The 56,686-nt window shown below is 70.7% G+C and carries 51 protein-coding genes and 5 pseudogenes (1 of these 56 cut by a window edge); 29 read left to right on the forward strand and 27 right to left on the reverse strand.

Annotated features, from left to right (window positions below; genetic code table 11):
• Nucleotides 1-189: 189 nt before the first annotated feature.
• Nucleotides 190-1,533: a chloride channel protein gene (locus tag IF29_RS0135720; RefSeq protein ID WP_084715418.1), complete on the forward strand. Its 1,344-nt coding sequence runs from the start codon at nt 190-192 to the stop codon at nt 1,531-1,533.
• Between the two features lie 27 nt (nt 1,534-1,560).
• The gene (locus IF29_RS0135725) at nt 1,561-2,694 is read left to right on the forward strand and encodes a MerR family transcriptional regulator (RefSeq protein ID WP_051726474.1); all 1,134 of its coding nucleotides are present in this window, start codon (nt 1,561-1,563) and stop codon (nt 2,692-2,694) included.
• 9 nt (nt 2,695-2,703) lie between these two features.
• Here the strand turns inward: IF29_RS0135725 and hpxZ are convergent, their stop codons facing one another.
• The 4 genes from hpxZ to IF29_RS0135745 form a co-directional block, all read right to left on the reverse strand.
• Nucleotides 2,704-3,126, reverse strand: a complete 423-nt coding sequence (hpxZ, locus tag IF29_RS0135730; RefSeq protein ID WP_051726475.1) for an oxalurate catabolism protein HpxZ — start codon at nt 3,124-3,126, stop codon at nt 2,704-2,706.
• 2 nt (nt 3,127-3,128) lie between these two features.
• Nucleotides 3,129-3,677: a DUF1097 domain-containing protein gene (locus IF29_RS0135735; RefSeq protein ID WP_030264490.1), complete on the reverse strand. Its 549-nt coding sequence runs from the start codon at nt 3,675-3,677 to the stop codon at nt 3,129-3,131.
• 136 nt (nt 3,678-3,813) lie between these two features.
• Nucleotides 3,814-5,106, reverse strand: coding sequence for an amidohydrolase family protein (locus IF29_RS0135740; RefSeq protein ID WP_037597920.1), 1,293 nt, complete (start codon nt 5,104-5,106; stop codon nt 3,814-3,816).
• 101 nt (nt 5,107-5,207) lie between these two features.
• Nucleotides 5,208-5,840, reverse strand: coding sequence for a GntR family transcriptional regulator (locus IF29_RS0135745; protein ID WP_030264497.1), 633 nt, complete (start codon nt 5,838-5,840; stop codon nt 5,208-5,210).
• 121 nt (nt 5,841-5,961) lie between these two features.
• Between IF29_RS0135745 and IF29_RS0135750 the strand changes: the two genes are divergently transcribed.
• The 3 genes from IF29_RS0135750 (at nt 5,962) to IF29_RS46500 (ending at nt 8,922) form a co-directional block, all read left to right on the forward strand.
• Complete coding sequence (locus IF29_RS0135750) at nt 5,962-7,071, forward strand: acetamidase/formamidase family protein (RefSeq protein ID WP_051726476.1); 1,110 nt, start codon at nt 5,962-5,964, stop codon at nt 7,069-7,071.
• Nucleotides 7,068-8,195, forward strand: coding sequence for an amidase family protein (locus tag IF29_RS48155; RefSeq protein WP_051726477.1), 1,128 nt, complete (start codon nt 7,068-7,070; stop codon nt 8,193-8,195). The genes IF29_RS0135750 and IF29_RS48155 overlap by 4 nt, the downstream gene beginning before the upstream one ends.
• Before the next feature lie 130 nt (nt 8,196-8,325).
• Nucleotides 8,326-8,922 carry a hypothetical protein gene (locus IF29_RS46500; protein WP_157624098.1) on the forward strand — a complete coding sequence of 199 codons (597 nt, stop codon included), beginning with the start codon at nt 8,326-8,328 and terminating at the stop codon, nt 8,920-8,922.
• 75 nt (nt 8,923-8,997) lie between these two features.
• Here the strand turns inward: IF29_RS46500 and IF29_RS0135760 are convergent, their stop codons facing one another.
• Nucleotides 8,998-9,549 (reverse strand): hypothetical protein, encoded by a 552-nt coding sequence (locus IF29_RS0135760; RefSeq protein ID WP_051726478.1) that lies wholly within the window; start codon nt 9,547-9,549, stop codon nt 8,998-9,000.
• Between the two features lie 191 nt (nt 9,550-9,740).
• Between IF29_RS0135760 and IF29_RS0135765 the strand changes: the two genes are divergently transcribed.
• Nucleotides 9,741-10,271: a hypothetical protein gene (locus IF29_RS0135765; RefSeq protein WP_232242733.1), complete on the forward strand. Its 531-nt coding sequence runs from the start codon at nt 9,741-9,743 to the stop codon at nt 10,269-10,271.
• A gap of 28 nt (nt 10,272-10,299) precedes the next feature.
• Here IF29_RS0135765 and IF29_RS45490 read toward each other — a convergent pair whose 3' ends face one another.
• Nucleotides 10,300-11,334: an FRG domain-containing protein gene (locus tag IF29_RS45490; RefSeq protein ID WP_084715420.1), complete on the reverse strand. Its 1,035-nt coding sequence runs from the start codon at nt 11,332-11,334 to the stop codon at nt 10,300-10,302.
• A 273-nt stretch (nt 11,335-11,607) separates the two neighbouring features.
• On the opposite strand from IF29_RS45490, the gene IF29_RS44530 reads away from it, so the two are divergent.
• Nucleotides 11,608-12,435, forward strand: a complete 828-nt coding sequence (locus tag IF29_RS44530) for a Shedu immune nuclease family protein (protein WP_198037650.1) — start codon at nt 11,608-11,610, stop codon at nt 12,433-12,435.
• A 95-nt stretch (nt 12,436-12,530) separates the two neighbouring features.
• On the opposite strand, the gene IF29_RS46505 is transcribed toward IF29_RS44530, so the two are convergent.
• From IF29_RS46505 to IF29_RS46520, 6 genes and pseudogenes are all read right to left on the reverse strand, one after another.
• Nucleotides 12,531-12,701, reverse strand: coding sequence for a hypothetical protein (locus IF29_RS46505; protein WP_157624099.1), 171 nt, complete (start codon nt 12,699-12,701; stop codon nt 12,531-12,533).
• 155 nt (nt 12,702-12,856) lie between these two features.
• A pseudogene (locus tag IF29_RS48160) lies at nt 12,857-13,462 on the reverse strand (ISAs1 family transposase); the annotation flags it as partial.
• Nucleotides 13,463-13,507: 45 nt separating this feature from the next.
• A complete protein-coding gene (locus IF29_RS48165) occupies nt 13,508-13,879 on the reverse strand; it encodes a transposase family protein (RefSeq protein ID WP_232242735.1) in 372 nt (123 codons plus the stop codon).
• Nucleotides 13,880-14,539: 660 nt separating this feature from the next.
• Nucleotides 14,540-14,977, reverse strand: coding sequence for a hypothetical protein (locus IF29_RS46510; RefSeq protein WP_157624100.1), 438 nt, complete (start codon nt 14,975-14,977; stop codon nt 14,540-14,542).
• Nucleotides 14,978-15,092: 115 nt separating this feature from the next.
• Nucleotides 15,093-15,251 (reverse strand): annotated as a pseudogene (locus IF29_RS48170) (IS256 family transposase); the annotation flags it as partial.
• Between the two features lie 22 nt (nt 15,252-15,273).
• Complete coding sequence (locus tag IF29_RS46520) at nt 15,274-15,423, reverse strand: hypothetical protein (RefSeq protein WP_157624101.1); 150 nt, start codon at nt 15,421-15,423, stop codon at nt 15,274-15,276.
• 102 nt (nt 15,424-15,525) lie between these two features.
• Between IF29_RS46520 and IF29_RS42705 the strand changes: the two are divergent.
• The 3 genes and pseudogenes from IF29_RS42705 to IF29_RS49120 all read left to right on the forward strand — a co-directional run.
• Nucleotides 15,526-16,146, forward strand: a pseudogene (locus tag IF29_RS42705) (NAD(P)-binding domain-containing protein); the annotation flags it as partial.
• A gap of 5 nt (nt 16,147-16,151) precedes the next feature.
• Nucleotides 16,152-16,697, forward strand: a complete 546-nt coding sequence (locus IF29_RS0135795; protein ID WP_030264528.1) for an NUDIX hydrolase — start codon at nt 16,152-16,154, stop codon at nt 16,695-16,697.
• Between the two features lie 202 nt (nt 16,698-16,899).
• Nucleotides 16,900-17,396 (forward strand): annotated as a pseudogene (locus IF29_RS49120) (Tn3 family transposase).
• A gap of 4 nt (nt 17,397-17,400) precedes the next feature.
• Here IF29_RS49120 and IF29_RS45500 read toward each other — a convergent pair.
• Together IF29_RS45500 and IF29_RS0135810 are read right to left on the reverse strand one after the other, a co-directional pair.
• Nucleotides 17,401-18,609, reverse strand: coding sequence for an amidase (locus IF29_RS45500; RefSeq protein WP_232242738.1), 1,209 nt, complete (start codon nt 18,607-18,609; stop codon nt 17,401-17,403).
• A gap of 39 nt (nt 18,610-18,648) precedes the next feature.
• The gene (locus tag IF29_RS0135810) at nt 18,649-19,593 is read right to left on the reverse strand and encodes a helix-turn-helix domain-containing protein (protein ID WP_030264532.1); all 945 of its coding nucleotides are present in this window, start codon (nt 19,591-19,593) and stop codon (nt 18,649-18,651) included.
• Between the two features lie 219 nt (nt 19,594-19,812).
• On the opposite strand from IF29_RS0135810, the gene IF29_RS0135815 reads away from it, so the two are divergent.
• From IF29_RS0135815 to IF29_RS42725, 3 genes are all read left to right on the forward strand, one after another.
• Entirely contained in the window at nt 19,813-21,240 is a 1,428-nt protein-coding gene (locus IF29_RS0135815) for an MFS transporter (protein ID WP_084715421.1), read from the forward strand.
• A gap of 426 nt (nt 21,241-21,666) precedes the next feature.
• Nucleotides 21,667-24,543, forward strand: coding sequence for a discoidin domain-containing protein (locus IF29_RS42720; RefSeq protein WP_051726480.1), 2,877 nt, complete (start codon nt 21,667-21,669; stop codon nt 24,541-24,543).
• 272 nt (nt 24,544-24,815) lie between these two features.
• Nucleotides 24,816-26,132 carry a lytic transglycosylase domain-containing protein gene (locus IF29_RS42725; RefSeq protein WP_084715422.1) on the forward strand — a complete coding sequence of 439 codons (1,317 nt, stop codon included), beginning with the start codon at nt 24,816-24,818 and terminating at the stop codon, nt 26,130-26,132.
• A gap of 62 nt (nt 26,133-26,194) precedes the next feature.
• On the opposite strand, the gene IF29_RS0135830 is transcribed toward IF29_RS42725, so the two are convergent.
• Nucleotides 26,195-26,566 (reverse strand): peptidoglycan-binding domain-containing protein, encoded by a 372-nt coding sequence (locus IF29_RS0135830; RefSeq protein WP_030264544.1) that lies wholly within the window; start codon nt 26,564-26,566, stop codon nt 26,195-26,197.
• A gap of 165 nt (nt 26,567-26,731) precedes the next feature.
• On the opposite strand from IF29_RS0135830, the gene IF29_RS42730 reads away from it, so the two are divergent.
• The 10 genes and pseudogenes from IF29_RS42730 (at nt 26,732) to IF29_RS0135885 (ending at nt 41,669) form a co-directional block, all read left to right on the forward strand.
• A complete protein-coding gene (locus IF29_RS42730; RefSeq protein WP_084715423.1) occupies nt 26,732-30,016 on the forward strand; it encodes an AfsR/SARP family transcriptional regulator in 3,285 nt (1,094 codons plus the stop codon).
• A 253-nt stretch (nt 30,017-30,269) separates the two neighbouring features.
• Nucleotides 30,270-32,537, forward strand: coding sequence for a formylglycine-generating enzyme family protein (locus IF29_RS48185; RefSeq protein ID WP_232242739.1), 2,268 nt, complete (start codon nt 30,270-30,272; stop codon nt 32,535-32,537).
• A gap of 173 nt (nt 32,538-32,710) precedes the next feature.
• On the forward strand, nt 32,711-33,787 hold the full coding sequence (locus tag IF29_RS42735) for a LacI family DNA-binding transcriptional regulator (RefSeq protein ID WP_030264552.1): 1,077 nt from the start codon (nt 32,711-32,713) through the stop codon (nt 33,785-33,787).
• A 76-nt stretch (nt 33,788-33,863) separates the two neighbouring features.
• The gene (locus IF29_RS0135855; protein ID WP_037597923.1) at nt 33,864-34,844 is read left to right on the forward strand and encodes a ribokinase; all 981 of its coding nucleotides are present in this window, start codon (nt 33,864-33,866) and stop codon (nt 34,842-34,844) included.
• Nucleotides 34,834-35,229, forward strand: a complete 396-nt coding sequence (rbsD, locus tag IF29_RS0135860; protein WP_030264559.1) for a D-ribose pyranase — start codon at nt 34,834-34,836, stop codon at nt 35,227-35,229. The genes IF29_RS0135855 and rbsD overlap by 11 nt, the downstream gene beginning before the upstream one ends.
• A 135-nt stretch (nt 35,230-35,364) precedes the next feature.
• A complete protein-coding gene (locus IF29_RS0135865) occupies nt 35,365-36,336 on the forward strand; it encodes a substrate-binding domain-containing protein (protein WP_030264562.1) in 972 nt (323 codons plus the stop codon).
• Between the two features lie 10 nt (nt 36,337-36,346).
• Complete coding sequence (locus IF29_RS0135870) at nt 36,347-37,885, forward strand: sugar ABC transporter ATP-binding protein (RefSeq protein WP_051726482.1); 1,539 nt, start codon at nt 36,347-36,349, stop codon at nt 37,883-37,885.
• A 197-nt stretch (nt 37,886-38,082) separates the two neighbouring features.
• A pseudogene (locus IF29_RS48190) lies at nt 38,083-38,900 on the forward strand (ABC transporter permease).
• Nucleotides 38,901-38,957: 57 nt separating this feature from the next.
• A complete protein-coding gene (locus IF29_RS0135880; RefSeq protein ID WP_051726483.1) occupies nt 38,958-39,647 on the forward strand; it encodes a Clp protease N-terminal domain-containing protein in 690 nt (229 codons plus the stop codon).
• Nucleotides 39,648-39,713: 66 nt separating this feature from the next.
• Nucleotides 39,714-41,669, forward strand: a complete 1,956-nt coding sequence (locus IF29_RS0135885) for a Xaa-Pro dipeptidyl-peptidase (protein WP_380525026.1) — start codon at nt 39,714-39,716, stop codon at nt 41,667-41,669.
• A 76-nt stretch (nt 41,670-41,745) separates the two neighbouring features.
• Here the strand turns inward: IF29_RS0135885 and rph are convergent, their stop codons facing one another.
• The gene (gene rph, locus IF29_RS0135890) at nt 41,746-44,382 is read right to left on the reverse strand and encodes a rifamycin-inactivating phosphotransferase (RefSeq protein ID WP_030264574.1); all 2,637 of its coding nucleotides are present in this window, start codon (nt 44,380-44,382) and stop codon (nt 41,746-41,748) included.
• A 234-nt stretch (nt 44,383-44,616) separates the two neighbouring features.
• Nucleotides 44,617-46,074, reverse strand: a complete 1,458-nt coding sequence (locus IF29_RS0135895; protein ID WP_030264578.1) for an MFS transporter — start codon at nt 46,072-46,074, stop codon at nt 44,617-44,619.
• A gap of 155 nt (nt 46,075-46,229) precedes the next feature.
• Between IF29_RS0135895 and IF29_RS0135900 the strand changes: the two genes are divergently transcribed.
• Nucleotides 46,230-46,727, forward strand: a complete 498-nt coding sequence (locus IF29_RS0135900; RefSeq protein WP_051726484.1) for a MarR family winged helix-turn-helix transcriptional regulator — start codon at nt 46,230-46,232, stop codon at nt 46,725-46,727.
• Nucleotides 46,728-46,802: 75 nt separating this feature from the next.
• Nucleotides 46,803-47,921, forward strand: a complete 1,119-nt coding sequence (locus tag IF29_RS42745; protein WP_475630831.1) for an IS630 family transposase — start codon at nt 46,803-46,805, stop codon at nt 47,919-47,921.
• On the opposite strand, the gene IF29_RS0135910 is transcribed toward IF29_RS42745, so the two are convergent.
• The 4 genes from IF29_RS0135910 to IF29_RS0135925 all read right to left on the reverse strand — a co-directional run bounded on the left by IF29_RS0135910 (nt 47,922) and on the right by IF29_RS0135925 (nt 50,303).
• A complete protein-coding gene (locus IF29_RS0135910) occupies nt 47,922-48,161 on the reverse strand; it encodes a hypothetical protein (protein WP_030264583.1) in 240 nt (79 codons plus the stop codon). It abuts the gene before it with no gap.
• 42 nt (nt 48,162-48,203) lie between these two features.
• Entirely contained in the window at nt 48,204-48,749 is a 546-nt protein-coding gene (locus IF29_RS0135915; RefSeq protein ID WP_051726486.1) for an SMI1/KNR4 family protein, read from the reverse strand.
• A 60-nt stretch (nt 48,750-48,809) separates the two neighbouring features.
• Nucleotides 48,810-48,965, reverse strand: coding sequence for a hypothetical protein (locus IF29_RS47155; protein ID WP_198037653.1), 156 nt, complete (start codon nt 48,963-48,965; stop codon nt 48,810-48,812).
• A gap of 108 nt (nt 48,966-49,073) precedes the next feature.
• The gene (locus IF29_RS0135925; RefSeq protein ID WP_030264587.1) at nt 49,074-50,303 is read right to left on the reverse strand and encodes an RNA-guided endonuclease InsQ/TnpB family protein; all 1,230 of its coding nucleotides are present in this window, start codon (nt 50,301-50,303) and stop codon (nt 49,074-49,076) included.
• Nucleotides 50,304-50,332: 29 nt separating this feature from the next.
• Here IF29_RS0135925 and IF29_RS45510 point away from each other — a divergent pair, with 29 nt between their 5' ends.
• Complete coding sequence (locus IF29_RS45510) at nt 50,333-50,491, forward strand: Arc family DNA-binding protein (protein ID WP_030264590.1); 159 nt, start codon at nt 50,333-50,335, stop codon at nt 50,489-50,491.
• 80 nt (nt 50,492-50,571) lie between these two features.
• Here the strand turns inward: IF29_RS45510 and IF29_RS0135935 are convergent, their stop codons facing one another.
• Both IF29_RS0135935 and IF29_RS0135940 read right to left on the reverse strand, forming a co-directional pair.
• On the reverse strand, nt 50,572-50,823 hold the full coding sequence (locus IF29_RS0135935; protein WP_030264593.1) for a GNAT family N-acetyltransferase: 252 nt from the start codon (nt 50,821-50,823) through the stop codon (nt 50,572-50,574).
• 89 nt (nt 50,824-50,912) lie between these two features.
• Entirely contained in the window at nt 50,913-51,770 is an 858-nt protein-coding gene (locus tag IF29_RS0135940) for a chitosanase (protein ID WP_030264600.1), read from the reverse strand.
• Between the two features lie 297 nt (nt 51,771-52,067).
• Here IF29_RS0135940 and IF29_RS45515 point away from each other — a divergent pair, with 297 nt between their 5' ends.
• From IF29_RS45515 to IF29_RS0135955, 3 genes are all read left to right on the forward strand, one after another.
• Nucleotides 52,068-52,304, forward strand: coding sequence for a DUF6191 domain-containing protein (locus IF29_RS45515; RefSeq protein WP_084715424.1), 237 nt, complete (start codon nt 52,068-52,070; stop codon nt 52,302-52,304).
• Nucleotides 52,305-52,392: 88 nt separating this feature from the next.
• Complete coding sequence (locus IF29_RS0135950; protein WP_030264606.1) at nt 52,393-53,088, forward strand: type 1 glutamine amidotransferase domain-containing protein; 696 nt, start codon at nt 52,393-52,395, stop codon at nt 53,086-53,088.
• On the forward strand, nt 53,085-53,813 hold the full coding sequence (locus IF29_RS0135955) for an SDR family NAD(P)-dependent oxidoreductase (protein WP_030264609.1): 729 nt from the start codon (nt 53,085-53,087) through the stop codon (nt 53,811-53,813). The genes IF29_RS0135950 and IF29_RS0135955 overlap by 4 nt, the downstream gene beginning before the upstream one ends.
• A gap of 6 nt (nt 53,814-53,819) precedes the next feature.
• Here the strand turns inward: IF29_RS0135955 and IF29_RS0135960 are convergent, their stop codons facing one another.
• The 4 genes in view from IF29_RS0135960 to IF29_RS0135975 are tightly spaced (at most 6 nt apart) and all read right to left on the reverse strand, a layout consistent with a single transcriptional unit that may run on beyond the window.
• A complete protein-coding gene (locus IF29_RS0135960; protein WP_030264612.1) occupies nt 53,820-54,680 on the reverse strand; it encodes a metal ABC transporter permease in 861 nt (286 codons plus the stop codon).
• Nucleotides 54,677-55,585, reverse strand: a complete 909-nt coding sequence (locus IF29_RS0135965; RefSeq protein ID WP_030264615.1) for a metal ABC transporter permease — start codon at nt 55,583-55,585, stop codon at nt 54,677-54,679. The genes IF29_RS0135960 and IF29_RS0135965 overlap by 4 nt, the downstream gene beginning before the upstream one ends.
• Nucleotides 55,572-56,474, reverse strand: coding sequence for a metal ABC transporter ATP-binding protein (locus IF29_RS0135970; protein ID WP_084715425.1), 903 nt, complete (start codon nt 56,472-56,474; stop codon nt 55,572-55,574). The genes IF29_RS0135965 and IF29_RS0135970 overlap by 14 nt, the downstream gene beginning before the upstream one ends.
• 6 nt (nt 56,475-56,480) lie before the next feature.
• Nucleotides 56,481-56,686, reverse strand: partial view of a metal ABC transporter solute-binding protein, Zn/Mn family gene (locus tag IF29_RS0135975; protein WP_030264622.1) — the final stretch only. 772 nt of this gene lie beyond the right edge of the window; only the last 206 of its 978 coding nucleotides appear in the window; the start codon falls outside the window, past its right edge; it ends in the stop codon at nt 56,481-56,483.

A 56,686-nucleotide genomic window follows, 5' to 3' on the forward strand; every position in this document is an offset into this window, starting at 1 on the left:
CGGGTACTGGCCCGCATCGGCGCCCGCGACCGGGTGCACGCCGTGATCATCGCCTACGAGACCGGCCTGGTCCGCGCCGACCGACCCCCACGCGGGTGAGGACGGCCGCACCCAGCCGAACGAGTTACCTCGCCGTGCCGTCCGGCATGTCCGGCGGGCTGCGGCGCGGCGCGGCGGTGAAGCTGAGACATGGCCTCCCAGCAGTCAGTCCCGAACCGACAGCCCGCCCCCGCGACCCCGGCCGAGGCGACCGGCGCGGCCCAGCTGAAGGCGACGCTGCTGAGCCCCGGTTATCTGAAGCTGCTGCTGCTCGCCGCGCTGGTCGGCATCCCGATCTCGCTGGTGGCCTTCGGGTTCGTCAGCCTGGAGCACGAACTGCAGCACTGGGTCTGGGAGTCGCTGCCCAAGGCGCTGGGCTACCCGGTCGCCCCGTCGTGGTGGCCGCTGCCGACGCTGGCGTTGGCGGGGCTGCTGATCGCCCCCGTGATCGTCAGGATGCCCGGGCACGGCGGCCACCTGCCGGTCCAGGGGCTCGGCGGGCCGCCGCAGCCGCCGCGGGCGCTGCCGTCGATCGTGCTGGCGGCGCTGATCGCGCTGCCGCTGGGCACCGCGCTCGGCCCCGAGGCACCGCTGATGGCGCTGGGCGGCGGCCTCGCCCTGCTCACCGTCAGCCGGGCCAAGCAGCAGGCGGACCCCCGGCTGGGCCTGCTGCTGGGCACCGCCGGTTCCTCCGCCGCCATCGCCACCATCTTCGGCAACCCGCTGGTCGGCGCCGTGATGATGCTGGAGGCCGCCGGGCTGGGCGGACCGCAACTGCTGCTGCTGATCGTGCCCTGCCTGCTGGCCAGCGGCCTCGGGGCGCTGGTCTTCACCGGCTTCGGCCACTGGACCGGCCTGGGCATCGGCGCCCTGGCGCTGCCCTCCTCGCCCACCAGCAGCACTCCCGACGCCGGCGACTTCCTGTGGGCCGTGCCCATCGCCGCCCTGGTGGCGCTGGTCGTGGTCGGCGCCCAGTGGCTCGGCTGGCGCACCGTTGCCTTCACCCGGCAGCAGACCGCGGTCCGGACCATCCTGTGCGCGGTGGCCGTCGGCGTCTGCATCTGGGCCTACGCCGCCTTGAGCGGCCGCTCGCCGGAGGAGGCGGCGCTGTCGGGCCAGGCCGCGCTGGCCCAGCTGGCGGCGCATCCGCACGCCTGGGGCGTGGGCGCCCTGGTGCTGCTGGTCCTCTGCAAGGGGCTGGCCTGGGGCGTCAGCCTGGGCTCGCTGCGCGGCGGGCCGATCTTCCCGGCGGTGCTGCTCGGCGCCGTCGTCGGGGTGGCCTGCTCGGGCCTGCCGGGGCTGGGCACCGCCGCCGGCCTGTCCATCGGCCTGGCCGCCTCCGGCACCGCCATCACCGGACTGCCGGTCACCGCCACGCTGCTGGCGATGCTGCTGATCGGCGACAACGCCGCCAACGCCACCCCGCTGCTGATCGTCTCCTCGGTGGTGGCCTTCGTCGTCTCGACGAAGTTCCGGGCCAAGCCCGCATCCTGAACCGGCAGTTGACCCTGACGTGGCGTCATGCCGCATAGTCGGGGTGTGGAAGATCACCTGACCGTGGGACGCGTCGCCGAACTGGCCGGCGTGAGCGTCCGCACGCTGCACCACTACGACCGGATCGGCCTGGTCCGGCCGTCCGCCCGGACGCCCGTCGGCTACCGGGCCTACGCGGCGGGCGACGTGGAGCGGCTGCGGGAGGTGCTCGCCTACCGGCGGCTGGGCTTCGGGCTGCGCGAGATCGCCGACCTGGTCGACGACCCGGCCACCGACGCGGTCGCGCACCTGCGCCGGCTGCGCGGCCTGCTGCTGCACCAGCGTGACCGCGCCGCGGCCACGGTGACGGCAATCGACAGGGAACTGGAGGCACGGGCGATGGGGATCAGGGCGACACCGGAGGAACAACTCAAAGCGTTCGGACCGCAGTTGTACGACAGCATCGGGGCCGACTACCCGGCGACGCGGCGCACCGAACCGCGGATAGCCGCGAGGGTCTGGGAAGCACTCGGGGACGCCCGCACCGTACTGAACGTCGGGGCCGGCACCGGCTCCTACGAGCCCACCGACCGCGAGGTCACCGCGGTGGAACCCTCGGCGGTGATGCGGGCGCTGCGTCCCGGGGGCGCGGCGCCGTGCGTGGCCGCCGCCGCGGAGCACCTCCCGTTCGCGGACCGGTCCTTCGACGCCGCGATGGCCTTCAGCACCGTCCACCACTGGCGCGACCCGGTCGCCGGACTGCGCGAGATGCGGCGGGTGGCCCGCCGGGTGGTGGTGTTCACCTACGACGCCAGCGACCCCGTCTGGCTCCAGCGGTTCTGGCTCACCCGCGACTACCTGCCGGAGTTCGCCGGACTGCTCACCGACTGGCCGTCACTGGCCGACCTGACCCGGGCGATCGGCGGCCGCGCCGAGCCGGTGCTCGTCCCGTGGGACTGCGCCGACGGCTTCTTCGAGGCCTACTGGCGCCGGCCCGAGGCCTACCTGGACGAACAGGTGCGCCGCGCGGTCTCGGTGTGGACCAGGGTCGGACCCGAGGCCGAACAGCGGGCAGTGGCCGGGCTCCGCGACGACCTCGCCTCGGGCCGCTGGGCCGAGCGCAACCGCGACCTGGTCGCCCTGGACGCGGCCGAACTCGGCCTGCGGCTGCTCGTCGCCTGACCGTTCCACTCACGGGCGTTGGGAGACGTGGGCGGCGACGATCCGCCAGCCGCAGTCCGGGAAGCGGACCCAGGTCTGCTGCTGGCGGCCGGTGCCCGGCACGCCTTCCCGGGTGAAGAGGGTGGTGGTGACGGCGTAGTCCGCGCCGAAGACGGTGACCTCGGTGCGGGTCCGGGTCCTGGCCAGCCCGGCGGTCGGACGGGCGCGGCGGAAGGCGGCGATCTCGTCCGTACCGAACAGCTCCTCGGTCGCGCCGATCCGGACTGCCTCCGGACTGTCCCAGAACAGCTCGTCCAGGACCTGGATCTGATTGCCAGTCAGGGCGCGCTCGTAGCGGTCGGCGAGGTCCAGGAGTTCGGCGCGGACCTCCGGCAGATTCACCTGCCCGCAGGCGGCGCGGTCCGCTGCGGTGGTCCGGGGTGGCTGCGGCATGCTCAGCGCGCCGTGACGGGCTCGGCGGATGCGGGGGCCGGCGCCGGGTCGGGTACGGCGAAGGTGAGCCGGTTCGCCAGGTAGGCGTAGACCGGGCCGAGCGCGTTCATGGCCACCACCGACACCCAGGCCGCCCAGACGCTTCCGGCGTGGTAGCCGAAACCGCCGAAGAAGGTCGCGAAGAAGGAGGCGAAGCCGAGGAACATCCCCGGCACCAGAGAGGTGAGCCTGAGTCTGCCGGTGTACATCAGTGCGGAGTTGAGCACCAGGATGATCACTGCCAGCAGCGCGTCCTGGGCGATCCGGCTGCTGCCGGCGTGCGGGCCCAGGTGCTGGTCGACCAGGACGATGGCGGCGGCGAAGGTCGAGCCGACCGGCATGGCGGCCCACAGCCGCTTGGCGTTGGCCAGGCTGGGGCTGCCCATCAGGTGCAGACCGGCCCAGGAGATGAAGATCGCCCAGGGCGGCAGGTTGAGGGTGGTGCCGCCGACGAAGGCAGTGGTGGCGGCCATGACGGATGCGGCGATCTCGTGCGGGATGCGTTCGCGCATGGGGAGGCTCCTCGGTCGTTGGGAAGCAAGGGGGTTCGGGCAGGCCGGGGTTCAGACCGGGCCGGGATTCAGGCGGGCCGGGGTTCAGACCGGGCCGGGCGTTCAGGCTGGCTGTGCGTTCAGGCCGGCTGTGCGTTCAGGCCGGCTGGGGGACGAGCAGTTCGGTGCTGCGGGTGGTGCGGGCCACGACGCGGCCGCGTTTGAGCACCCAGCGGCGGTCGGGTCGGTCCAGCAGGACGTCGGCGAGGCGTTCGGTGCCCAGCACGACCAGGTCCGCCTGGGCTCCCGGGCGCAGCCCGTAGCGGTCGGCGATGCCGACCACGCGGGCGGCCTCGGTGGTGGCCATGGCCAGGATCCGCTGCTGGTCGGCGGGGCTGCCCAGGTGGCAGGTCTGCGCCAGCAGCAGGCCGATGTCCAGCAGGTCGGCGTTGCCGAAGGGGGTGAAGGCGTTGCGGACGTTGTTGCTGGAGTACGCGGTGGTCACCCCGGCCTCCCACAGCTCGCGCACCGGTGCGATGCCGCGCCGCACCGCGGTGTCGTCGTTGCGCCCGCCCAGGTGCAGGTCGGTGGCGGGCAGCGGGACCACGGCGACCCCGGTCTCGGCCAGCCGGGCCAGCACCCGGGCCCGGTCAGCACGGTGACGGCCGCTCAGCGAGGTGGCGTGGCCGATGGCGACCCGGCCCTGCAGGCCGTGCTGCTCGGTGGCGTCGGCGATGTACTCGGCCAGGGCGAACCGCGGGTCGTCGGCGTCGTCGGCGAAGTCGGCGTGCAGGTCGACCGGCACGCCGAACTCGGTGGCGAGGGCGAAGACGGTGTCGATGTGGCGGCGGCAGGCGTCCGGGTCGGCCTCGTTGTAGGTGCAGCCGCCGATGACGTCCGCGCCTCGACGCAGCGCCTCGCGGAGCAGGTCGAGGGTGCCGGGGGCGCGCTCGATGCCCTCCTGCGGGAAGGCGACGACCTGCAGTTCGACCAGTTCGGCGTACTGCTCCCGCAGTTCGAGCATCACCTCGAGTCCGGTGAGCCCGGCGATCGGGTCGACGTCGGGGTGGGCCCGGATCAGGGTGGTGCCGTTGGCGACGGCCTGCTCCAGGACTCTGACGGAGCGTCGGCGCACGCTGTCGTGGGTGAAGCCGCGCTTGAGCTCGCCGGTGACCGCGATGGCCCCGGCCAGGGTGCCCGCCAGGTTCGGGCGCTCCCGGTCCAACAGGGCCTTGTCCAGGTGCAGATGGGACTCAATCAGTCCGGGGATGACCACCAGTCCGGCGCAGTCGATCTCCTCCCGGGCGGCTGCGGCCGTACCGGGGTCCCCGGTCGGTTCGATGGCGGCGATCAGCCCGCCGCTGACGGCGATGTCCACCAGGCCGCCGTCCTGACCAGGTCCTGACGGACCGTCGGTGATCCTGGCTCGGCGGAGCACGAGGTCGTGCACGGGCGCTGCTCCCTTCGCTCGGCGGGTTCCGGACGCTGGCCCGAAACGGCGATGGGAGTTGTATACAAAGTCGGGATTTCGCGGAAGCGCTCGCTTCCGTGTCAGCCGTGTTGCGGAGTTCTCACACCCTTGCTGCCGCGCAGCCGGTAGGCCTGCTGAGCCCGCCTGATGTGGTCGGCCACCAGTTCGCGGGCGCGTTCGGGATCCTGGTCGCGCAGCGCCTGCAGGATCTCGGCGTGCTCCCGCCAGGAGTCGTTGGCCCGGCGCGGCAGCTCGACTGAATACACCCAGGCGATCTTGTTGCCCAGCTGCGCCACCAGCGCCGCGGTGTCCGGGCTGCCGGACGCCTCCGCAAGCAGCTGGTGGAAGCTGGTGTTCAGCCGCGCCAGCCCGGCGTGCCGGCCGTCCCGCAGCAGTTCCCCGGCCTCGGCCAGGACCAGCTCCAGCCGGGCCAGGTGCAGCTGGCTGCGCCGCGCGGCCGCCCGCTCGGCGCCGAACGGCTCGATCAGGGCGCGCAGCCCCAGCAGGTCCTCCGCCTCGGTCTCCGAGATCTCCGCCACGAACGTCCCGGCGTAGGGCCGCGAGTGCACGAAGCCCTCCGCCTCCAGCGTCCGCAGCGCCTCGCGCACCGGCACCCGGGACACCCGGTACCGGGTCGCCAGCGACTCCTCGGTCAGCCGCTCCCCGGGCGCGAACACCCGGCTGACCACGTCCTCCCTGATCGCCGCGCACACCGTCTGGGTGGTGTCCCGCCGCCGCCCCGCACCACGCTCGTTCACCACGGCCCGGCCTCCCCTCGCGCTCACGGCCACCGGTTTACGCAGCCGTAACGGTTGTATGCAATCTTGCTGCCCCATGAGCGTACTTCAGCCGAGCACCGGACCCGTCAGCGGCAGCCACTACCTCGACGCCACCGAGAAGAACACCTCCTGGGGCCTGCTGCCGAACGCCGCCACCCGCCCGCTGCTCACCGTGGCCTCGGGCAGCAGCGTCTGCCTGGACACCCTCAGCCACGAGGGCATCCTGCCCGACCAGGGCCGCGATCCGGCGGCCTTCTTCGGACGAGCCGGCATACCGGCGGACCAACTGCTCCGCGACGCCGTGGACCTGGCCGCCTCCGACCTGGTCCTGGATCCCTCGCTGCACGGGCCGCACGTGGTCACCGGGCCGGTGGCGGTGGCCGGCGCCCGCCCGGGCGACGTGCTGGAGGTCGAGGTGCTGCGGCTGGACCGGCGCACCGACTACGGCGTCATCAGCAACCGGCACGGCCGCGGCGCACTGGCCGGGGAGTACCCGGCGGCCCCGCCCGGCCACCCGGTGGGCGAGCCGGTGCCGCCGGTCAGCCTGGTCGCCCGGGCCGAGGGCGGCACCGGCCTGCTGCCGGTCGGCGACGGACGGCAGCTGCGCTTCCTGCTGGCGCCCTTCCTCGGCATCATGGGCGTCGCCCCGGCCACCGAGCGGCCGGTGCACTCGGTCCCGCCGGGCGCGCACGGCGGCAACCTCGACATCCGCATGCTGGGCACCGGCGCCCGGCTGTTCCTGCCGGTCCAGGTGCCGGAGGCGCTCTTCTACGCGGGCGATCCGCACTTCTCCCAGGGGGACGGCGAAGTGGCCCTGACCGCCTTCGAGGCCCCGCTGCGGGCCACCCTGCGGCTCACCGTGCACAGCGACCCGGCAGCCCGCAGGCTCGCCGCCCGGCTCGCCGGACCCTACGCCGAGACCGCCGAGCACCTGCTGGTCACCGGCCTGGACGAGGACCTCGACGAAGCCGTCCGCAAGGCCACCCGCGCCGCCCTGGCCTACCTGGACGAGCGCTGCGGCATCCCGGCCCCGGTCGCCCTGGCCTACCTCAGCGCCGCCGTGGACCTGCGCATCTCCCAGGTGGTCGACCGGGTCAAGGGCGTCCATGTCACGCTCCCCCGCGCCGATCTGACGCCCCTGCTGCTGGCGGGGGCGACCCGGTGATCGACCCCTTCGTCGACTGGCTGCCGCTGCGCAGCGCACCGCAGGGCGTGCCGCGCCTGGCGGTCAAGGACGTCATCGACGTCGCCGGGCTGCCCACCGGCTGCGGCCACCCGGACAAGCTGGCCACCGCCCGGCCCGCGGCCCGTGACGCCGAGTGCGTACAACTCCTGCGTGAGGCGGGCGCCTTCGTCGTGGGAAAGACCCACACCGACGAACTCGCCTACAGCCTGGGTGGCACCAACGCCCACTACGGAGCCGTCGCCAACCCGGCCGCGCCGGGCCGGCTGACCGGCGGCTCCTCCAGCGGCTCCGCCGCGGCCGTCGCCGCCGGCCGGGCCGACCTCGGCCTGGGCACGGACACGGCCGGCTCCATCCGCGTCCCCGCCGCCTACTGCGGGCTGTGGAGCCTGCGCCCCACCCACGCCCGGGTGAGCCGCAGCGGAATCGCACCGCTGGCCCCCTCCTTCGACGTACCCGGACTGCTCACCCGCGACGCCGAAACCCTCGCCTGGGGCGCACGGGCCCTGCTCGCCGACACTCCCTCGGCGACCCGCCCGCTGGGACGGACACTGGCCCCGGCCAACCTGTGGGCGCAGGCCGAGGACGCGATCCGGGAAACCCTGGCACCGCTGGTCCGCAGCGCCGACCATGACGACCTGTCAGCCTTCGAGGGCGCCCGCGAGGCGTTCAGCACCGTCCAGGGCGCCGAGGCCTGGGCCGTCCACGGCCCGTGGATCCGGTCCCACCGGCCCACGTTCGGACCCGGGGTCGGCGCCCGCCTCGCCGCAGCCGCGCGGATCACCGCCGAAGCGCAGGCGCACGCACGCGCCGCGCTCGCGACCCACCGCGACCGGCTGCACCGGCTCCTCGCCGACGGCACCGTGCTCGCCCTCCCCGCCGCCCCCGGCGCCGCACCCGCCTTCGCACCGCCGGAACTGCGCGGCGCACCGCCCCGAACCGCCACACTCGCCCTCACCTGCCTGGCCAGCCTGGCCGGCCTCCCCGCGGTCACCGTGCCGCACGGCCCCGGCGGCCTGTGCCTGATCGCCGGCCCCGGACACGACGAGGCCCTGCTCGCCCTGGCCGCCACGACGTTCGACCGCTCCGCGGCGCACACGGGGTGAGCCGGGCCCCACCATACGGCTGAGCTGGGCCTTTGTCAGGCAGCGGAGCGACGTCACGCGAGATCATTCAGTGGGCCTGCTCGAGAGGAAACGAGTGGAGGCGCGCATGCGGGATCCATAGGGTTAGCACGTGTCCGTTGATGTCTCCGCCGAACTCCCAGCGCCTATCTCGCTGTCCACCGTGGTTCAGGGGACGGGAGAGGTTCTCAGAGCGCTGCTCGACCTTGCATTTGAGCCGCCACCACTGGAGGTCATTGAGGGGTGGCACGTTGAGGACCACCTCAGGGTGTCGTCTGGGCGGCCGATGTCGGCTGAGGAACTTGCCGCATCCGTGATGGGTGGGAGCAGTCCCGCGCGTGGGGACGACGGCAAGGGATCTCTTGCGTTCGAGGTCCGGCCTGTGGGGAGCGGGGACCGCGCATACCTGTTGGTGATCGATCTGGCCACTCACCCGGCTGGGGCTCCGCTCATCAAGGTTGTGGTGTCCCCAACCCGGACCTGCGTGGGCGTGGTGCTTGCGACTGCTGTCGCACTGAGCGCGGCGTCCGCAAGCGGTGGCGAGTTCGTCGACATCGAGATAATCATGCTCGACGCGGTCGCATGGCAGGGCCCCGGCAAAGTCGCAAGATGCCCGTTTCGAGTCCAAGTCGGTCCAGCTGGATACGGGTGCCCAGGCGCAACGGACGTCCCAACTCGGCCTCGTCGCCGTCGATCTCCGGCCACGTGAGCCGCACCTCCACAACTCCTCTGGGTCGGGCCGATTGCAGGGCTTCGGCAAAGTCGACGGGTGCCCGTTTCGTGATCATGTGAGGCCGAGGAGGGCGAAGGGGCGAGGGCGCCAGTCGCCGTCTCGGGTTCGGCGTCGAGCATTCAGCGGTGGCTGCATGTGGACCTGAAGGAGATGCTCCAGCGCGAGTCCGTACACAGCCAGTCCCATCGACTCGACTGCAGTCCGCTCCCGGGCGTCGAGCTGCATGAGCAGCTTGGCCCACTGGACGACAATCACTCGCTCCCACAGCTCGGGCGGCACGGTGTTGGCCAAGTGGTGGTCCTCGCCGATTGGGAGGTCTCGTAGCCGGCGCTCGGCCTCCTGGGTCTGGCCGACGTATGCGAGCCCAGTTCCGTGCAGATAGACGCCATAGAAAACCGGCCCACTGACCGGAGGCGCATCATCGCCGGCCCCTGAGGTCAGAAGGGCACCGACGCTGTGTGCAAACCGGAACCGATCCTGCCACTCGCTCAACTCCGCGGCCCCGCTGGTCACAGAGCGCAGGGAAGAGCGCCACTCTTCGTAGGCCTGATCAAAGCTCGCTTCCACCACGGGTGACAGTCTGACCTCACCGATGCGCCTCATGCGACATCCATCCGGCACTACTCTCGACTGCGGTTGGGGGGACCGGGCGGATGACTGAAGGGACGGGCATGGGGCAGCGAGGGTACTGGCGAGTGTCTGATGGGTCCGCGGTGCCAGCCACGGAGGCTCAGGCGATCTGGGCCGTCGAGGCCTATCGAGTGCTTGTGAGAGTGGCCGGTACCTATCACGCCGTGATCACTTACAAGGAGCTTGCGGAAGGAGTCCAGGAGGCATCGGGCATCCGCACGTCGGCGCTGCTCCACAACTGGGTCGGCGGTGTCCTGGGTCGAGTGGTCAGGGAGGCCCACCATCGCGGCGACCCACCAATGACCGCGTTGGTCGTGCACACCGATGACGGCATGGTCGGAGACGGCTACAAGGAAGTCCTGGCCGTCGCGGGAGAGCCTCCAGTGGAAGATTTCCTGGAGCGCGAGCATCATGCCGCTCGGTCGCGACTGGCCTGCTACCAGCGCTTCGGCGCCACGCTCCCTGCCACCGGCGGTGTGCCAGCTCTTGCCCCGAAACTCGAAGCGACCATCGCTCGGCAGCGCTCACGGGAGCCCGTCCGGCCGCCGCGGGTCTGCCCCAGCTGCTTCATCCAGCTCCCCTCCACCGGCGCCTGCGACTCGTGCGGGGCGCCCGGACAAACCCTTGATGCTCACGCCCTCACGAGTGGCTCAATCGTCGCACCGGTTACACCTGACCTGCGCCGCCCCACGTGATCGCGTCACGAGTTCTTATGTAGGGTAGTCACTTCCGACGGTTATTCTTGACTTGCCAAGTGGTCCTCGACAATTCCTCCGCCTTGCTAATTGCAAGACGTTTCACTTCGATAAGTGGTGGATACATCGTATCTACGGTGATTGGATGATCCTCCTTCTTGAGGAGGGCACCCAAAGGCCTCTTCCAGCTTGCCGGAATGCGAATTGTCCACGCCGTTGCGGACCACGCCTTCCCTGCTGCATTGCGCAACGGAAAACGGATGCTCAGGTTCGTAATCTTGGCTAGATCCAACGGCTCCAGAGTCTTGCCGTTAAATTGCATTTGGCGTCGCGAATAACTGGCAATCAGGCCGCCCACAAGAAAACACCCTTGCTGCGCCCGCATTCGAGGATCGAGATCCTTTGGGTCGGCAACTGCCACGCGCCCAGTCCAACTCGACTTTGCGTACTGCTCACCGCGGGCGGCGTCTGCCCACTCCAGGCATCGCTGGGCGTCCAAGTAGAAGATGTCTGCCGCGTCGCTGGACTTGCGGTGGAGCTGGATTACGAACAGCCGGCCGTCCAGGTCGTGATTCTGATCCACGGCAAAGAATAGAGCCTCAAAGGGAGCTTTCGAGACATCGATAAGCCTTGTGGGAATCCCGTGATGCTGCATGAGTCCCAAGAGCTGGCCATCGGTCATTAGTCGCCCAAGGCCCTGGCTTCTCATCACTCGCAGGATATCCGCCTCCGTTCTTGCCATCCGATGCTCCGTCACCCTGGTGACCGAGTTTTGGAGAATCCGAAAGAGACTTGACGAGAGTCCGTGATCCGCGTTGGATTGCCCGCGATAAAAGACGCTTTCAACTGGTGGCGACGGTAGAGCGAGAGACCCGCCATCCAAGGGGTCTCTCGCCCCGGCTTTGAGCCATTCCCAGAGGCTCTGAAATGTCCCGTCCAATCCAATCTTTGAATTAATCTCGCGCTCTGCGAAAAACTCCCCTGCAAGATTGTTGCTGACCGCATCGCCATCTGGCGAAGACCCTCGATTGTTACCAGTGGCAGGGTGCGAATCGTTAGCCATAACCGGAGCTTAAGTCGGTCGGCAGGCTGATGCAGGTCGGTGAGGGCCAACAGGCGAAGGCCTGTCTCCGGGGAGGGCGCCCCGAACGGACGACTCCTGGCCGCCTCTCGGCGCGCTTCGGTGCGGAGTTTCCCGGACTTGGCCCCTCGCGGGCAGCCGATGCTGCAAGATCTGCACGTGGCAGACTATCGGCGGCGCACCGTCTCGCGGGTTGTGGTTCAGCAGGCATTCGGGCTAGCAGGAGGGCGGTGTTCCTTCCCAGGCTGTCAGCCTGTGACTCTCGACAATGGCCTACCCCTCGTTGAGGTCGCGTTCATAGCGGGAGGGTTTCCCGGCGCAGTCAGGCACGAGCCCGACTTGACTTTCGAAGACGAAACCTCAGTCGAGAACATTATCGCCCTCTGCCCCACTCACCATGCCCTAATCGATCGCAATCCGGAGAATTTCCCAATATCCGCCCTGCGGAGCATGCGCGCAGCTCATCTAGAACGAGTGAGGCGCGGCCTGGGTTCGGATTCCGTCAGGGTCACAACTTCGCGCCTTCTAGAGGCGCTAGAAATTTGGAACCACGAGCGGGGAAATTCGCGAGAAGAATTCTGGCAGACATTCTTCTCGGAGCGCCCAGAAGTTCTAGCAGTCGCCCTGGAGGGGCGAGCATACACCTTGCGAAGCAAGTGCTACGTAGGGGGGAAATCGGTGGATAACACCGGCGGTAACCTCCTCGATTTTATGGCCCACCATAATGGAAACGTAGCCCTCCTTGAGATCAAGACGCCTAAATCTCCCTTGCTCTCAACTTCAAGCTATCGAGAAAATGTCCACGCGCCCTCTCGCGAGCTTTCAGGAGCGTCAGTACAGGTGCTGGAGTACCGCCACAGCTTGCTGTCAAATCTCCCCGCTCTGTCTTTTCAGACCCCCGGCCTGCGGGCGGCCCATCCAGTGAGCATGGTAATCATCGGAGATGTGGAACGGGAGCAGATGAATGAGAACCAGTGGCGCTCCTTTGAACTCTTCCGCACTTCGCTTCGAGACGTGCGAATAATTACCTATGATGAGATATTTGCGGGAATCTCGATGCTCACAGAAGCCCTATCAGATTAAGCGGCCCGCATTGGTCGACCCGTCTCGCTGCCAGGGCCTCGGCAAAGTCCTGTGATGTCCGTCTTGGGAGAGCGCCTGGTGTTGGGGCGTGCTCGTCAGCGCAGTGAGTGGCGCTTTTGGTGCGGCTCGGGGAGCCCGAACGTCAGCCCGTTCTCTTCGAGGGCGTCGGCGATGGTTAGCTGCTCCTTGAGGAAGAGGAAGCTGACGTCGACCGACCCCTGGGCCAGGGTTTCGGCGTAGTCGGCAGGCGTCCGGTTTGTGATCATGCGAGGCCGAGGAGCGTGAGGGGTCGGCGGGCGTCGCGTGCGTTGCGGCGGAGACCGGCGGCGATGTTCGCGACGCCGCTGAGCCGCAGGGCGCCGACGGCGAGGTTGCGCCAGGTCGCCATCGCGCGGGGCGCGTTCCCAGTTCGCAGCTGCGAGGCGTCCTCGGCGAACGTGGTGTCGCGGATGTGGTGCAGGGCCTCGATCTTCCAGTGGTCCCTGCTCAGCTGCGCGAGCTGGGCGGGACTGGCCTGCTCGGCGATCAGGCTGGTGACCGCGTAGACGGTGGCGATGGTGGTCTTGCCGGTCTTGCGGTCGGTGCGGCGGCGCTTGATCTGGACGGCCTGGCTGGCACCGGGGAAGAGCAGGTTGCTGACGGTGGCGACCTTGATCCGCCGGATCTCGGAGCGGCCGTGGCCCGTACCGCGGGTGCGGCCCTGGAGCGGGATGTCCTTCCAGGGCAGGGACTTCAGCTGCTTGCGTAGCTTCTTCTGGTTGCCCTTGACGATCGCGACGTAGTGGGCCCGGCAACCCAGCAGGTAGCTGGCGTGCTCGCGTTGGGTGTGCAGAGCGTCGCTGGTGACGACCGTCCCGGCCAGGTCCGCGATCGTGTCCAGCAGCGGCTGGAAGCAGGTGGTCTCGCCAGTCTTCTCGCCGACGTCGAGTTGGGCCAGGACCAGCCCGGTGGTGTGCTCGACCGCCGCGAACAGGTGCACCTTCCGGCCCCTCGCCCTTGCCGCACCGCGCAGGCTCTTGCCGTCCACGGACAGTCCGCGCGGCCCGGAATCGGCGGGACGGCGGTCGGCGAGCTAGCCACCCACCGCCCGGTCCAGGGCGTCACCGTCGACACGCGCGAGCAGCTGGCGGACCGTCGCCTCCGCCGGGACCAGCTGTCGCGGCAGCACCGGATCGGGGCGCACGCCGAGCCTGTCCAACACGAACGGCGGCGCGTCCGCGATCCACTCGCCGACCGCCAGCAGCGAGGTGGCCCCGGCCAGCACCGCGCATGCGGTCAGCGCGAGGACGACGGCCAGTGCGTGCCGCACGCCGCGTGGGTTGCGCGGGTCCGGCACCTGGGCCAGCCGCTCCAGCAGGCCGGGCACCTCCCCGGGGCCGATCTCGGGTCGCTCGCGGAGCTGGTCAAGGGCAGGCAGGATCAGCGATGATGCGTCGGCAGGCACGGTCTTCCAGGCAGGTCACGGGGCGTCGAGAACTCCATGATCTTGGAAGCCCGTGCCTGTCCTGCTTCCACCCCCACCACCCAACGAACCATCACGAACCGGACGCCTGCCGACTACGCCGAAGCCCTGGGTCGCATGGCAGCCCGACAGATTCATCGAACGAGCCCGATTGGCCAACGGCGTGGGCGACTTCGCGGAGCGGTGCGAGCAGTTCATGCGACAGTTCCCGAGCCTCAACGGCTGGCCGAGGAACCGATCCTCTGACGACGCGTAGCCTCTGCTCCCGTGACTACTGATGATCTCCGCGCTGCGGCGCTCTACTGAACGCTAAAGGCACAGCTCAGCCGCATGGTGCGAGCGACATGACGGCTGGATCCTCAGTAGCTGTCGGCATTGTTGCTGACCTGCTGCAATGCTTCGCGTATGTGCCCGCGACGCATAACCATGCCGGTGGGTCGCCACAACAGGCTTTGCGCCAGGGTGCTATGCGCACGACGCGGTCAAGGGAAGAGGGCCCGGGGCGGCCCAGCCATGTGCAACCAAAAGCAACCGACAACGAGTAATAGTCAAGACCTGTGGACGAGGTGACGTGTGGCCCACCGCTATACCTGGACCGGGTGATGTGCTTCCGGGTACTGCTGGGGCCCGGTGCATTCGGGCTCAGCCCTGGACTGGTTCCACGTGATAGGGCTCAGCTCCGCCCAGATAGAGCATGCACCCCTTGTCCTCCTCCGCATCGAGGCTCTTCCCTGGTGGCACGACGTAGATTCCTGCAGTGGGGGCAGGCGCCCAGCCGAGGTTGCGCGGAGGGTCGTACTCCTCGTAGTGCCCCACGCACAGACGGGTCGGCGGGATGGACACTGTGCAGACGTCTCCTGCACGCAGGGCTGGAGCGGCCGGCTCAAGGCGATATGGAACCCACTCGTGGTTGGAATCGCCCCATGGGAGGCTGAATCTCCCGTTCCAGCGGAAATTTGTGGAGTTGTCGATCGCTCCCCACGGCCATTCGAGAGTGATGTAACGCGAATCCACCGCAACCACCCGAGCACTCGCGGCTTCACAGGAGACGATCACCTCGTCGCCGATCCGAAGAGCCATGGCCATCCCTCCTTGTCCGGTCGAGAAAGACTCAGAATAGGTCAAGACCTCCGCAATTGGATGGCTCCGCTTTGGCCCGGGAGACCGCCGAGGTCCGGTTGCTGTAGTCGCCCGGTCAAGCGACCTTCTCCGCTCGCTCAACCAGCGCACCGTAATCGAACCCGGCACCGGCGCGGACCAGTGCAACCAGGTGGGCGCCGGTGATCGCGCGCCATCGGTCCTGGGCGGACTCGACCAGCTTGAACACCATCGCCAGTGTGGCAGCCGGGCTGCCGGCGACGCTTCACCAAAGGTCGTCAGCTGAGTGCGGCGGCCCGTAGGTCAAGTTCCCTGGCTGCGGGCACCGTCTTGAGCCGATTGAGACGGGCGCGCATCTCGGCGACGGCTTCGGTGACCTTGACAGAGCGAATTCCCTCAGCGGTGTCGAGGAAGTCATTCCAGGTCACCAGGGCCGCGTCGGTGTCCTAGCGACGCAGGTGGACCTGGCCGAGGTCGGCCAGGACGATCGCACGGGTCCGGCGGCGATCCAGGCCGTGGATATCCAGCGCCAGTCGGTGGTGTTCTCCACCGAGGCACTGATGCGCGGCCGCGGCGACATCCTGCACGGCCGCACCGCCCTGGTCATCGGCTTCGGCAAGCTCGGCTCCTCCATCGCCAGGCTGCTGCACGCCAAGGGCGTCCAGGTCACCTTCTTCGACATCGACCCGGTCCGCCGCACCCAGGCCCTGTCCCAGGGGTTCGCCGTCGCCCGCGACCGCGAGCACGCCCTGACCGGAGCCGGACTGGTGCTCTGCGCGACCGGCTCCATCGCCTTGCGAGGCGAGGACTTCCCGCACCTGCGCAACGGGGCCTATATCGCCACCGTCACCAGCAGCGAGGACGAACTGGAGCTGGCCGGTCTGCCGGAGGTCTACACCCGGGCCCGCACCGGGGAGTCCATCACCCGCTACCAGACCACCGGGCACTACTTCTATCTGATGAACAACGGAAACGCCGTCAACTTCCTGCACGGTGCTTCAGTCGGTCCGTTCATCTTCCTCGTTCAGGCGGAAATCCTCGCCGCCATCGAGATCCTCGCCCGCGCCGACCTCAACCCCGGTATGCATGGGATCGGCGCGGACCACCGCGCCACCATTGCGGCGACCTGGCTCAACTACTTCAACAGGTGATCACCATGGCCATCACGGCAGAGCACATCCGCACCACCCTGACCCGCTACCTCGACCAGCACCCCGAGGAGAAGGCCGACCTCGCACCCGTCCTGGACCTCCTGGACACCGGGGCAGAGATCACCAGCCGCAAGGAGTTCCGCGGCCACGCCACCGCCGGCGCAATCCTGACCGACCCCGTCGGCAAGGTCCTGTTCATCCACCACCTGGCTCTGAACAAGTGGCTCCTGCCCGGCGGCCACCTCGAACTCGGCGACACCACCCTCATCGGCGCGTCCCTGCGTGAACTCGCCGAGGAGACCGGCATCCGCCCCGAGCTCGTCGTCCCACTCCGGGACGAGCCCGTGCACATCGACGTTCATCCCATCCCCGCCAACCCGGCCAAGGGCGAGGGCGACCACCAGCACATCGACTTCCGCTTCGTCTTCGCCACCAACGCCGACGTCGCCGAACTCCAGGCCGAGGAAGTCACCGATGCCGCCTGGCGCAGTGCCGAGACGATCACCGACGAGCGCCTCCGTAACAGAGTGTCCGCCGCCATCCGGCGCTGACCAGCGCGAGAGCGGCCGGACGCCTGGAAAGCAGGAAACCTTCCCAGATTCAGGCAGCTCCCACGAGTTGGAAGTTGAGATCAGCGGGAAATTTGCTGACCCCGGTCATGGCGCCAGGGGTCAGCAAGGCTGGACGGTCGGCCAGCGGCCCGGTCTGGCCTGACGCCAGCCCCGCCCGGTCCCCCGCGGCCGAGTCGACCTGGTGCGGATCGAGCGGCACTGGGAGGACATCCTGCGGATCATCGGCTCCATCCACACCGGCGCGGTGCGGGCCCACAACGTGATCCGGATGCTGTCGGGCGAGGGCCGGCCCACCCCGCTGGGCGACGCGATCGCGCACTACGGGCGGATCACCAAGACGCTGCACATCCTGCGCTCGGACTCGTGCTCAACGCCGTCGTACTCTTCGACACCCGGTACATGGATGCCGCGGTGAACCAGCTCCGCGCCGACGGCTTCGACGTCCACGACCAGGACGTTGCCCGCCTCTCCCCATTCGTACAGCACCACGTCAACACGCTCGGTCGCTACTCGTTTCAGCTCCCTGAAAACTACCCGGAGGGCTGCGGCCTCTGCGTGACCCGGACTCCGCTGACAAGGATTGATGTCACCTGTGGGTCGGAATTCCTGCTGGGAGCATCAGTGTTTCGATGGCCTGTGCCCAGTCCAGCAGCCGCTCGTCGCTTCCGGTGCGACTGACGCACTACAGGCCTAGCGGCAGGCCGTTCTCAGTCCGTCCGGCGGGGATGGAGAGGGAAGGCCAGCCGGCGTAGCTCCAGGGCAGACACATGATGGGGCTGCCCGTGCTGGCCAGACCGTGCGGTGCCGGGCCGGTGGCAGCGGGGCAGATCCATATGTCGACGCCTGCCTCGTCGGTCGCCTGTGCCAGGGTGGTCCGGAAGGCTTCCCGCCGTCGCAGCCCGTGCTCGTACTGTTCCCGGGAAATCGCCTGCCCTTGCCGCACCGCGGCCACGGATTGCTGCCGGTAGAGCGCGCCGTGCCGAGGGAACCACTCAGCGTGGCTCTGTGCGGCTTCATAGCGGTTCACCGTGAACAGGTCGTCGGCATCGTGGGCGAGGTCCGCGAACATCGGGACGCGGCGCACCGGGAACCCTGCACTCGACAGCGTCGCGACCTGTACTTCGAATGCCGCTCGTGCCGCTGTTCCGGCCTGCTCCAGGTAGGGGCCGTCCGGCACGCCGAGCACTGGACGCTTCCGTTCGGTGTCCCGCACTGGCTGCCAGCCGTCGCACAGCACAGCTGCTGCCATCGCCGCTGCAGAGAGCGTCGCGGCGAAGACCCCTATGGTGTCGAGGGTCGGCGCGTTGGGGATCACGCCGTCGACCGGAATCCGACGGGCCGTCGGCTTGAACCCCACGACACCGCAGTAAGCCGCAGGACGGATCATTGACCCGACCGTCTGCGTACCGATGGCCAGCGGCACCATTCCAGCCGCGACAGCCGCTGCCGACCCGCTGCTGGAGCCGCCAGGCGTGTGTTCGTGGGCGTGTGGATTCCGTGTCGCCCCCGGCGCAGCAATGGCGAACTCCGCCGTCACGGTCTTCCCCGCGATCAGGGCTCCGGCATCACGAAGCCGGTCCACGACTCCTGCCTGTCTGCCCTCGAACACCTCTGGGGGCAGCACAGAGCCACCTCGTGTGGGCAGTCCGTCCACGTTGACGATGTCCTTCACCCCGACCGGGACGCCGAACAACGGCGGCCGCGACCCAGCGGCCGGCCAACGCTCGTGGACCGAATGGAGCTCACTGCGAACGCGTTCCCGCCGGGCGGCACTTGTCTCTGAATCGGCGACAAAAGCATGGATGGTACGGTCCATCTCATCGATCCGGTCGCACAACGTGTCAACCGTCACCGACGGCGAACCGCCTACCTCATACGTTTTCGTTTTCACGCGGACCAGACTGCCAGAGCAGGATGGCTCGCCTCGGCCTCAGTTGGCCGAGGCCGAGGCGTAGGCCGGGGCCGGGGCGGAGGCCAGGGACGGGGCGGAGGCCGGGGCGCAGGTGGGCGTCGGCTCCGCTCCGGCGTCCGCGGACTCCAGGCGGAGCATGGCCTGCTCGTCCGCGGTGCCGGGGGCCGCCTGGTAGACCACCATCCGCTGGCCGCCGGTCCGGGCCAGCTGCATCACCTCGTAGGTCAGGGTCATCGACCCGACCTTGGGATGCCGGAAGGTCTTCTGGCCGCCACCGCGCTCGCAGACGTCGTAGCGTTCCCACAGCCGCGCGAACTCCGGCGACTTCAGCACCAGTTCGCCGACCAGCGCGGTCAGTTCGGGGTCGTCCGGGTCGACCCCGGCGACGGCCCGCAGATGCGCCACCGAGAGCGCGACCGTCTCCTGCCAGGGGTCGTAGAGCGTGCGGCCGAGCGGGTGCAGGAACAGGTACCGGGTCAGATTGCGCCGGTCCTCGGGCCAGTCCCAGAGCCCGGGCAGCAGCCGCCGGCCGGGCGGGTTGGCGGCCAGCACCCGGTTGTGGCGGCTCACCACGTAGGCGGGCAGCGGACGCACCGACTCCAGCATCCGCAGCAGCGACTCGCGGACGGTGTGGTCCGAGCAGGCCGGCAGCTCGGAGATCCGTCCGGCGGCCAGCTCGGCGAGCTCGTGCAGGCGCTCGTAGCCGTCGCCGCGCAGCCGCAGCGCACGGCCGAGGGCGTCCACGACAGCCGGCGAGGGATTGGTCTCACGGCCCCGCTCCAGGCGGATGTAGTAGTCGACGCTCACCCCGGCCAGTACCGCCAGCTCCTCCCGGCGCAGTCCGGGGGTGCGGCGCAGGCCCGCGCCGGCTGGCAGGCCCACGTCCTCGGGGCGCACCTGCGCCCTGCGGGCCTTCAGGTACCGGCCGAGTTCGGTGCCCCGCGCATCCGTTGCTGTTGCCATCCGGCCATTGTCGCAGGCCGGTCCGGTGCGTGGGGGGCCGTGTCAGGGCCTGGAACGCGGCACCCCGGGCAGAGCGCGGTCTGCCGCGCGGTTCGGCGCGCGGCCAGAGTTGGTCCCGAACGGGCGGCCCGGCCGCCGGGGCCCAGGGGGTGCACGACACCGGACCGCGGCCCCGGCGCACCGCGGCCGCCCGCCGAATGCCCCTGAGAGGAAGTCACCATGCAGACCACGCGGACGCCCCGGCTCCGGCACTCGGACCGGGCGGAACCGGGCGCAGCGTCCGACGCCCAACGCGCCCACCGCGCCCGGCGGCGCACCGGCGCGGCGCTGGTCGCCTCGCTGCTCGGGTTCACCGTGATCACCATCGACGTCTCGGCGGTGAACATCGCCCTGCCCGCGATCGGGGACACCCTCAGCGGCGGGATGGCCGGACTGCAGTGGGTGGTGGACGCCTACACCCTGATGTTCGCGGCCCTGATGCTCTCCGCCGGGGCCCTCTCCGACCGGGCCGGTGCCCGCCGCGCCTACGCCTGGGGCATCAGCCTGTTCACCCTGGCCTCCCTGGGCTGCGCGCTGGCGCCGGACATCGGCGTGCTGGTGGCCACCCGGGTGGCGCAGGGCGCCGCCGCCGCAGTGGTGATGCCGGCCTCACTGGCGCTGATCCGCCAGTCCTACGAGGACGCCCGGGCCCGGGCCCGCGCCATCGCGCTGTGGACCGTCGGCGGCTCGGTGGCGATGGCCGCGGGACCGGTGCTCGGCGGGCTGCTCACCGACACGGTGGGCTGGCGGGCGGTCTTCCTGCTCAACCTCCCGGTGGGCGCGCTGGTCCTGGGCCTGCTGATCCGGGTGGAGCGCTCTCCGCGCCGGCCCGCCGCACTGGACGGCGGCGGCCAGCTCACCGCCGTGCTCGCGCTGGCCGGGCTGGCCTTCGCCGCGATCGAGGGCGGCCACCTGGGCTGGACCAGCGGCCCAGTGCTGGTCTCCGCCGCGATCGCGGTAGCGGCCGGCCTGGCCTTCCTCGCGGTGGAGGCCCGCTACCCCCAACCCCTGCTCCCACTGGGCATGCTGAAGGACCGTCGGGTCACCGTCCCGCTCGCGGTCGGCTTCGCCGTCAACGTCGCCTTCTACGGCGGGATCTTCCTGCTCGGGCTGTACTACCAGCGGCTGCGTGGGATGTCGGGGATCTCGGCCGGGCTGATGTTCGTGCCGATGTCGGCGGTGGTGACGGCGACCAACCTGGTCTCGCCGCGGCTGGCGGAACGGATCGGGCGGCGACCGGTGATCGTCGCCGGGCAACTGGTCTTCACCGTGGCGATGCTGGCCATGCTGCCGCTGGCCGCGCACACCCCGGTGTGGCTGGTTCTGGTCCTGCTGCTGCCGCTGAGCGTCGGCGGGGCGCTGGCGGTGCCCGCGGTGACCGCGCTGCTGATGGACGCCGTTCCCGGGGAGCGGGTGGGAACCGCGTCGGGGCTGCTCAACTCCTTCCGCCAGACCGGCGGGGCGCTGGCGGTCGCCCTCTTCGGCGGCCTGCTCTCCGGCCCCGACGGCGGCTTCTCGCTCCCGGGCATGCGCCTCGGCCTGCTCGCCGTCGCGGCCCTGCTGCTGGCCACCGCCATCCTCTCCCGCCTGCTGCTGCCGCGCGACTGAACCAGTCGACGGTCGGCCGGCGACGGGCCGGCGATCGCAGCGGCGACCACGACAAGGACCACGACGGATGCCCCCGGCACCGTCGTGGTCGTCCTGACGGGGCATCAACCACCGGTGGTGGCAGCCGCAGGGCGCGGCGGAACCGGTCCGGTTCCGGATCGCCGATTCGTTGACACCAGCGCCACGGGCCCCCTATACCTCAGGGGGAGAGCGCTCTCTGAGTGGAGATTTCACGCCCTTCCCGTCGAAAGGTGATGTCATGGCACGACCATGCCCTGCCACGCGCGGCCCCCCGCGGCAGGCCCGGCCGACCGCTGACGTTCGTGGTCGCGATGCCCGTGCCGATCCCCGCGCAGGACGAGCGCGCCGAGGTCGCACCCGCACCGCCGCTTCGCCGCTCTTCCCCCCGACCTTGCTGGAGTTGTCATGCAGGCCCACTCCTCCGGTGGCACGATCCATCGGAGCGCCCTGTTCCGCCCGGCGCACGCCGCACTGCTCTTCCTCGTCGCCCTGAGCCTGGCGATCTGCACGATCGCCGCGCCCGCCGCCCATGCCGCCGACACCCTGCTCTCGCAGGGCAAGCCCACCACGGCGTCCTCCACCGAGAACGCCGGGACCCCGGCCGCCGACGCCACCGACGGCGACACCGGCACCCGCTGGTCCAGCGCCTTCTCCGACCCGCAGTGGCTGGAGGTCGACCTCGGGGCCACCGCCTCCATCGACAAGGTGGTGCTGAACTGGGAGACCGCCTCCGGCAAGGCCTACCAGATCCAGACCTCCAGCGACGGAACCACCTGGACGCCGATCTACACCACCACCACCGGCCCCGGCGGCACCGAGACCCTGGCCGTCACCGGCACCGGCCGCTACGTGCGCATGTACGGAACGGCCCGCAACACCGCCTACGGCTACTCGCTCTGGGAGTTCCAGGTCTACGGGACCATCGGCTCCGGCAGCAGCTGCGGAACCACCAACGCCGCACTCGGCAAGACCACCACCGCGTCCTCCGCCGAGAACGCCGGCACCCCGGCCGCCGACGCCACCGACGGCAACACCGGCACCCGCTGGTCCAGCGCCTTCTCCGACCCGCAGTGGCTGGAGGTCGACCTGGGCAGCAGCCAGTCGATCTGCCAGGTCGTGCTCAACTGGGAGACCGCCTACGGCACCGCGTTCCAGATCCAGACCTCCAACGACAACGCCACCTGGACGCCGATCTACACCACCACCACCGGCACCGGCGGGGTGCAGACCCTGAACGTCTCCGGCAGCGGCCGGTACATCCGGATGTACGGCACCGCCCGGGCCACCGGCTACGGCTACTCGCTGTGGGAGTTCCAGGTCTTCACCGGCACCTCCACCGGCGGCAACACCGTCACGGTCACCGCTCCCGGCGCCCAGTCCGCAACCGTGGGCACCGCCACCAGCCTGCAGATCCACGCCACCGACTCCGCAGCCGGCCAGACGCTGACCTACAGCGCCACCGGACTGCCGACCGGACTGTCGATCAACGCGTCGACCGGCCTGATCTCCGGCACCCCCAGCACGGCCGGCACCTTCAACGCCACGGTGACCGCCACCGACTCCACCAACGCCGCCGGATCAGCCCCCTTCACCTGGACCGTGACCAGCGGCGCCGCCGGCTGCACCCAGCCAAGCTCGCCGGACTTCGGCCCCAACATGAAGATCTTCGACCCCAGCATGTCCAGCGCCACCATCCAGTCCACGCTGGACTCGGTCTTCAACACCCAGAAGCTCAACCAGTTCGGCACCGACCGGTACTCGCTGCTGTTCAAGCCGGGCACCTACAGCAACACCGCCAACATCGGCTACTACACCTCGATCCAGGGCCTGGGGCAGAACCCGGACGACGTCACCATCAACGGCGACGTCACCGTCGACTCCTTCGACGGCACCGGCAACGCCACCCAGAACTTCTGGCGCTCGGCGGAGAACATGGCCGTCAACCCGTCGGCGGGCAACACCCGTTGGGCCGTCGCCCAGGCCGGTCCGTTCCGCAGGATGGACATCCACGGCGGGCTGCAGCTCTACCCGGCCAGCTACGGCTACGCCAGCGGCGGCTACATCGCCGACTCCAAGGTCTCCGGGCAGGCCTCCAGCGTGTCCCAGCAGCAGTGGTACTCGCAGGACAGCAACTTCGGCAGCTGGAGCGGCTCGGTGTGGAACATGGTGTTCTCCGGCGTGACCGGAGCACCCGCGCAGAGCTTCCCCACTCCCCCGATGACCACCCTGGCCACCACGCCCACCTCGCGTGACGTGCCGTACCTGTACGTGGACTCCTCAGGCGCCTACCGGGTGTTCCTGCCCTCGCTGCGCACCAACGCGTCCGGAGCCAGCTGGGCCAACGGGGCCACCCCCGGCACCTCCCTGCCGATCAGTCAGTTCTTCGTGGCGACCCCGTCCAACACCGCCGCCCAGATGAACGCGGCGCTGGCGCAGGGCTGCAGCTTGTTCCTCACCCCCGGCGTCTACAGCATCGACCAGACGCTCAACGTCAACAACCCCAACACCGTCGTCCTGGGCACCGGGTTCCCGACCCTCGTGCCGACCGGCGGCGTCAACACCATGCAGGTCGCCGACGTGGACGGGGTGCGGATCAGCGGCGTGCTGTTCGACGCCGGCACCACCAACTCCTCGGCACTGCTGACCGTCGGCGCCCAGGGCTCCTCGGCCAACCACGCCGCCAACCCGACCTCGATCCAGGACGTGTTCTTCCGGATCGGCGGCGACATCGCGGGCAAGGCCACCGACAGCCTGGTGGTCAACTCCAACAACACGCTGCTGAACGACATCTGGGCCTGGCGCGCGGACCACGGCAACGCCGGCACGGTCGGCTGGACCGTCAACACCGCCGACACCGGACTGATCGTCAACGGCAACAACGTGCTGGCGACCGGGCTGTTCATCGAGCACTACCAGAAGAACGAGGTGGTGTGGAACGGCCAGGGCGGCGAGACCATCTTCCTGCAGAACGAGATGCCCTACGACCCGCCGAACCAGGCCGCCTGGATGAACGGCTCGACCAACGGATACGCCGCCTACGTGGTCTCCCCGAACGTCACCTCGCACCAGGCGTACGGGTTGGGCAGCTACTGCTACTTCAACGTCAATCCGGCGGTGGTGGCAGATCACGCCTTCGAGGCCCCGTCCGTGGCGGGGGTCAACCTCCACGACCTGCTCACCGTCTCGCTGGGCAATGTCGGTGTGATCCAGCACGTGATCAACCAGACGGGAGCCGCGACCCCGACCAACACCACACCGTCGACCGTCGTCAGCTTCCCGTGACCCTCGGATCCGCAAGGATCCGTCGAACCGGCTGACGGTTGCACCAGCGCTCGGGAGGTCCCCCGCCAACGGGGGACCTCCCGTCCCGCGAAAGGGTCTTTCGGGGAGGAGTCGGATGAATTTCGTCCCTGGGTCGGACACGAAGTCATCGGGGTTACTAGAGTGCGTGTCTGTACCGGGCCAAGGGACGGACATCGAGGAGGGAGGCACGGGGAGCAGTTCACTGATCCGGCGTCACTCCGCCCTTCACTCAGCAGAGGCCTATCGTTCACATGCATCCTGAGCCGCCTTCCACCCCACCCGCACCCCGTCGAGCCCCCGTCCACCGACGCCTGGCGACAAGGCCGAAGCCCCGCAGGCGGACCACGCCCATCGGCGTCGGCGCGCTGCTGGCCTTGGTGTTCCTGGGCGGCTCGCAGGCCGTCGGGTTCGCGGTGCCCGTCGCCACCCCGCCGACCCCGCAGCAGGCACAGCCGTCGACCGCCACCGGTGACGGCGCCCCGCTGGACCTCGCGCCGCCCCCACCCCTGGCCGAGTCCGGACAGCCCACCGCGGCCGGCACCACCGCGACCACCGGTACCACCGCGCCGGGGTCGTCCGCCTCCACCCTGCCTACGACGCAGGCGGGTTCGGTCTCCATCCCCGCAGTGGTGCTGACGGCGTACCGCCGTGCCGAGTCCGCCATCGCCGTCACCACCCCCGACTGCCACCTGAGTTGGACCCTCCTCTCCGCCATCGGACAGGTCGAGTCCGGGCAGGCCGACAACGGCGACGTGAGCGCGGACGGGACCACCCTGCAGCCGATCCTCGGACCGCTCCTGGACGGCAGTAACGGCAGCGCGGCGATCCGCGACGCGAGCGGGAACTGGGTCCAGGCCGAGGGACCCATGCAGTTCCTGCCCTCCACCTGGGCCGCCTGGGGCACGGACGGCAACGGCGACGGCCGCGCCGACCCGAACAACATCTTCGACGCCGCGCTGGCGGCCGGGCACTACCTCTGCGCCGGATCGCGCGACCTGAACCAGCCGGGCGACCTCAGCCAGGCCATCCTCAGCTACAACCACTCCGACACCTATCTGGCCACCGTGCTGGCCTGGATCAGCTACTACCAGCACAACGGCGTCACCGCTGCCGCCCCGGTCACCCCCACCGGCACCACCGCGACGACCGCGCCGACCACCGCAGCGGCCAAGCCGTCCGCGACAACCGGCGCACCCACCACTGCGCCGACCACAGCCCGGGCCTCGTCCTCGCCCACCACCGCCGCGCCCAGCCCCAGCACCTCGGCCGGCACCGGGAAGCCGTCGCCGACCCCGGACCCCAGCGCCAGCCCGTCGCCGACCTCGGCGACACCGACGCCCTCGCCGTCGGCCACGTCCGGTTCCCCGACCGCATGTCCCTCCGACACCACCCAGCCGACCGGCGGTACTCCTGCTCCGACGTCGTCAGCCGCCGCCTCCACCTCGCCGCCGGCCACCCCCGCCGCCGGCACCACGACATCCCCGACGCCCAGCGCATCCGCCACCGCCTGCGGTTCCGCCACTCCCAGCCCGACCGCGAGCCCCAGCGCGGCAGTCCCCTCGCCGTAGCGTCGTCGCTGTGCCCTCGGCCCCGGCGTCATTGACCCGCCGGGGCCGGTTCGGTCGACGACTCAGCCGTTGCCGCGCAGGGCGCCCCAGGTCTGCGGACCGACATTGCCGTCCACGTGGATCTGGGCCCAGTTCTGGAACCACCGCACCGCCGCCTTGGTCGCGGGGCCGAAGCTGCCGTCCACGGCCAGCGCGGTTCCGCCCGCCTCGACGTAGTTGGTGTCGGTGTTGATCAGGTCCTGGATCTCCTTGACCGCGGCGGTGTTGGTGCTCCACTCCTCGGTCTCGGCATTGCCGGTGTAGTAGCCGCAGTAGTTGCCGATGCCGCCGACCCGGGTGCACTGGTTCGCGGCGGAGGCGTTGGTCGCGGTGCCGACGCCGATCGAGACGACCAGGGCCGCCATGGCCAGCGAGCTGATGATGCGGTTGCGCACAGGTGTTCCCTTCCTCGGAGGCCGCACGCCCGGTACCGGCCTGCGGTCGAGGACGATCCTGTCCGGCGGCGCTCACCACCGGCTAACATCCATCTCACATCGCGCAAAAAACACTTGCTGTGCCTGCAAGAATGCACGTGTAGGTCGTATCCGGGGGGTGCGCGGATGGAATTCCGGCTCTTGGGGCCGCTGAGGATCGGCCCGACGGCCGCGGGCGTCCCGATCGGCGCCGGCAAGTCCCGGGCCCTGCTCGCGGCACTGCTCCTGGACGCCAACAGCACCGTCCCCATCGACCGCCTGGTCGAGGCCATGTGGCAGGGACGGCCTCCGGCCAGCGCGGCGGCATCGCTCTACAACCATGTGATGCGGCTGCGGCGCATCCTCGAACCGCAGCTCGGCGACCGGATCCGAGCCGTCACCCCCGGATACCTGATCCGGGTGGAACCCGGGGAGCTGGACACCGACGTGTTCTCCGCGCTGTGCGCCGACGGCCGTCGGCTCGCCGCGGACGGGCAGTGGGCGCGGTCGTCCTCCGCCCTGACCGCAGCGCTCGACCTGTGGCGCGGCTCCCCCCTGGCCGACGTGCCCGGCCTGGACCGCTGGCAGCCCCGACTGCAACAACTGCTGGAGCTGCGGCAGCAGGCCCTGGAAGGACGCGTCGAGGCCGACCTGCAGCAGGGCCGCCACCACGAGATCATCGGCGAACTCCGGGCCCTGACGGTGGAACAGCCGCTGCACGAGGCCTTCCACCGGCAGCTGATGCTCGCCCTGTACCGGGCGGACCGCCGCGCCGAGGCTCTCGGCGTCTTCCAGGCCCTGCGGCGCACGCTCGTCGACGAACTCGGCGTGGAACCGTCGGCGCCGCTCCAGGAGCTGCAGCGCCGAATCCTCAGCACCGACCCCAGCCCCGAGCCCGGTCCCGGTCCCGCCCTCGACGCCACCACCTCCGCCGGCACCCCGCCCCCCGGCGGCCACCATCTCCGTCAACTCCCCGCAGACACCCGACTGTTCACCGGCCGCACCCGGGAACTCGACCGGCTGCTGACACTCGCGGAGTCAACCGCCGCGACCGTCGTGGTCACCGCGATCGACGGGGCGGCCGGTATCGGCAAGTCCGCCCTCGCCATCCACGCCGCCCACCGGCTCCGTCCGCACTTCCCCGACGGCCAGCTCTTCATCGACCTGCACGGCCACACCGACGGCCTGGCCCCCCTGGACGCCGGCCAGGCACTGGACGGGCTGCTGCGCTCCCTCGGCGTCCCCCCGCAGCTGATCCCGCAGGAACTCGGCGAACGCGCGGCCTTCTACCGCGACCGGCTGGCCGGCACCAGAACCCTGATCATCCTCGACAACGCCGCCGGCACCGCCCAGGTCCGCCCCCTGGTTCCGGGGACCCCCGGCTGCCTGGTCATGGTCACCAGCCGCCGGCACCTGACCGGACTGGACGACGCCCACTCCCTCACCCTGGACGTCCTGCCCGAACCCGACGCGCACGCCCTGCTGCTCAAGGCAGCCGGCCCCGGCCGCATCGCCGACGGCCATCCCGCGGTCGACGAACTGACCGCGCTCTGCGGCTACCTACCGCTGGCCGTCCGGATCACCGCCTCGCGGCTACGGCACCACCGGGCCCTGCACGTCCAGGACGTCGTCGGCCAACTGCGCGACGAGAACGCCCGGCTGGACGTCCTCCAGGACGACGACCGCAGCCTCTCCGCCGTCTTCGACCTCTCCTACACGGCCCTGCCGGCCGCCGAACAGCACATGTTCCGGCGGCTCGCCCTCGTCCCCGGCCCCGACTTCGACGCCCGGGCCGCAGCCGCCCTCGCCGACACCGACCGGCACACCGCGGCGCGCCTGCTGGAGTCCCTGCTGGACCACAGCCTGCTGATCCAGCGCTCGGCCGACCGCTACCGCCTGCACGACCTGCTCCGCCTGTACGCACGCACCCGGTGCGCGGACGATCCGGCCGCGGACCGCGACGCGGCACTCACCCGGCTGCTGAACCACTACCAGCGGACCGCCGCGGCCGCCGACCGGCACCTGGCCCGGCACACCCGCCCCGGCACCGCCCCACTTCACCCGGCCGCCACCCGGGACCTGCCCGATCGCACCGCCGCGCTGGCCTGGATGCGGGCCGAACGCGCCAACCTGCTGGCCTGCGCCGCCCATGCCGCCACCACCGACCAGCCCGCCTACCTGGTCGAGCTGACCGCATCGCTGGCTGCCTTCCTCCAGCAGGAAGGGCCCTGGCAGCAGGCCGCCGAGCTGCACCAAGCCGCCGCCGAAACGGCGCACCGGCACCACGCCGCCCTCGGCGAGGCCAACGCCCTGTCCGACCAAGGCCGCGTCCGCTACCTGCTGGGCGACTACCCGGCCGCGGACGACTTCCAGCAACGCGCCCTGACGATCTACCAGGACCTCGGCGACCTGCTGGGCGAGGCCAACGCGCTGCACGAACTGGGCCGGCTGCGCCACCTCACCAGCGACTCACCGGCCGCGGCGACCGCGCTGCAGGAACAGGCGCTGGCGCTCTACCGCAAGCTCTGCGAACCGCTCGGCGAGGCCAACGCCCTGCACGAACTGGGCCGGGTGCGGCTGATCGAGGGAGACTTCCCGGCCGCCGCGGCACTCCTGGAGCAGGCACTGACGATCCATCAGGACCTCGGCAGCCGGTTCGGCGAGGCCTACGTCCAGTGGGAGTTGGGCCGGCTGCGCAACGCCACCGGCGAGTACCCGGCCGCCGCCGCGCTACTGCGGCAGGCGCTGACCACCTACGGGGATCTCGGCAGCCGGTTCGGCGAGGCCAACTCCTACTACGAACTCGGCCGGGTGCAGTACTCGACCGGGGACTACCCGACCGCGAACGCCCTGCAGCTCCGCGCCCTGGAACTGTTCCGCGAGTTCGGCAGCAGACTCGGCGAGGCGTACGCCCTGCACGAGCTGGGCCGGGTGCGCTGCGTGACCGGCGAACCCGGCACGGCCGCCGGTCTGCTGCTGCGCGCCCTGGCCCGCTTCGAGGCCCTCGGCGACCGGCAGGGCGAGGCCAACGCCGTCCACGACCTGGCCCGGGCAAGGCAGTTGACCGGGGATCAGGAAGCCGCCGCCGACCTGCTGGCACGGGCCCTCACCCTGTTCCGGGAGCTCGGCGACCGGCAGGGCGAGGCCGAGGTGCTCACCAGCACCGGCGCCCTCGCGGCAGAGACAGCGGGCCCGGAGGAGGCACTGGCCCGATACCGGCAGGCCCTGGAGATCGCCCGCGTGATCCACAGCCCCGTCGACGAGGCCCGAGCGCTGGACGGCTCCGCCGCCTGCCTGGAGCGGCTCGGCGAGCACGACGCCGCCCTCGCCGATCTGCGACTGGCCGCAGCGCTCTACCGCCGCATCGGCTCCGCCGAGGCGGCCCCGGCCGCGGCACGCCTCGCCCGACTGGAGTCAAAGAGCGGCGGCTGAGCTCTTGCCACTACCGCCACCAACCGGATACTTTCAATCCGTTTGACCTTCGCCCGGTCCGGGTTGAACGGCGCTGACCTGCATGGATAACCGCGGACAGGTTTCTGCGACGCACCCCTTGATGTTGCGGAGGTTGCTTCCCATAATCCCGGCACCGCAGGCAACACGGGTTGCCAACTCGTATTGCCAACTCCTCTTGCCTGCGACGAGCCGACATCGGATCAACCCCCTCAATGGCGAAGGGCATTCGCACATGACTGACCACCCCCAGTCCGCACCGTCCCGCAGAACCGTCCTCCACCGCGCCGCGTGGGGAGCAGCCGCCGTCGCCGCGGCGCCGTTGATCACCGGTCGCGGCGCCGACCGCTCGGGGGCCCCGTCCTCCGACGCCGTCGCCGTGGCGGACACCACCGCTGCGGGCTACCCGCTGGAGTTCGACCCGGTCCTGATCTTCGGTCCGACCACGCCCGCCGACACCGACGCCTGGCGGGCGGCGATGCTGCAGTGGCGGGCCGAGCAGCGCGCCCTGATCGACTACGACGACCACAACTACCGGCGCCCGGAGCTGGCCTGGACCCAGCGCAACCCGATCCAGACCCAGATGATGGTGCACGACCTGGACTTCTACGACCGGGCCGGCGGCCGGTACACCGTGGAGAAGTACCTGGGCACCCTGGAGCGCCGCTACGGCGGCATCGACTCGGTGCTGATCTGGCCCACCTACCCCAACATCGGCGTGGACGACCGCAACACCGAGCAGATGATCCGGGACATGCCCGGTGGCGTCGCCGGGCTGCGGCGGATGGTCGCCGACTTCCACCGCGCCGGGGTCAAGGTGATGTTCCCGATCCACCCGTGGGACAACGGCACCCGCGATCCTGGCAGGCCCTGGTCGGCCGTGCTGCCCGAGCTGATGGCCGAGATCGGCGCCGACGGCCTCAACGGCGACACCATGCTGGCGGTCACCGAGGACTACTTCACCAACTCGGTGGCCGACGGCGACGCGCTGGCCCTGGAGCCCGAACTGGGACTGCGCAGGCTGGACGACCTGTCGCCGATCGAGTGGAACACCCAGACCTGGGGCTACTGGTACGTCACCGGGTTCGTCCCGCCGGTCAGCATGACCAAGTGGATGGAGCCGAGGCACACCGTTCACGTCAACTCCCGCTGGTCCACCAGCAAGATCGACATGCTGCAGGCCGCGTTCTTCAACGGCACCGGCCTGGAGAGCTGGGAGAACGTCTGGGGCATCTGGAACCAGATGACCGACCGGGACAACGAGGCGGTGCGCCGGGTCACCACCATCGAGCGCACCTTCCCCGACCTGCTGGTCAGCCAGGGCTGGGAACCGCACACGCCGACCGTCCAGGACGGTGCGGTCTTCGCCAGCAAGTGGCCCGGCAGCGGCTCGCAGGCGCTGTGGACCGTGGTCAACCGCAGCACCTCGGCGGTGGCCGGGGACCAGCTCGTCGTTGCGCACCAGGCCGGACTGCACTACTACGACCTGTGGAACGGCGTCGAGTTGAAGCCCCGGGTGACCGGCGGCAGCGCCACCCTCACCTTCCCGATCGAGGCCAAGGGCTTCGGCGCGGTGCTGGCCAGCACCACCGCGGCGCTGCCCAGGGGCTTCGCCGACTTCCAGCGGGAGATGCACCGCGCGGCGGCCCGGCCGCTGAGCAGCTACTCCAGCGCCAACACCTTCGCGGCCCAGACGATGACCCCGATCCACCCGACCCCGCGTCAGGACCGCACGCCCGCGGGCATGGTCGCCGTCCCCGGGACCGACTTCCTGTTCACGGTCAGCGGCACCGAGATCGAGGGCGGTGACATGGTCGGCGTGGACGTGCAGTACCCGTGGGAGACCCAGCCGGGCCGCGAGCACAGCCATGTCGTCACCATCAAGCCGTTCCTCATCGACCGCACCCCGGTCACCAACGCGCAGTACCAGCGGTTCCTGGACGCCACCGGCTACCGACCCGCGGACAGCCACCACTTCCTCAAGGACTGGGACTGGTCGCGCCGGCAGCAGCCGCAGTACCGCGCGGGCTGGGCCGACAAGCCGGTCACCTGGGTGTCGCCCGAGGACGCCCGCGCCTACGCCGCCTGGGCCGGCCGGCGGCTGCCCAACGACTGGGAGTGGCAGTACGCCGCCCAGGGCACCGACGGCCGGCTGTACCCGTGGGGCAGCACCTTCGACGCCGCCCGGGTGCCGGCCACCTGGTCCGGGCGCGACGGCCTGCCCGGCCCGGCGGACGTCACGGCGCATCCCTCCGGCGCCAGCCCGTTCGGGGTGCTGGACCTGGTGGGCAACGTCTGGCAGTGGACCAACGAGTTCACCGACGCGCACACCGCCGCCGCCGTGATCCGCGGCGGCTCCTACTACCGGCCGCAGGGCTCCGACTGGTACATGCCCAGCGACGAGAACGCCTACCGGCTCGACCGCCACAACCGGTACCTGCTGATGGCTCCGAGTCTGGACCGCTCGGCCACGATCGGATTCCGCACCGCGGCCGACCGCTGACCTGCCGTCAGGCCCTTGCGGTTGCGATGGTTGCTCCTCATAATCCCGTGACCCGCCCGCAACTCGTGTTGCCAACACGAATTGCCAACTCGAATTGTCACCACGAGTTGCGGGCCCCACGGCCGCCTGCCGGGCGGCCGACCGACGATCAACGAAGACCTTCGGGGGACACCATGGCAACACGACAGGACGTCGCCACACTGGCGGGCACCTCGCCCTCGGTGGTCAGCTACGTGCTCAACAACGGCCCGCGCACCGTCGCCCCGGCGACCCGGGAGCGGGTGCTCGCGGCGGTGCAGCAGCTCGGCTACCGCCCCAACGCCGTCGCCCGCTCGCTGCGGCTGAGCCACACCATGACCCTGGGACTGGTCGTCCCGGACGCGGCCAACCCGTTCTTCGCGGAACTGGCCCGCGCCCTGGAGGACCACGCCTGGGCGGCCGGCTACACCCTGCTGGTCGGCAACACCGTGGACGACCCGGGCCGCGAGGCCGGATACATCAGGACCTTCATCGACCGTCAGGTCGACGCCCTGGTCCTGATCCCGGCCCAGGGCGACCAGCCCTGGCGGACCGAGCTGGCCCGCTCCGGGATCCCCAGCCTGGTCTTCGACCGCGAGCTGGAGGGCGTCGGCATCTCCCAGGTGCTGGTCGACAACGCCCGCGGCGCCCAGCAGGCCACCGAGCACCTGCTCGCCCACGGCCGCCGCCGGGTCGGCTGCATCGCCGGGCCGCTGGGCATCCACCCCACCGTGGACCGCGTGGTCGGCTGGCGGCGGGCGCTGGAGCAGGCCGGACTCAAGGCCGGATCGGGCTCGGGCGGCCGCACCGGCTGGGAGGCCTGCCCGCAGGCCGCGCCGCTGCTGCACGGCTCCTTCGGGCGCCTGGACGGCTACCGCTCCGGGCGGGCGCTGCTGTCCCAGGACCGCGCGGTGGACGCCCTGTTCGTCACCTCCGACGAGCAGGCCGCCGGGGTCCTGCGGGCGGCGACCGAACTGGGCATCCGGGTCCCCGACGACCTGGCGCTGGTCTCCTTCGACGGGATCGCCGCCGGCGCCTACACCACCCCGGCGCTGTCGACGATGCGTCAGCCCGTCGAGGACCTGGGCCGCACCGCCATCGAGCGGCTGCTGGAGCGGATGAAGGACCCGGACCTGCCGCCCAGCCGGGACGTGCTGCCGGTGACCCTGCTGGCCAGGGGATCCTGCGGCTGCCCCGACCCGGACGGCGGCGAACACCCGCCGCCCGCCTGACCCGCCCCCCGACCCGACCCCCTGACCCGACCCCCCTGATCCGCCCCAGATGACGACAACCACGGAGCACACACCAATGACTGAACGACTCGTCGTGGTCGGCAGCCTCAACATGGACCTGTCGGTCACCGTCCCCCGCCTCCCCGCACCGGGCGAGACGGTGTCGGGCGCCGACGTGATCCGCGGCGCCGGCGGCAAGGGCGCCAACCAGGCCGTGGCCGCCGCCCGGCTCGGCGCCCGGGTGCGCATGGTCGGACTGCTCGGTGACGACGCGTTCGGCAGCGAACTGCGCAGCTGCCTGGCCACCGAGGGCGTCGACGACCGGGCCGTCGCCGAGCTGCCCGGCGCGGCCTCAGGACTGGCCCTGATCGTGGTCCAGCACGACGGCGAGAACACCATCACCCTCTCCCCCGGCGCCAACCACCACCTGGACACCGCCACCCTGGCCACGCTCACCGACGGCCTGCTGGCCGCCCCCACCGACACCGTGCTGCTGCAACTGGAGGTACCGCTGCCCACCGTGCTAGCCGCCGCCCGCACCGCCCGCGCGGCGGGCGCGCTGACCGTGCTCAACGCCGCACCGCGCCCCGAACCGGGGCCGCTGCTGGCCGAGTTGCTGCGGGAGGTGGACGTCCTGGTGGTCAACGAGACCGAGGCGACCGGCCTGCTGGGAATCCAGCACCGGCCCGGCGCCGACACCGGCCTGGAGACCTGGGCCGAACGGGCCGAGCAGCTGCGCGCGCTGGGCCCGGCCACCGTGGTGATCACCCTCGGCGCGCTCGGAGCACTGGCCGCGGGCCCGCTGCACCGCCACCACCAGCCGGGCTTCCCGGTGCACGCGGTGGACACCGTCGGCGCCGGCGACGCCTTCTGCGCCCAGCTCTCCATCGCCCTGGGCGCCGGCGTCGCGCTCCCGCAGGCGCTGCGCCGGGCCTGCGCCGCCGGGGCGCGGGCCGCGACCCGGGTCGGGGCGCAGTCCTCCCTGCCCACCCGGGCCGAGGTCGACGCCCTGCTGGCCGCGGCTCCGATCGGCACGGAGGCGCAGCATGCGCACTGACGGCATCTGGCATCCGCGGCTGCTCCAGCTGATCACCGCGCTGGGCCACGGCGACCTGCTCGTGGTCGCCGACCCGGGCCTGCCGGTTCCCCCCGGTGTGGAGAGCCTGGACCTGGTCTGGCGGCGCGGGGACCCGCCGTTCCTGCCGGTGCTGGCAGCCGTCCTGGACGAACTGACCACCGAGCACCTCACCGTCGCCGCCGAGGCCACCGCCCCCGCCCTGGTCCAGGGCATCGACGGGCTCGCCCGCCGGCACGGCCTGACGGTGGAACAGGTCCCGCACGAGCAGCTCAAACAGCTGACCCGCAGCGCCCGGATCGTCGTCAGGACCGGCGAGGCCACCCCGTACGCCAACGCGGTCCTGCGCGCGGGCGTCCCCTTCTAGCCCTCGCCGCCCCGACTCCCCCGCCCCGGCCCGCACCGCCCCGACTTTCCACCTCCCCGAACCCGCTTCCGTAGCACCGCCTTGCCCGAAACCGTCCGCATAACGCACCAAACCACCCGAAAGGCAGTCCCCGCCATGAAGCTCAAGCTCGCCCTCACCGCCGCCACCGCCCTCGCCCTCAGCGCCGCGCTCAGCGCCTGCGGCCAGGAGGGCGGCAGCGGGTCCACCGGCGCCGCCGCCTCCGCCGGCGGCAAGCCGACCATCTGCCTGGTGATGAAGTCCCTGGGCAACGACTACTTCCAGACCATGGAGAAGGGCGCCGAGGCCCACGCAAGAGAGCGCGGCGACCTCACCCTGGAGGCCAGCGGCATCCAGAACGAGACCGACATCGACGGCCAGGTCGCCGACATCAACAAGTGCATCACCGACAAGGTCGCCGGCCTGGTCATCGCCCCGGCGGACTCCCGCGCCCTGGTGGCGCCGCTGGCCCGGGCCGCCAAGGCCGGGATCAAGCTGGTCAACATCGACGTCCAGCTCGACCCGGCCGCGCTGAAGTCCGCGGGCCTGGACATCCCGTTCGTCGGCCCCGACAACACCCTGGGCGCCCAGGAGTCCGGCGCGGTGCTCGCCAAGGCCATCGGCAGGGGCAGCAAGGTCGTCATCCTGGAAGGCATCTCCGGCGCGGCCAACGCCGAGCAGCGCACCGCCGGGTTCGTCGCCGCGGCCAAGGCCGGCGGGCTGGACGTGATCGCCTCGCAGTCCGCGAACTGGGAGACCGACCAGGCCTACACCGTCACCACCAACCTGATCACCGCCCACCCCGACATCACCGGCATCCTCTCCTCCAACGACGACATGTCGCTGGGCGCGGTCAAGGCCATCGCGGCCGCCAAGAAGACCGGCCAGATCAAGGTCGCCTCCTTCGACAACATCGACGCGCTGCATCCCTACCTGCTCAACGGCACCGTGGTGTCCACCGTCGACCAGTTCGCCGCCAAGCAGGCCGGCGACGGCATCGACGTGGCCATGAAGGAGATCGCCGGCCAGACCGAGACCGGCTGGATCAAGACCGACATCAAGGTCGTCACCAAGTCCGACCTCGGCTGAACGGAACACCGTGACCACACCACCCGCACCGGTGCTGGAAGCCACCGGCATCAGCAAGCGCTTCCCCGGCGTGCGCGCCCTGGACGGCGTGCAGCTGCGGCTGCTGCCCGGCGAAGTGCACGCCCTGCTCGGCGAGAACGGCGCAGGGAAGTCCACCCTGGTCAAGATCCTCGCCGGGATCCAGCCGCCCGACGAGGGCAGCATGACCCTGGACGGCACGCCCTACCGCCCCACCGGCGCCGCCGACGCCATGCGGGCCGGCGTCCAGGTGGTGCACCAGGAGCTGAACCTGCTGCCCAACCTGACCGTCGCCGAGAACCTGCTGTTCCAGAACCTGCCCCGGCGCTTCGGCCTGGTCGACCGGAAGGAGACCGACCGCAGGGCCACCGAGCTGCTGGCCGAGGTCGGCCTCGACGTCAGCCCGCGGACCAGGGTGGAGCGCCTGGGCATCGCCCAGATGCAGCTGCTGGAGATCGCCCGGACCCTGTGGCAGGACTGCCGCGTCCTGGTCATGGACGAGCCCACGGCCACCCTGACGCCCCGTGAGACCGAGCGGCTGCTCGCCCTGCTGCGCCGGATCACCGAACGGGGCACCGCCGTCCTGTACATCTCGCACCACCTGGAGGAGGTCTTCGAGATCGGCGACCGGATGACGGTCTTCCGCAACGGCCGCCATGTCGCCACCCGCGAGCTGGCCGGAACCGACACCGCCGCGGTGATCCGGCTGATGGTGGGCCGCGACCTGGAGCAGGAGTACCCGCCGCACGTCGACCGCGACCCCGGCCCGGAGCTGCTGCGCGCCGAGGAGCTGGTACCGCCCGGCGGACACCCGGTCAGCCTCACCCTGCACGCCGGCGAGGTCGTCGGCGTGGCCGGACTGGTGGGATCGGGGCGCACCGAGACGGTGCGGGCGCTGTTCGGCGCCGACCGCGCCACCGCCGGCCGGATCAGGGTCAAGGGCCGCACCGCCAGGATCAGGACGCCGCGCGACGCGGTCCGGCTGGGCATCGGCCTGCTCACCGAGGACCGCAAGAGCCAGGGCCTGGTCCTGGACATGCCGCTGGCCGCCAACATCACCCTCACCGCCACCCGCAAGGTCTCCCGGGGCGGGCTACTGCGCCGCGCCGAGGAGGCCAGGCTGGCCCAGCACGCCGTCGACAGCCTCGGCGTGCGCACCCCGGGGGTGCGCACCGCGGTGCGCACCCTGTCCGGCGGCAACCAGCAGAAGGTCGTACTGGGGCGCTGGCTGCTGGCCGACACGGACGTGCTGATCGTCGACGAGCCCACCCGGGGCATCGACGTCGGCGCCCGCTACGAGATCCACCAGCAGCTGGTGGACCTCGCCGGGGCGGGCAAGGGCCTGCTGGTCGTCTCCTCGGACCTGCCCGAACTCATGGGCATCTGCGACCGGATCCTGGTGTTCTCCCGCGGCCGGCTGGCCGGCGAGGTCGCCCGGCCGGACTTCGACAGCGCCCGCATCCTCACCCTGGCCTACTCCGGCTTCACCACCATCGCGGCCCCCGCCCTGACGAACGGTCACACCCGATGACAGCCTCAGCCACGCTCCCGCGCAAGCCCCGTACCCTCCCCGCCCTGGCCCGCCAGGTGATGGGCGAGGGCGGCATCGGCATCGCCCTGCTGGCGCTGGTGGCCATCTTCACCGCCACCGCGCCCAAGTTCCTGACCTCGGACAACCTCACCAACATCGCCACAGAGATCACCCTCAACACCATGCTCGCGGTCGGGATGACCTTCGTCATCCTGGTCGGCGGGATCGACCTGTCGGTCGGTTCGGTGATGGCGCTGTGCGCGGTGGTCTCCGGGCCGCTGCTCACCGCCCACGGGATACCCACCCCGGTCGCGGTGCTGCTGGCGGTACTGGTGTCGGTGCTGGTCGGCATGGTCTGCGGGCTGGTCAACGGACTGGTCTCGGAGCGCTGGCGGGTGCCGTCCTTCATCATCACCCTGGGCATGATGAACGTGGCCCGCGGCGCCGCGCTGCAGTACACCGACGCCAAGACCACTACGACTTCCCGCAGGGCTTCTCCACCTTCGGCACCTCCACCCTGCTGGGCGTGCCCACCCTGTTCTGGATCGCCCTGGCCATGGTGGCCGCCGGCCACTTCGTGCTCACCCGCACCGTCTTCGGACGGCTGGTCTTCGCCATCGGCAGCAACGAGGAGGCGGTGCGCCTGTCGGGGCACCGCACCTCCGTCGTCAAGGTCTCGGTCTTCGTCATCAGCGGCCTGACCGTCGGCATCGCCGCCGTCACCTACATGGCCAGGCTGAACATCGCCAGCCCGATCCTGGGCGACGGCGACGAGCTCAACGCGATCGCGGCCGTGGTCATCGGCGGCGCGTCGCTGTCGGGCGGCAAGGGCTCCATGATCGGCACGCTGCTGGGGGCCTGCCTGCTCGGCGTGCTCACCAACGGCCTGCTGCTGATGGGCGTCTCGGACTTCCAGCGCCAGATGATCACCGGCCTGGTGATCATGGTCGCCGTGGTCGTCGACCACTACCGCGGCCGCCTGGCCGCACGGCTCCCCGCCGAGGCGGGCTCCTGACACACCGATCGTCAATTTCTTCTTGACGATCGGGAATCGTCAACTTACGCTTGACGCATGAGTCCACTCGACATCAACCTCGCCGACCTGATCGCCCGCCTCAACGAGGAGCTGCCCGACGACGCCGACGAACTGGCCCGCATCAGCGAGGCGCGGCTGCGCGCCCAGACCCTGTCCGACCTCGGCGACCAGCTCGTCGACCACTACGTCAGCCGGGCCAGGCAGGCCGGCGCCTCCTGGAGCGAGGTCGGCGACGCCATCGGGGTGTCCAAGCAGGCCGCCCAGCAGCGGCACACGCCCAACGTGTTCGAACGCTTCACCGACCTGAACCGGCACAGCGTGGTGCTGGCGCAGGAGGCCGCCCGGACCCACAAGCACGACGCCATCGGCACCGAGCACATCCTGCTCGGCCTGCTCGGCGAACCCCGCGGCCTGGCCTACGAGTTGCTGGTGGCCAAGGCCGAGTCGGAGCAGCGGGTCCGCGCTGCGGTCGAGCAGGCGATGGCACCGGCCGGCAAGAAGGCGCTGCGCGGCCACATCCCGTTCCGGCCGGACAGCAAGGAGGTCATCGAGCAGGCGGTCCGCGCCGCGGCCGACCTCGGCCACGACTGGGTCGGCACCGAGCACAGCCTGCTGGGCCTGATCCGCACCGAGCAGAGCCCGGCCGCGCAGATCCTGCGCGGCCTCGGCTTCAGCTCGGACGAACTGCACGAGACGGTCAGGTCGGCGGTGGGGCGCCGGCTGTAACGTTTTTGTTGATGTCTCGTCAAAACTCTTCTGGATGGGGTGCCTCACGAACTAACTTCGACGCTTGTGACTATACGTAGCTACCGCGCGACCGCCGTCGTCACCACGATCCTGGTCACGCTCACCATGGCGCTGCTCGGCTCCCCCACCGCCCGGGCCAGCTCCGCCGTCCAACCGGGAACGGTCCGCAGCGGTGTCAGCCAGCCGCTCTACTCCTACGCCAACGCCATCCGGGAGACCGTCTGGGTCGACACCGGACTGGACGGCGACGGCGACGGCCGCACCGACCGGGTCGCCGCCGACATCATCCGCCCGAGCGAACCCGCCGCGGCCGGACTGAAGATACCGGTCATCATGGACGCCAGCCCGTACTACTCCTGCTGCGGGCGCGGCAACGAGAGCCAGGTCAAGACCTACGACGCGCAGGGGAAGCCGAACCAGTTCCCGCTGTTCTACGACAACTACTTCGTCCCGCGCGGCTATGCGGTGGTGCTGGTCGACCTGGCCGGCACCAACCGCTCGGACGGCTGCGTCGACGTCGGCGGCCCCTCCGACGTCACCTCGGCCAAGGCCGTGGTCGACTGGTTGAACGGCCGCGCCACCGGCTACAGCGCCCGCACCGGCGGCAGCGCCGTCACCCCCACCTGGACCAACGGCTCCGTCGGCATGATCGGCAAGTCCTGGGACGGCACCATCGCCAACGGCGTCGCGGCCACCGGCGTCCAGGGCCTGAAGACCATCGTGCCGATCTCCTCGATCAGCTCCTGGTACGACTACTACCGCTCCGACGGTGCCCCCCTCTACGACGGCACACCGGCCGACCTCGCCTCCTACGTGGAGAGTTCGACCGCCGCGTCGCACTGCAGCGCGGTGCAGAAGCAGTTGGCCGCCGGATCGCCGTCCAACGGCAACTGGTCCAGCCTGTGGCAGCAGCGCGACTACGTCGCCTCGGCCGCCAACGTGCACGCCAGCGTCTTCGTGGTGCACGGCATGGAGGACCTCAACGTCCGCGACATCAACTTCTCCCAGTGGTGGACCGCGCTGGCGCAGACCGGCGTGGACCGCAAGATCTGGCTGTCCCAGACCGGCCACGTCGACCCGTTCGACTACCGGCGCGGCGCCTGGGTGGACACCCTGCACAGCTGGTTCGACCACTACCTGCTGGGCGTCGACAACGGCATCCAGAACGCCCCGGTCGCCGACATCGAGCGGGCCCCCGACCAGTGGACCACCTCCGCGACCTGGCCCGCCCCGGGCACCGTGAGCAGCACCCTGAACCTGAAGCCCGGTGCGCTGACCACTGCGGCCGGCAGCGGCACCGCCTCCTTCACCGACAAGCCCAGCGTCGGCGAGGACACCTGGGCGGCCGAGGCGGGCAGCACCACCTCGGAGAAGACCGTCTTCAGCACCGGCACGCTGACCGGCGACCTGCGGATGTCGGGCCAGGGGTCGATCACCCTCAGCGTGAAGTCGTCCACCAAGAGCGCGCACCTCAGCGCCGTGCTGGTCGACCTGGGCGCGGCCACCATCCGCAACTACGAGGGCGCGGGCGAGGGCATCACCACCCTGACCACACGCTCGTGCTGGGGTGACAGCACCGCCGGCGACAGCGCCTGCTTCCTGGACACGGCAGCCGACACCGAGCAGGTCGGCTACACCATCTTCAGCCGCGGCTGGGCCGACCTGGGCCACTACGCGAGCCTGAACACCGCCTCCACCATCGCCCCCGGCAAGTCCTACTCGATCACCTTCAACCTGGCCGGCACCGACCACGTGGTCCCGGCCGGGCACCGGCTGGCGCTGATCGTGGCCGGCACCGACAACGGGCTGCTCAACCCGGCCTCCACCACCCCGACCGTCACCGTCGACCTGGCCCACTCCTCGGTGTCGCTGCCGCTGGTCGGCGGCGCGGGCAGCCTGCAGCAGGGCGCCCGTCCGGCTGCCACCGCGCAGAGCACCGCGGTACGGGGGCTGACCCCGGCTCCGGGCTTCTTCAGCAGCCAGTTGGAGGACTTCCGCTAGTCCCGGACTCCGCTCCGGTGTGCGGGCCGGGCCCAACGCCCGGCCCGCACACCGTCGTTCCTGATCCGGGCACCGGTCAGGACAGGATCTCGACGTAGCCGCCGGCTCCGTGCACCCGGATCCGCTGCCCGTCCCGGATCAGCCGGGTGGCCTGCTCCACGCCCACCACCGCCGGCAGCCCGTACTCCCGGGCGATCACCGCGCCATGGGTCATCAGGCCGCCCACCTCCGTCACCAGCCCCGCGACCGCCACGAACACCGGCGACCAGCTGGGGTCGGTGTAGGTCGTGACCAGGATGTCGCCCGCGTCGAGATCCGCCTGCGCCATGTCCAGCACCACCCGGGCCCGGCCCTCCACGATCCCGGCCGAGACCGGCAGCCCGACCAGGGCGCCGGCCGGCACGTCGTCGCGCCGGTAGGCCCCGGAGAGCACCTCCCCGTCCGAGGTGATCAGCCGCGGCGGCGTGAGCGCCTGGTGCACCCGGAACGCCTCCTTGCGCCGCTGGACCAGCCCGCCGTCCACCCGGCCGGTGCGCGCCAGGTCGTGCAGCTCCTGGAAGGTGAGGTGGAAGACGTCCTCCTCCTCGGCCAGCAGGCCGCCCCGCACCATCCGCCCGGCCTCCTCCAGCAGCGCCTGCTTGTAGACGAAGTAGCGGCTGACGATGTTGTACTTCGGGTACTCCCGGTAGCCGGCGAAGGCCCGCACCTGGTCGATCATGCGCCTGGTGTCGTCGGCCTTCTGCTCCCCGTCCGGCAGGGCGCGCAGGCGTGACAGCACGTCATCCTGCTTGCGCTGCGCCTCCAGCAGCCCGTGCTCGAAGCGCCGCGCGGCGGCGCCCGGCTCGAAGTTCCTGACGTTGTCCAGGATCGCGGGCACCAGCGTGCCGGGCCGCTCGCTCCAGCGCGGCCTGGTGATGTCGATCTCGCCGGCGCAGCGCACGCCGTACCGGTCCAGATAGGCCTCAATGGCGTCCCGGGCTTCGGCACCGCCCGGGAGCTTCGGCAGCTCGTCCAGGAAACCGCCGTCCTGAACGCCCTGGGCCTGGACGCCCTGCAGGAACGCCACCACCTCCCGATGCGGACGGATCACATCCGCGACATCGAGCAGCGCCAGCCCCATCTCGGAGGTGATGTTGCCGGGGGCGGACAGCGTCAGCGTGTCGGCCGCGTTCCTCTCGCCCAGCCAGTCCTGCAGCTGGTCGTTGAGCCACCAGGTGGCCTCCATCACCGCCATGATCGCCTGCATGTTCGGCGGATCGGCGAGGACCCGCTTGTGCTCGACGAAGGCCTCCAGCAGGAAGTCGAACATCGCCGCCCCGGTCCTGGACCCGATGTCGCGCCGCAGCGCGGCGAGCGACGCCTCGCTGCGCTCGACCAGCTCGGTGACGATGGCCGGATCGGCCTCGGCCGGGACCGCCGACGCATCTCGGGCCGAAGCCCCGCGGGCCGGCCGCCCGCCGGGGTTCCCCTCCGGCAGTGGCAGGACGAAGTCGCCGCGGTCGAGCAGGGTCTCCAGCGCGTCCCTGGTCAGCGGATCGGACCTGCCCACCATCTCCAGGAAGCCGGCGCGGCTCGCGGGCGAGGCCAGGTTCCGGGTGGCGTCGACGAACAGCCGTCCGCCCGCCTCCAGCATCGGCGCCATCGCGGTCAGCTGCCACATGGACAGGCCCAGCGGCTTCATGGCGTCGGTCATCATCTGCTGGTGGCCGACCGAGAGGTAGACGTGGTTTCCCCCGTCGCCGCCCGCGGTCCCGGGGACCGGGAACAGGGTGGTGATCGGCCGGCTCTGGACGATCCGGAAGTCGTCGTCGACCAGGCACCACTCGATGTCCTGCGGGCTGCCGAAGTGCGCCTCGATCCGCCGGCCCAGCTCCACCAGGCGCACCACCTGCTCATCCGTCAGCGCCGGTTGCCGCTGCTGCTGCGGGTCGATCCGCACTTCCTCGGTACCGCCGGTCGGCACCGCCCGCAGGGCACGCTGCTTGACGGCGACCGTCCTGGCGACGACCTCGCCGTCGCGCACCGTGAAGACGTCCGGGTTCACCAGGCCGGAGACCAGGGCCTCGCCGAGGCCGAAGCCGGCGTCCACGGTGGCGGTCCTCCGGTTGCCGCTGACCGGGTCGGCCGTGAACAGGATGCCGGCCGCGTCCGGGAGCACCATCCGCTGCACGACCACGGCCATCCGCACCGTGCGGTGGTCGATGCCGTTGCGCCGGCGGTAGGTCACCGCCCGGTCGGTGAACAGCGAGGCCCAGCACCCGCTGATGTACCGCAGGACCGCGGCCGAGCCGGTGACGTTCAGGTAGGTGTCCTGCTGGCCGGCAAAGGAGGCGGTCGGCAGGTCCTCCGCGGTCGCGCTGGACCGGACTGCGTAGGCGGCCCGCTCGCCGTGCCGGGCCAGCGCGTCGGTGACCGCGGCCGCCAGACCCTCCGGCAGCGCGGCCTCCTCGATGCTCCGGCGGATCTCCGCGCTGAGCGCGCGGACCGCTTCCCGGTCGTCCGGGTCGACCCGCGACAGCCGATCGAGCAGAGCGTCGACGGCCGGCAGCTCGGCCATCACCCGCCGGAAGGCGTCCGTCGTCACGCAGAAGCCGGCCGGCACCCGGATGCCCTCGATCCGCGACAGCGCGCCCAGGTTCGCGCCCTTGCCGCCGACGACCGCGAGCTGCGTCCCGTCGACCTCGTGGAGATCCCGCACGTACTGATCGGTCATCGCGCTTCCTCCGAACGACACCCGCACGTTCTGCCCTCGTTTCTGCAGGTTATGGCCTTGAGCCACGATTCTGCGGCAGGACCCGGGCCTTGCCGCAAGCCCCCCGGTGCGCTATAAGTTGAGAGTGGCAAGGAGAGACCTCTCCTTGCCTTTGCCATGTGCCGCGCACCCCGGAAACGACAGCGCCGCGGCCCACCCCCGGGCAGGGGCGGACCGCGGCGGCGTAGAGGCGGGTCAGGCCTGGGCCGGGGCCGGGGAGTTGGCGCTGTCCTCGTCCACGGTCAGCTCGTCGTCGCCGCCGGCGCGCTTGAGCGCCGGGATGCAGGCCGCGATCAGGGCGCCCACCAGGGCGACGCCGCAGCCGAGCAGCAGGCCGGACCGGAAGCCGTCCTGCGAGGTGAAGGTGTAGCCGGAGACGGTGGTCGTCATCTGCGCCAGCACCACGCCGACGACCGCGGCGCCGATCGAGGTACCCAGGGCGCGCATCAGGGTGTTGAAGGCGTTGGCGGCGGCGGTCTCGGAGAGCGGGACCGAGCTCATGATCAGTGCCGGCATCGCGCCGTAGGCCAGGCCGACCCCGCTGTTGATGACCATGGCGACCAGCATGATCCCCCAGGCGTGGCTCATCAGCGCCTGGGCCAGACCGTAGCCGGCCGCCATCACCAGCACACCGCTGATCAGGGTGAACTTGGCGCCGCGGGCATTGGTGAGCTTCCCGCCCAGCGGGGAGACGATCATCATCATGATGCCGCCCGGGGCCATCCACAGACCGGCGTCCAGCATCGACTGCCCCAGGCCGTAGCCGGTGGCCTTCGGGAACTGCAGCAGCTGAGGCATGATCAGCATGCTGGCGTACATGCCGACGCCGACGAACATCGACGCCGCGTTGGTGACCAGGACCCGGGGGCGGGCGGTGGTGCGCAGGTCCACCAGCGGCGCGGTGTTGCGCAGTTCCCAGACGCCCCAGGCGAGGAACAGCACCACCGCGGCGGCGAACAGTCCGATGGTGGTGGCCGAGGTCCAGCCCCAGTCGGCGCCCTTGGAGACCGGGAGCAGCAGGCAGACCAGACCCGCGCCGAGGCCCAGGCCGCCCAGCAGGTCGAAGCGCTGCTGCTTGCCGCCGCCGGGGGTGTGCGGGATCAGCGACCAGACCAGGGCGCCGATGGCCAGCGCGAGCACGGCCGAGCCCCAGAACAGGACCCGCCAGTCGGCGTACTGCGCCACGGCCGCGGCGATCGGCAGCCCCAGGCCGCCGCCGATGCCCATGGAGGCGCTGACCAGCGCGATCGAGGAGGAGAGCTTCTCCGCCGGGACGACGTCGCGCAGCAGCGCCACGCCCAGCGGCACCATGCCCATGCCCATGCCCTGGAGGCAGCGACCGATGATCATCGGCAGCACCGAGGAGGACAGCGCGCAGACCACCGAGCCGACGAACAGCGGGACCAGGCAGATCAGCAGCATCCGCTGCTTGCCGAACATGTCGCCGAGTCGGCCCGAGATCGGCGTGCAGACCGCCGACGCCAGCAGGGTCGCCGTGATCACCCAGGTGGCGTTGGCGGTGGAGGTGTGCAGCATGCTCGGCAGGTCCGCGATCAGCGGAGTCACCAGTGTCTGCATGATGGCCGCCACGGTGCCCGCGAACGCGAGCGTCGCGACGATGGGACCCGAGCGGGCCGATGGTGATGCGCTCATGGGGGAGGACTCCTCGACAGTGCCGACCTTGTGCTGGCTCAATATGTATCATACATATTGAGTGTATGAGCCATCCCTCATGCATGGAACACAATGATCGGGCAGTGTCGGAACGCCTGGGACGAGGCGGCACACCGGCACGGAGAGGCAAGGCCATGGCCACACCCACCGACGAGGTCGAGTTCGAGCAGATGCTGCTCAGCCGGCACGGCCTGCAGTCCCCCGGCGCGCGGTTCGCCGGCCGGGTCCTGGACAAGAGCGCGTACATCCTGCTGAGCCGGATCCGGCTGCAGGGGCCGATGTCGATCGGCGAGTTGAGCGAGGCCTTCGACCTGGACGCCTCCACCCTCAACCGGCAGACCGGCGCGGCGATGCGCGCCGGCCTGGTGGAACGCATCGCCGACCCGGCCGGCGGCATGGCGCGCAAGTTCCGCACCACCCCGCTCGGGGAGGAGATGCTGGAGCGGGACCGCGTCCAGAACATCCGCTCCCTGGACGCGGTCATGGCCGACTGGACCGACGCCGAGATCGCCGCCTTCGCCGCCCAGCTGCGTCGCTTCAACGCCGGCATCGAGCGGCTCGGCGGAAGGGTCTGGCCCCGGCCGGAACACCGGGCGGGCGCGGAGCCGGCACCGCTGCCCAGCGCGATCTAGTGCTTTGACCGGGATGGTTCGCCGGGTTGGTGCTGCTGGCGGTTGGATGTGCGGTGGCGTCCGTTGATCCGACCGTTGGGGGTGTGGTGGCAGAGCCGCAGGTTGACCGACCAGGAAGGGCAGAAGCTGCAGCAGATCGTGCGTCGGGGCAGCACCAGTTCGGTGCGGTACCGGCGCGCGATGATGCTGCTGGCCTCGGCCGGCGGGAACCGGGTCCCGGTGATCGCGCAACTGGTGCAGGCCGACGAGGACACCGTCCGCGACGTGATCCACCGGTTCAACGAGATCGGCCTGGCCGCCCTGGACCCTCGGTGGGCGGGAGGCCGTCCCCGCCTGCTCAGTCCTGACGACGAGGACTTCGTCGTCCAGACGGCCACCACCCGCCCGACCAAGCTCGGCCAGCCCTTCACCCGCTGGTCGATCCGCAAACTCGCCGCCTACCTGCGGAAAGTCCACGGCCGCGTGATCCGGATCGGTCGCGAGGCGTTACGGTGCCTGCTCGCCCGCCGCGGCGTCACCTTCCAACGCACCAAGACCTGGAAGGAATCACCCGACCCCGACCGCGGCACCAAGCTCGACCGGATCGAGTATGTGCTGGAGCGCTTCCCCGACCGGGTATTCGCGTTCGACGAGTTCGGTCCGCTCGGCATCCGCCCCACCGCCGGGTCTGGCTGGGCACCCGCCGGCCATCCCGAGCGGCACCCCGCGACCTACCACCGCACCCACGGCGTCCGCTACTTCCATGGCTGCTACTCGATCAGCGACGACACCCTCTGGGGCATCAACCGCCGCAAGAAGGGAGCCAACAACACCCTGGCCGCCCTCAGGTCGATCCGCGCGGCCCGCCCGGACGGCGCCCCGATCTACGTCGTCCTGAACAACCTGTCCGCCCACAAAGGCGAGACGATCCGGCGCTGGGCGAAGAAGAACCGCGTCGAGTTGTGCTTCACCCCGACCTACGCGTCCTGGGCCAATCCGATCGAGGCCCACTTCGGACCGCTGCGGCAGTTCACGATTGCGAACTCGAACCACCGCAACCACACTGTCCAGACCCGGGCCCTGCACGCCTACCTGCGCTGGCGCAACAAGAACGCACGCCACCCCGACCTGCTGGCCGCCCAGCGCCGCGAGCGCGCTCGCATCCGCAGCGAGAAGGGCATCCGCTGGGGCGGACGAGCGCGCATGGCGGCCTGATCACTCACTGACGTTCAAGGTCGCGCAGTCCACGACCCCCAGCTCGGACAGCACCGCCCGAAGCCGATCCAGTGCCGCAGCAGGGTCCGAGTCCTCTTCGATTTCGAGGTCAAGATGGCAGCGACCCATGCCGCTGCCCGCGCCGGTGACCTCGCCGTCGAGCTCGAACGCCGCCTCCAAAACCTCCTCGACCTCGTCACGATCGATCGGCAGCCCCACGAACACGATCTCAACGAACACCCCGGTCCTCCCTCTCAACCCGGCGAACCATAGCGGTCACAGCTAGGTCCAGGCCGGTTCGAAGCCGGTGCTGGGGGCCAGGACGTCCTCGTCGTCCTCGTCGAAGAGTCCGCAGGTCTCCGTCTCGATCCGGCGGCTCAGCAGGCCATGCAGGAACTCGACCGCGCCCAGGGCATGCGGCTCGTAGAACCAGCTGCGTGGATTCCAGGCGACCACGGTCCAGTCGTCGGGCTCGCCGACGGTGAGCCAGCAGAAGTACGCGCCGTTGTCGAGCCCGGCCCAGGGGAGCAGGCCGCCCGGTTCCGGGTGGAACGGGTAGGGGCACTTCTCCGGGTTGTGCTTGCGGAAGGAGGACTCCCGAATGAGGATGCGATCGGCCTGCTCCTGCAGCAGGTTGCGCTCGCCGAACGGCGTCAGTGGCGCGATGAAGTCGGCGAACAGGCCATAGCCGTAGCGCGTCACCAGGGTCTTGAAGTCGGCTGGGAGGCCGAGGCCGAGGGCCGCCTCGACCGCCGACCAGTCGCCGGTCGCGCAGACCGGGGCGGATGGCGGCGGTGCGAGGCGGAGCAGGTCGTCGATCGCGGTCATGGCCCGGAGCCTAGCGCCGTGCCGGGCGTCGCAACCCGGTGGACCTATCCGGCCACAGCACTAGCCCAGGCGCAGGACGGTCTCCTCGATCTCGGCCTTCCGCGCGGACGCGTAGGAGACCTCGGTGCCGATCACCGCGAAGCCCGCCCTGCGCAGCACCGCGAGCGATCCGGCGTTGTCGCTCGCCGCGCGGGCGTACAGCGGCCGGGCCGACACCGCGTCCAGGAGAAGGGCGAGCGCCCGGCCGGCAACCCCCGCCCCCAGACCGTGCGGTCGATCCAGAAGTTGACATCCTCCCCTCCCTGAAGGGAGGGGATTCCTACCTCACGCTGCCTGACGGTCCTGCGGGCTGTCGGGACTTCCACGATCAACGGTAGCCGGGTAGAGACCAGCCCGGACGAGCATCACGCGCGCGGAGTTCTTGTCCCTCGGGGAGACGGTGCCGCACGAGGTGCACGTATACGTTCTCTCGGAAAGAAGCAGGCGGTGCTTGGCTCTCACACCGCAGTGCGCGCAGTCCATCGTGGTGAACGCCGGATTCACCAGATGCACGGTCCGTCCGTGCTTGCGGCCCATCTCGATCAGGGCCCTCTTCGTCGCACCGATGGCAGCGTCGGCGGCCTTGCGGGCCATGGTGGACTTGGCGAGGAACTTCGGCTTGAAGTCCTCCACCGCCAGCGCGTCATGGTCGCAGACGACCTGCTTGGCCCACTTGCGGGCCGTGTCCTGACGCTGCCGTGCGACCTTCTTGTGTAGCTTCGCGGTCTGCTTCCTGGCCGCGCGGTAGCCCTTCGATCCCGACTTGCCCTTGGGTGGCTTCCGGCGGGCCATCATCCGCTGGTAGCGGGCGAGTTTCGCGGCAGCGGTCTTGCCGTGTTCCGGGTGCGGGAGGTCGTGGGCGTCGCTGGTGGTGGTCGCGGTCTCCTTCACGCCCCAGTCGATACCGATGACCGCGCCGGTCGCGGGCAGCGGCTGCACCTCGGCGGCGGCGACGAACGAGCAGTACCAGTGTCCGACGCTGTCGCGGTACACGCGCACCGACGTGGGGTCGGATGGCAGGTCTCGCGACCACACCACCGTCAGCACGATGCCGCCCGCGAGGTGCAGCCTGCCGTCCTTGATGCGGAAGCCACGCCGGGTGTAGTTCAGCGACGGCCGCGCCTCGCGCTTCTTCTTGTAGCCGGGCATCCCGGCGCGCTGCTTGACGGGCAGTCGGGCCTTGACGTCCTTGATGGCCTTGGCGCGGGACTTCGCGAAGTCCCGGATCAGCTGCTGCTGCGGCACGGAACTGCCCTCCCGCAACCACGACATGGCGGCGCGGGCTTCGGTGAGCATCTTGTCGAGCTGCGCCGGACCGCACGTCAGCTTTTCCGCACCCTCGGAGAGTGCCCCGTTGGCGGCGTGGACCTGCTTGGACTTGGCAACCGACTCGTTCCAGATCCACCGGCACCGGTCCCACTCCGCTTCGAGCAGTGTGAGTGCGGTCGCCGACACGCGGAGCCGGTAGGTGTACCGGGCGTGCCCGGCATCCTCCGTCCCGCGTGGTGTCGTCATGCTGTCAGTTTAGTGTCTACGCTGGATGGATGGATGATGAAAAGCGCATCACACTGCGGCTTCCTCAAGACCTTCACGAATGGCTTGCCGCGCAGGCCAAGGCTGCCCGGCGGTCCCTCAACTCCGAGATCGTGCACCGCCTGGAGGTCGAGCGCGGCACCGTGGTGGCAGACGACGAATCGCCCTGACGGCGATTCCTCTCTCCCGGCCCTGCTCCGCAGGAGCCCGATTCCTCCCCGGCCTGAAGGCCGGGGCATCCTCGGAGGTATCAGGTGACCTCGGTGGCGCCGTCGACGACGAAGGCACCGACGCTGCCGACCAGGCGTCCGCCCAGCGTGACCGCCAGCGAGGTGACGTCGGGCGAGGCACGCACCTTGGCCATGTGGCGGTCGAACGCCGCCCGGTCGTCCGGGTCCTCGGCCGTGAAGGCCGCCATCCGGACCGACTCGGGGTCACGCATCTGATCGAACAACGCGTCCAGATCGGCGTCCTCGATCGGCCGCAGTGCCACGTCCGCCACCGGTGTCCCCCTCGCCCCGCTCCGGCCGGTCCGCCCGGTCCGCCCGGTCCGCCCGGTCCGCCGGACGAAGCTACCAGCGGGCGGTCCGGTCAGTTCTTGATGGTGTAACTGTCGCCGTAGGTCTTCCAGGTCAGCGGCGGGTTGAGGTCCAGGTTGCCGGCCTTGAGGAAGACCCGCTGCTCGGTGTCGACCCGGCTGGTGTCGTCATGGGCGGCCTCGGTGAGCATGGCGGCCTTGCGGGCGTCCAGGAAGGCGTTGAGGTAGGTGGTCTCGTTGCCGCCCTGGGCGGGGGTCTTGGCCTTCTTCAGGGCGGCCTTGCGGATCCCGCCGAAGCTGGTGGGGTCGTCCCCGGGGCCGTGCATGACGATGGCGTCGTAGTAGATGAACTGGCCCAGCGCGTGCAGCCCGTCCGCCTCGGCCTGCTGGACGGCGGGGTTGAAGTAGACCCGGTCGCGCTCGTTGTCCTGCGCGGTCTGGAAGACGGTGTCCTTGGCGGCGGTCTTCCAGGCGTTGACGAAGGCGGTGCCCAGGCCGGCGTGCGAGTCGGTGCCGTTGACCTTCTTCAGCGCGGGCAGGTACTTGGCGAGCGGGTTGCCCGGCTCGGCGGCGGTGTAGGCCTGGACGAGTTCGAGCATGTCCCCGGTGCCCGAGCAGAACCCGATGATGCCGGCGGTGTAGCCGCGGCCGTCGCCGATGTCCTCGATGTACTTGTACTGGGCCTTCCAGTCGAGCGAGGAGTTCTCGGCGCTGGAGACGAGCTCCATCGCTATCTCCTTCTTGTGCGCGTCGGTGAGGTTCACCCCGCTGGCAGCCGTGGCCTTCGGCGTGGTCGAGGCCATCGCCTGGACACCGGCGAAGCTGAGCGCGCCGGCGGCGGTCAGGGCGGTGGCGGCGAGCAGGGTGCGTCGGCCCAGGCGCGCGGAGCGCCGGTGGTTGGACTGCGTCATGGTCGTTCTCCTGGAGCGAGGGTGCGGGGCACGGCGATGGCGCGGGGACCCGGCGGGCCGTGCGGGGGTACGACCTGCCGGGTCGGCGGCCCGATGAGGGGATGTCAGCATCGGGACGGCGCAACCGAGTTAGGAAGGTTGCCTAACTGGCTTGTCGGCGATCCTGCCGGGTTGAACCGATCCCGTCAATCCGCCCACCGCAGCCCTAACCGGACTTGCGGCGGCCCTGAGGTCCCCTTAAGGAAGCCGCCCCGGGGCCGGACGGAACGCCCCACGCCGCTCCCCCGTTGGAACGGTATGAGCATCTTCGAAGTCCTGTTCGCCCCCGGTCGACGGCACGTCGAGGAGGAGAAGAACAGGCTCGAATGGACCCGCGACGAGGAGGGCGACGGCACCCCGCACCGCGGGCCGATCGACCTGGACAGTGGTCACGTGGTCATCCGCACCCCCGACGAGGACCGGGATCAGCCGGATCCGGGAGCCGGCGCGCATCGAACACCTGCGCCAGGTGCGCCTGGTCACATAGGTGCATAGAGTGGGCGAAGGGGGATATTCGCGGCGGCGTGTCGGTTCATGGGTCATCCCGCCGAACCTGACGCACGTCCCGAAGGAGATCCTTCCGATGGCCAAAGTGCTTTTCATCGTGAGCGGAGCCACCTACTGGGTGTTGAAGGACGGAACGAGGTACGCGACCGGGTACTGGGCCGAGGAGTTCGCCAACCCCTACAAGATCTTGACGGACGCCGGCCACGAGATCGTCGTCGCGACGCCGAACGGCGTGACCCCGAACGTCGACATGATGAGCCTGCGCCCCGAGATGGTCGGCGGAAACGACAACGCCCTGGAGTTGGAGGCCGTCATCCGCTCCGCTGAGGTGATGCGCCGACCGCTGCAGCTCTCGGACGTCCGCCTCGAGGACTACGACGCGGTGTACCTGCCGGGCGGTCACGGTCCGATGTCCGACCTGGCCTGGGACGCCGATGCCGGACGGCTGCTGACCCAGCAACTGGCCTCGGGCAACCCGCTGTTCATCGTCTGCCACGCACCCGCCTCGATGCTGGCCACCAGGATCCACGGCGAGTCCCCATTCAAGGGCTTCAACGTCACCTGCTTCACCGACGAGGAGGAGGAAGGCGTCGGGCTGGCCTCCAGGGCGCCCTGGCTGCTGGAGACCGATCTGAAGGAGAAGGTCGGGGTCAACTTCAGCCGCGGCCCCGTCTGGAAGCCGTACATGGTCGAGGACCGCAACCTGGTCACCGGTCAGAACCCGGCCTCGGCTGCGGTCTTGGGCGACCGGATGCTGGAGATCCTCAGGTGACGACGGCGGGTTCAGACACCGTCCGGAAGGTCGCGATCATCACCGGTGCCGGCGGAGGCATCGGCTCGGCCCTCGTCACCGCCTACCTCGGCCTCGGCTACGCCGTCGTGGCCACCAGTCGTGCCGTGCCGCGATCCGCGGATCCCCAACTGCTCGCCCTCAGCGCCGATCTGGCCGAGGCCGGTGCGGGCGAACGGATCGTTGCGGCGGCGATGGACCGGTTCGGTCGGATCGACACCCTGGTCAACTGCGCCGGCGTCTACATCGGCAAGCCGTTCACCGACTACACGGACGAGGACTTCGACCGGATCGTCGGCGTGAACCTGCGTGGATTCTTCACCGTCTCGCGCAGCGCCGTCGGGGCGATGGTCGCCCGCGGCGAAGGCGGCGGCCACCTGGTGAACATCTCCACCTCCCTGGTCGACCAGCCGGATGCGCAGGTCCCGTGCGCGCTGGCGTCGCTGACCAAGGGCGGCCTGAACGCGGTCACCAGGGAGTTGGCGATCGAGCTCGCGGGGCACGGCATCCGCGTGAACACCGTCTCGCTCGGCGTCGTCCGGACTCCGATGAACCCGGAGGCGACACCCGAGCTCAAGGCCCGCCATCCGCTGGGGCGGATGGCGGAGGTCGACGACGTCGTCCAGGCCATCACCTACCTCGAGCAGGCGTCCTTCGTCACCGGCGAGATCCTGCACGTGGACGGCGGCCAGAGCGCCGGCCACTGAGCCCCCTCACCCCGCTGCCGGACTCGCCGTCCCCAGGGGCGCTCGCTGCGGGCGGATCAGGAAGGTGGCGCCGTAGACGGCCGTTGCGGCGGCCATGATGGCGAAGCTCGGCGGGAGGCTGGGGATCAGCGCGCTCGCGGCCAGGCCCGCCCACAGCTCGGCGACGGCCAGTCCGCCGGACAGGGCCAGCGCACGGAACGGACGGTCCGTCAGCCGGATCGCCGCTCCGGCGGGGGCGGCCAGCAGGCCGAGCAGCAGCAGCGAGCCGACCGCCTGGGTCGCCTCCCCGGCACAGGCGCCGACCAGCGCCAGGAAGCCGAACCCCAGCACGCGGACCGGGACGCCCCGCGCCGCGGCGACGGACTCGTCCACGGTGGCGAACAGCAGCGGGCGGGCGATCAGCAGCACCACCGCGCTGATCGCGACCGCGACCAGCACCGCGACCAGGGTCTGGCCGGTGCTCAGCCCGAAGATGGAGCCGAACAGGACGGTGGTTCCCGCGCCGCCCATCGCGCCGCTGCGGGAGGTGGTGTAGAGGGTGAGGAAGAAGGAGCCCAGCCCGAGGATCCAGGCGAAGGCGCTGCCGATGACCACGTCGTCGGCGCGCCCGGACCGGCCGATGCCGGCCAGCAGCAGCCCGGCGGCGACGCAGCCGACGAACAGGCCCAGGCGCAGGTCGTACCCGCCGGCCAGAGCCGCCATGGCGCCGGTGAAGGCAACGTGGCTGAGGGCGTCGCCGGTGAAGATCTGGGCCCGCAGCACCAGGAAGTAGCCGACCAGACCGGCCGCCAGGGCGATGAACGTTCCGGCGAGCACCGCGTTGTGGAAGAAGGGCTGGCCCCAGGCCGAGACGGCGAGTTCGGTCATGCCGCACCCCCCAGCAGCGCCGGGCGGCCCTGGCGGGCGCGCACACCGGCCAGGGCTCGGGCGGCATGGGCGGCCAGGAAGGCGGCGAAGGCGAAGGTGCTGACGAAGAATCCCAGCGGGTAGGGCCAGTAGAAGGCGGCCAGCAGGCCCAGCCAGGTCACCGCCAGGCCGATGGCGACGCTCAGCAGCAGGCTGCGGCCGGGTCGGGCGGTGAGCTGCTGGGCGGTGGCGGCGGGCAGCACCATCAAGGCGAACACCAGCAGCGCGCCGGTGATCTGCGCGGCCTCGGCGGTGGCCGCGCCGAGCAGCACCAGGAACAGGGTGGACAGCAGCCGCACCCGGACCCCGCGCCCGGCGGCGACCTGCGGGTCCACCGAAGCAAACAGCAGTTGACGCCCCATCACCGCCAGCACCGCGAGGACCGCAATGGCCACCGCGGCGAGGATCAGCACCTGGTCTCCGGTGATCCCGAGGAAGCTGCCGAACAACAGCGCCTGCGGGCCCTCCAGCAGCCCCTTGTAGAGCGCCATGAACAGGTAGCCGCAGGCCAGCAGGAACGCCTGGACCACGCCGGTGGCCGCGGACTCCCCCGCACCCCCGGGCTGGCCGTCGCGCCGCAGCCCGGCGATGGCCAGCGCGGCGGCCACGCAGAAGCCGAAGTAGCCCAGGCTCAGGCTCATCCCGACCAGGGTGGCGAAGGCCGCGCCGGGGAAGGCGACCATCGACAGGGTGTGTCCGGCGAAGGTCTGCCGGCGCAGCACCATGAACCAGCCCACCGCCCCGGCGACCACGGCCACCACGGCGCCGGCCCGGAAGGCGTTGACCATGAAGGGGTAGGACCACATCTGCTGGAAGTCCGCCAGCAGGTTCCAGGAGAACGCGGTCGGGCCGTCAGACTGCGGCATGGTGGCCTCCGTGGGTGGAGGGGGCCTCGGGCTGGCCGACCACGACCAGCCGCCCGTCCGCTGTGCGCAGCACCTCGACCGGGGAGCGGTAGAGCCGGGTGAGTGTCTCCGAGGTGATCACCTCGGCCGGGGTGCCGGCCACGGCGCCGCCCTCGGCCAGGTACACCACCCGGTCCAGATGGTGCAGGATCGGGTTCACATCGTGGGCGACCATCACCACGGCCACCCCCTGCTGGTGGCAGATCCGCCCGATGAGCGCCGCCACGGCGCTCTGGTTGGGCAGGTCCAGGCTGTCCAACGGCTCGTCCAGCAGCAGCACTTCGGGTCGGCGGACCAGCGCCTGGGCGATCAGCAGCCGCTGCTGCTCGCCGCCCGAGCACTGGCCGATCGGCCGGTGCGCGTACGCGCCGGCGCCGACCAGGTCGACGGCCTCGGCGACGCGTTCGCGGTCGCGCCGGCGGGCGGCGCCGAACGGCAGCGGAACGCCCCAGCGGTCGCCGTCCAGGCCGAGCCGGACCACGTCCAGGCCGCGGATGCGCAGGCTGGGGTCGAAGCTGCGCCGCTGGGGCAGGTAGCCGATCCGGGCCCCGGCGCTCTGGCCCGGCTGCCCACCCAGCACCCGGACCTCGCCAGCCGCCGCGGGCAGGACGCCGAGCAGCACCTTGACCATGGTGGACTTGCCGACACCGTTGGGGCCCAGGACGGCGACGAACTCCCCGGCGCGGACCGTGAGGTCGACCCCTGACCACAGGGTCCGCCCGCCGACGCGCGCCGCGGCGCCGCGCAGTTCCAGCACCGGCTGCGGCGTCTCGGCCCGGGTCGGCGCGGGGGGTGCCGTTTCGGGTCGGGTGGCTGTGACTGCGGCGGGGGTGCCTGTGATCGGGTTCATGGTTCCCTACTTCCCGGCGGCTTCGGCGAGGGCGGCTTCGATGCCCTGCAGCTCGGTGACCTGCCACTGCTGGAAGGTGTCGCCGGCCGGGGCGAGGGTCTCGGTGACGGTGGCCACCGGGATGCCCTCGGACTTGGCCAGCTTCACCTGGGCGACCACGTCCGGGGTGGAGTTCTGGCTGTTGTAGACGTAGACCTTGATCTGCTTGGTCC

Origin of the sequence: Streptacidiphilus jeojiense (genome assembly GCF_000719095.1) — a bacterium.
Classification (GTDB): domain Bacteria; phylum Actinomycetota; class Actinomycetes; order Streptomycetales; family Streptomycetaceae; genus Streptacidiphilus; species Streptacidiphilus jeojiensis.

Bases quoted from the DNA above. Each gene is read 5' to 3' on its own strand.
- IF29_RS0135760 (WP_051726478.1), bottom strand. From the start codon at position 9,549: ATGAGGCGCATCGGTGAGGTCAGACTGTCACCCGTGGTGGAAGCGAGC.
- IF29_RS0135895 (WP_030264578.1), bottom strand. From the start codon at position 46,074: ATGAGCGCATCACCATCGGCCCGCTCGGGTCCCATCGTCGCGACGCTC.
- IF29_RS45515 (WP_084715424.1), top strand. From the start codon at position 52,068: ATGAGCATCTTCGAAGTCCTGTTCGCCCCCGGTCGACGGCACGTCGAG.
- IF29_RS0135720 (WP_084715418.1), top strand. From the start codon at position 190: ATGGCCTCCCAGCAGTCAGTCCCGAACCGACAGCCCGCCCCCGCGACC.
- IF29_RS46510 (WP_157624100.1), bottom strand. From the start codon at position 14,977: ATGGCTCTTCGGATCGGCGACGAGGTGATCGTCTCCTGTGAAGCCGCG.
- IF29_RS42735 (WP_030264552.1), top strand. From the start codon at position 32,711: ATGGCAACACGACAGGACGTCGCCACACTGGCGGGCACCTCGCCCTCG.
- IF29_RS0135970 (WP_084715425.1), bottom strand. From the start codon at position 56,474: ATGAACCCGATCACAGGCACCCCCGCCGCAGTCACAGCCACCCGACCC.
- IF29_RS42725 (WP_084715422.1), top strand. From the start codon at position 24,816: ATGCATCCTGAGCCGCCTTCCACCCCACCCGCACCCCGTCGAGCCCCC.
- IF29_RS46505 (WP_157624099.1), bottom strand. From the start codon at position 12,701: ATGATCACAAACCGGACGCCTGCCGACTACGCCGAAACCCTGGCCCAG.
- IF29_RS0135735 (WP_030264490.1), bottom strand. From the start codon at position 3,677: ATGCGCGAACGCATCCCGCACGAGATCGCCGCATCCGTCATGGCCGCC.
- IF29_RS0135950 (WP_030264606.1), top strand. From the start codon at position 52,393: ATGGCCAAAGTGCTTTTCATCGTGAGCGGAGCCACCTACTGGGTGTTG.
- IF29_RS0135725 (WP_051726474.1), top strand. From the start codon at position 1,561: ATGCCGCATAGTCGGGGTGTGGAAGATCACCTGACCGTGGGACGCGTC.
- hpxZ (WP_051726475.1), bottom strand. From the start codon at position 3,126: ATGCCGCAGCCACCCCGGACCACCGCAGCGGACCGCGCCGCCTGCGGG.
- IF29_RS48185 (WP_232242739.1), top strand. From the start codon at position 30,270: ATGACTGACCACCCCCAGTCCGCACCGTCCCGCAGAACCGTCCTCCAC.
- IF29_RS0135925 (WP_030264587.1), bottom strand. From the start codon at position 50,303: ATGACGACACCACGCGGGACGGAGGATGCCGGGCACGCCCGGTACACC.
- IF29_RS0135865 (WP_030264562.1), top strand. From the start codon at position 35,365: ATGAAGCTCAAGCTCGCCCTCACCGCCGCCACCGCCCTCGCCCTCAGC.
- IF29_RS0135965 (WP_030264615.1), bottom strand. From the start codon at position 55,585: ATGCCGCAGTCTGACGGCCCGACCGCGTTCTCCTGGAACCTGCTGGCG.
- IF29_RS0135795 (WP_030264528.1), top strand. From the start codon at position 16,152: ATGGCCATCACGGCAGAGCACATCCGCACCACCCTGACCCGCTACCTC.
- IF29_RS0135815 (WP_084715421.1), top strand. From the start codon at position 19,813: ATGCAGACCACGCGGACGCCCCGGCTCCGGCACTCGGACCGGGCGGAA.
- IF29_RS45510 (WP_030264590.1), top strand. From the start codon at position 50,333: ATGGATGATGAAAAGCGCATCACACTGCGGCTTCCTCAAGACCTTCAC.
- IF29_RS0135810 (WP_030264532.1), bottom strand. From the start codon at position 19,593: ATGGCAACAGCAACGGATGCGCGGGGCACCGAACTCGGCCGGTACCTG.
- IF29_RS0135880 (WP_051726483.1), top strand. From the start codon at position 38,958: ATGAGTCCACTCGACATCAACCTCGCCGACCTGATCGCCCGCCTCAAC.
- IF29_RS0135960 (WP_030264612.1), bottom strand. From the start codon at position 54,680: ATGACCGAACTCGCCGTCTCGGCCTGGGGCCAGCCCTTCTTCCACAAC.
- IF29_RS42730 (WP_084715423.1), top strand. From the start codon at position 26,732: ATGGAATTCCGGCTCTTGGGGCCGCTGAGGATCGGCCCGACGGCCGCG.
- rph (WP_030264574.1), bottom strand. From the start codon at position 44,382: ATGACCGATCAGTACGTGCGGGATCTCCACGAGGTCGACGGGACGCAG.
- IF29_RS0135940 (WP_030264600.1), bottom strand. From the start codon at position 51,770: ATGACGCAGTCCAACCACCGGCGCTCCGCGCGCCTGGGCCGACGCACC.
- IF29_RS0135915 (WP_051726486.1), bottom strand. From the start codon at position 48,749: ATGACCGCGATCGACGACCTGCTCCGCCTCGCACCGCCGCCATCCGCC.
- IF29_RS0135900 (WP_051726484.1), top strand. From the start codon at position 46,230: ATGGCCACACCCACCGACGAGGTCGAGTTCGAGCAGATGCTGCTCAGC.
- IF29_RS45490 (WP_084715420.1), bottom strand. From the start codon at position 11,334: ATGGCTAACGATTCGCACCCTGCCACTGGTAACAATCGAGGGTCTTCG.
- IF29_RS0135750 (WP_051726476.1), top strand. From the start codon at position 5,962: ATGAGCGTACTTCAGCCGAGCACCGGACCCGTCAGCGGCAGCCACTAC.
- IF29_RS42720 (WP_051726480.1), top strand. From the start codon at position 21,667: ATGCAGGCCCACTCCTCCGGTGGCACGATCCATCGGAGCGCCCTGTTC.
- IF29_RS0135855 (WP_037597923.1), top strand. From the start codon at position 33,864: ATGACTGAACGACTCGTCGTGGTCGGCAGCCTCAACATGGACCTGTCG.
- rbsD (WP_030264559.1), top strand. From the start codon at position 34,834: ATGCGCACTGACGGCATCTGGCATCCGCGGCTGCTCCAGCTGATCACC.